A 57,428-nucleotide genomic window follows, 5' to 3' on the forward strand; every position below is an offset into this window, starting at 1 on the left:
GAGAACGTTCGGCAGCAGGCCGACCGTCTTGATGTCGACCCGATCCCAGCGATTCTCGGGAACGGTGATGACCGCGACACCCTTCTCGGCGCGCGCATCGCTCGCGGATCGCGAGGCCGAGCGCGATGTCACGACCAGCGAAGACGGGGTGCCGGGCGCCGGGAAGAGATGATTGCGCGGGGCGACCCCGCGAGTGACCTGAAGGTAGACGAGCCCGTCGCGCACCATGTTGCGCCGGACCACTTCACGTAGCACCACACCGAGCGCCGACAATGGCATCGGCAGGTCGATGCGCAGTTCCGCCAGCGAGCGCTCAAGGCGCGCCATGTGCCGCTCTTCGTCGATCAGGCGACCACTGCGGACCTCACAGACCTCATAGACTCCATCAGCGAACTGATAGCCGCGATCCTCGATATGGATGGCTGCATCGGCATGGCGGATATAGCGGCCGTTGACATAGGCAAAGCGCGACATGGAGGGCGTTCTCGAGGGGGAGGATTGAAGGAACTATGGCGAGCCGGTCGCCGGCGTCAACCGACGCCGAGCGACTTCAGCTTGCGATGCAGCGCCGAGCGCTCCATGCCGACGAATTCGGCCGTCCGCGAAATATTGCCGCCGAAGCGGTTGACCTGCGCGGTAAGATATTCGCGCTCGAAGATCTCGCGCGCATCGCGCAGCGGCAGCGACATCAGATGCTCACCACCACGGTTCGGCGTCGTCGGCAGCATCTCGCCCACTTCCGGCGGCAGCATGTCGGCGCTGATCGCCTGGCTCTCGTCGCCGCGCGCCAGAATGAGCAGACGTTCGATATTGTTGCGGAGCTGGCGGATATTGCCGGGCCAATCATGCGCCTGGAGCACGGCCAGCGCATCCTCCCCGACCTGGCGCACGGGCAGGCCGGTCGAGCGCGAGATCTGCTCGATGAAATGGTTGACGAGTTCCGGCACGTCGTCGCGGCGCTCCGCCAGCGCCGGCACGCGCAGCGGCACGACCGACAGGCGATGGAACAGATCCTCGCGGAACGTTCCCTCCTGGATTTCACGTTCCAGATCGCGCGCCGTGGACGAGATGATGCGGACATCGACACTGACGCGGGTGGCCCCGCCAACGCGCTGGAACGTCTGGTCGATCAGCACGCGCAGGATCTTGCCCTGTGTTTCGCGCGGCATGTCAGCGACTTCATCGAGATAGAGCGTGCCGCCATGGGCCTCTTCGAGCGCGCCGACCTTCCGCGCCGAGCCACCGCCATTCTCCGTGCCGAACAATTCGTGTTCCATCCGGTCCGGCGTGATCGCGGCCGCGTTCAGAACGATGAAGGGGCCAGCCGAACGATGCGAGGCGTCATGGATCGCCCGCGCCACCGTCTCCTTGCCGGCACCCGAGGGGCCGGAGATCATGATGCGGCTGTTGGTCGGCGCCACGCGGTCGATCGTCTGGCGCAGATGGTTCATCGCGATCGACGAGCCGACCAGCGCGTTGGAATTGCCCTGCTTCTCGCGCAGGTCGCGCAGTTCGCGACGGAGCTTCGAGGCTTCGAGCGCACGCTCGGCGATCAGCACCAGCCGGTCGGCCTTGAACGGCTTCTCGATATAGTCATACGCGCCGCGCTTGATGGCGGAGACGGCTGTCTCGATGTTGCCGTGGCCAGAGATCATCACCACGGGCAGGTCTGGATGCTGCGCCTTGATCATGTCGAGCAGCGTGAGGCCGTCGATCCTGCTGCCGGTCAACCATATGTCGAGGAAGACGAGCGTCGGCCGCCGCTTGGCGATTTCGGCCAACGCCGTATCGGTATCGCCGGCCGTCCGCGTGCCGTGACCTTCGTCTTCGAGAATGCCCGCCACGAGACCGCGAATATCGGCTTCGTCGTCAATGATCAGAATATCGGACGCCATGATTTCTCGTCTTTGTCAGGCTTGTGGTGAATTCACAGGAGCGTCGCCGTCGCGTCGCGCCGAATGAGGAAGCGTGATGCGCACCATCGCGCCGCGGCCGCCATGGGCGACCTCCGGCGAATCGAGCAGCTCGATATGGCCGCCATGCTCCTCGACGATCTTGGTGACGATCGCGAGGCCGAGGCCGGTGCCCTTCTCGCGCGTCGTCATATAGGGCTCCAGCAGGCGATGACGATTCTCGACCGGCAGCCCTATGCCGGTGTCGATCACCTCGACAATGTTGTTCTCACCCTCGACCCGGCCTCGCACCGTGATCTTGGGCGTGCCCCGCTCGGCGACATCAAGGGCCGTGATCGCCTCGCTGGCGTTCTTCACCAGATTGGTGAAGACCTGCGAGATCAGCCGTGGATCGAAACGGCCCATCATCGGCTCCTCCGGCATGTCGATCTCAAAGGCGATGTCGGGGTGGGCGACTTCCATCAGGAAGACGGCCTCGCGCGCCGCCTCGCCGATATTGCGTTCCTCGAAGGCCGGTTTCGGCATGCGGGCGAAGGAGGAGAACTCGTCGACCATGCGCCCGATATCGCCGACCTGGCGGATGATGGTGTCGGTGCACTGGTCGAAGACCTCGCGGCCTTCGGTGATGTTCTTGCCGAAGCGCCGCTTGAGCCGCTCGGCCGAAAGCTGGATCGGCGTCAGCGGGTTCTTGATTTCATGTGCAATGCGCCGCGCGACATCGGCCCAGGCGGAGCTGCGCTGCGCCGTCACCAGATCCGTGATGTCGTCGAGCGTGATGACATAGCCGTGCTGGGCCGTATCGGATTCCTCGGTCGTGACGCGGACATTGATGGCGCGTTCGCGGCCGGCGCGAACGATCGAAACCTGATCGCGATGCTCTGGCCGATAGCTGTCGTTGAGCGCCGCCTCGACCGTATGGCGCAGTTCGGGCGCAACTTCGACGATCGGCTTGCCCAGCACATCGCTCGCCGTATTGGCCAGCAGGCGCAGCGCGCCGCGATTGGCGATCGTGACGACACCGGTTGCATCGGTACCCACCACGCCCGCGCTGACGCCCGCCAGCACGGCCTCGGAGAAACGGCGGCGCGCATCGATCTGCTCGCTCGCCGCCACGATCTCGGCCCGCTGGGTCCGGAGCTCAGCCGCCATGGTGTTGAAGGTCGCGCCCAGGGCGCCGAGATCGCCATCGGCGCTGCGGAACGGCACCGTCACTTCGAGATTGCCCCGACCGATCTCGTCGGCCGCATCGATCAATTGCCGGATGGGCGCGACCAGCCGGTTCGCAAAGCCGATGCCGAGCCAGATCGCCGAGAGCAGCACCACGAGCGCGAGGCCGAGATAGAGCAGGCCGAACGCGATCTGTGCGCCGAGCCGGCTCGCAGCGAGATTGCTGTACTCCGCCACACTCGCCGACGTCTCGGCGATGTAGCGCATGACCTTCGGATCGATCTCGCGGGCGATGTAGAGATAGACGTCGACGTAATTGTCGAGCTTGGCGACCGCGCCGACCACATTGGTGATACCGGGCGCGATCAGGATCGGCTCGCCGCTGCTCTTGGCGGCTCGCTCCAGCGCATCCTTGGGCGGGGGCGGGAAATTGGTCGAGAACTGATATTCGGCCTGCGCCAGCATGGTGCCGTCGGGCTTGACCAGATAGACGCCCGGCACGCCGCGCAGCGCCGCGATCGAGTTCATGAAATTCTGGAATCGGTCAGGGCTTTCGGCCAGCAGCGGCTGTGCGCGCTCGAAATCACCCTTCAAGCCGAGAATGTCGCCCTTGAGCGTGCGCGCATGTTCGTCGGCATAGGCTTGCGCGATCGAGAGCGAGGTATCGATGATGGCGCGCGTGCGTTGCGAGAACCAATGGTCCAGGCCCCGATTGAGGGTCACGCTGGCGACGACAGCCACGACGATCGCCGGCACGATCGCGACGATGCTGAAGAGACCGACAATGCGGATATGCAGGCGTGCCGCCGCACGGCCGCGCTTGCGCGCCCGGATCAGCATGGCGATCTCGAGCGCCGTCTCGCCGATCAGCAGCGCCGTCAGCACGCCATTGATGCCGAGCGCCCAGAGCACGACCGAATCGGTCGGCTCGACCGGCGTCAGACCCATCAGAACGAAAAAGCTGATGCAGGCACAGGATAGCGCGAGCACCACGGTGACATAGCCCGCACCACGCACGGTCAGCCGCCGTTTCGCGGGCTTGTGCGGCGCGGGTGGGACGTATTCCGTGCGATGGGCGTCGGCGATCGCGGTCATGTCGCGACACCGTCACGCTGTCGTTGCAGCATGCTCGACTCTGGTCCGAATCCTATCATGGCTCGGACACTGAGACCGAATTGCAACAGCAATGTGGCGGACCGGCAACAGCCGATCCGGGTAAGGCAACTCAGCGCGAGCTGCGGATGACCTGGACGTCGAGGTCGCGGATCTTCTTGCGCAGCGTGTTGCGGTTGACGCCGAGCAGTTCTGCCGCCTTGATCTGGTTGCCCCGCGTCGCCGCCAGCGCCGTGCTGATCAGCGGATATTCGACCTCGCGCAGGATGCGATGATAGAGGCCGGGCGGCGGCAGCGCGTCGCCGAAGCCCTGGAAATAGGCCGCGAGGTGGCGCTCCATCGATCCGGACAGCGTGTCGTCGGTCGCCGACTCGGGCGATGACAGCGTCACGGCCGGCTGGTCGAGCTCCGTCTCGATGATGTTCTCGGTGATGGTGTCCTGCGGATAGAGTGCCGCCAGGCGACGGATCAGATTCTCCAGCTCGCGCACATTGCCGGGCCAGCGATAGCGCTTCAGCCGCTCGACGGCCGCTGGCTCGATCTGCTTGTGCGGCAGGCCTTCCTTTTCCACCATCGTGAAGAAATGGCGGACGAGATCGGGAATGTCCTCGGAGCGTTCGCGCAGGCCCGGCAGGCGGATCGGCACAACGTTCAGGCGGAAGAACAGATCCTCGCGGAACAGGCCCTGATTGATCAGGATGCGCAGGTCCTTGTTGGTCGCCGCGATGATGCGGACGTCGGTCTTGATCGGTGTGCGGCCGCCGACGGTCGTATATTCGCCCTGCTGCAGCACGCGCAGCAGGCGGGTCTGCGCCTCCATCGGCATGTCGCCGATCTCGTCGAGGAAGAGCGTGCCGCCCTCTGCCTGTTCGAAGCGTCCGGCGGAACGGGCCTGCGCGCCCGTGAAGGCGCCCTTCTCGTGGCCGAACAGTTCGCTCTCGATCAGGTCGCGCGGAATGGCCGCCATGTTGATCGCGACGAAGGGCCCGGTGCGGCGCTTGCCATAGTCATGCAGCGCGCGGGCAACCAGCTCCTTGCCGGTGCCGGATTCGCCCGAGATCATGACGGTCAGGTCCGTCTGCATCAGGCGCGCCAGCACGCGGTAGATGTCCTGCATGGCCGGCGAGCGCCCGACGAGCGGGATATTCTCACCGCCCTCGTCGACCCGCGCGTCCTGGCGCCGCAGCTTCGGCTCGGCCAGCGCACGGCCGACGATCGAGATCAGCTCCTTCAGGTCGAAGGGCTTCGGCAGATATTCATAAGCGCCCCGCTCGGAAGCGCGGATCGCCGTCATGAAGGTGTTCTGCGCGCTCATGACGATGACGGGCAGCTCCGGCCGCGCGCGCTTGATGCGCGGCAGCAAGTCGAAGGCGTTTTCATCCGGCATGATCACATCGGTGATCACGAGGTCGCCCTCGCCCTGGCTGACCCAGCGCCATAGCGTGGCGGCGTTGGATGTGAGCCTGACTTCATAGCCGGCGCGGGACAGCGCCTGGTTCAGAACGGTGCGGATCGCCGCATCGTCATCGGCCACGAGAATGTTGCCGATCGGCATCTCATTCATCCTTGTCTGAGGTCATGACGCCCGGATAGGCGGGCAACAGCACGCGGAAAGTCGTTCGGCCCGGCTGGGACTCGCATTCGATGACGCCGCCATGGTCGCCGATGATCTTGGCGACCAGGGCCAGACCGAGGCCGCTGCCATTGGTCTTCGTCGTCACGAATGGATCGAACAGATGCGGCAGCATGTCGGCCGGTACGCCCGGTCCATTGTCACGCACCGAGAACTCCAACGGCAGCGTGACCCGGTTTGCCGAGCCCGGCACCGAGAGCCGAATGCCGGGGCGGAAAGCGGTCGTCAGCATGATCTCGCCGTCATCATCGTCGCCGATCGCTTCGGCTGCGTTCTTGATCAGGTTCAGGAACACCTGAATCAGTTGGTCGCGGTTCGCATAGACCGGCGGCAGCGACGGGTCATATTCCTCGGTGATGCGGATCGAGCGGGCAAAGCCCGACTGCGCCAGCCGCTTCACATGCTCGAGCACGACATGGATGTTGACAGGCTCGCGCTCGATCGGCCGCTCGTCGGAGAAGACTTCCATGCGGTCGACCAGCTTTACGATCCGGTCTGCCTCGTCGCAGATCAGCCGGGTCAGAGCGCGGTCATTGTCGTCGACCGAGGATTCGAGCAGCTGCGCGGCGCCGCGAATGCCCGAAAGCGGGTTCTTGATCTCGTGCGCCAGCATGGCGGCGAGGCCCGTGACCGAGCGCGCCGCGCCGCGATGGGTCAACTGGCGGTCGATCTTCTCCGCCATCGTCCGCTCCTGCAGCATCACGACGACATGGTTGGGCTTTTCGAGGATCGGCGAGGCGTAGATGTCGACGATACGCTCGCTGCCGTTCCTGGGCGTGCCGACATCGACGCGATACTCGTTGACGGCCGAACCACGCATGCGGACCTGGTCGATCAGCGCAAGCAGCGGGCTGCCGAAGGGTACGAAACTGGCGATCGGTTGGCGACGAAGCATCGCGACCGAGACCTGGAAGAAGTCCTGCGCCGCGCCGTTCGCCTCGGTGACGTGGCCCTTCTCGTCGACGAGAAGCACGGGGTGGGGCAGAGCGTCGAGGAGCAGGAGCGCGTTGCTCTCCGCGCCGCGTGGTTGGGCCGGTGACGAGCCGCTCATGCCGCCCTCCTGGTTTCGGCGCCACCGAGATGGTGCCGGATGAGAGAAACGACGCGCGCGGGATGGTTCTCGGTCATGATCGCGAGACGCGCGGCGGGGTCGATGTTCATGCCCTCGGACTTCATGGCCTCCATCATCCAGCCAAGATGCTTGCGTGCGTTGCGTACGCCGAGGATCGGGCCGTAAAGCGCGATCATCTCTTCGTAATGCGAAACAGCCAGCTCGATCAGCGCCTCGCCCTGCGGCTGGGCCGGCATGGCGCCGGTCCGGCAGTAGGTGGCCAGATGGCCCGGCAGCCAGGGGCGGCCATAGGCGCCGCGCCCGACCATGACGCCGTCGGCGCCGGAGAGGCGCAGGATACGATCGAGATCGTCCGGCCCCTCGACGTCGCCATTGGCGATCAACGGGATGGATATGGCGGCCTTGACGGCAGCGATCTTCGACCAATCCGCCCTGCCCTTATAGAACTGGCAGCGCGTGCGCCCATGCACCGTCACCATGGCGATGCCGGCGGACTCCGCGCGGCGCGCGAGCTCCGGCGCGTTGATGCTGTTGTCGTCCCAGCCGAGACGCATCTTGAGCGTCACCGGCACCGGGCTCGCCGCGACTGTCGCATCGATCAGCGTCAGCGCGTGGTCGAGATCGCGCATCAGCGCCGAACCGGAATAGCCGGTGGTCACGCGCTTGGCGGGGCAACCCATGTTGATGTCGATGATATCGGCGCCGGCATCGGCCGCGGCGCGCGCGCCTTCCGCCATCCAGTGCGCTTCACGGCCGGCAAGCTGCACGACATGCAGCCCGTTGCCCGTCGCCTCGGCGCGCATGACCGTCTCGGGATTGCCGTCGGCGAGTTCCTCGCTTGCCACCATTTCCGAGACGACCATACCGGCGCCATGCGCAGCCGCGATCCGCCGGAACGGCCGATCGGACACGCCGGACATGGGCGCGAGAATGATCCGATTGGCGATTGTGACGCCACCGATCGCGAGCGGTTCGGCCAAGCGGGCTATGGGGGTCGAGTTTTCAGTCAAATGACTACCGAATAGGCACCCTAGTTGATGCCCACATATTAGTCAGGGATTGTTCCGCGGCAAGAGACTTGTTGCACCGCGAACCGAAATCTCCGATCCATGCCGACATTGCACCCTGCCGCGCCCCGCAGCGTGGCTGACGGAACCATCGACCATGCCCGAATTTCCGCCGAAATCCGCCATTGCCGCGCTGATCGTCGCGGCGGGCCGAGGTATACGCGCTGGGGGCGATATTCCGAAGCAATATCGAAAGATCGGCGGAAAAGCGATTCTTGCGCGCACCGCAGAGTTGCTTGCGGCGCATCCTGGCGTTGAACAGGTTCTGATCGTCGTGCATCCCGACGATGCGCCGCTTTATGCGTCGGACATCGGCACCCTGCCCGGCCTGCTACCACCCGTGCTCGGCGGGGAGACCCGCCAGCAATCGGTTCTACGGGGCCTGGAGGCCCTGGAGGCGGCCGGCGCACGCTATGTGCTCATCCATGATGCTGTTCGTCCCTTTGCCTCGCCGGCGCTCATCGACCGCGTGATTGCGGCACTCGAGACGCATGACGCCGTGCTCGCCGCCTCGGCCGTGACCGATACGCTGAAGAGCGCCGACAGCGGCGCGATCGTGACCGGCACTGTACCGCGAGAGGGGCTGCACGCCGCCGAGACGCCGCAGGCCTTCCGTCTGTCCACCATCCTGGACGCCCATCGCCGCGCTGCCGCAGCCAGCATCCCCGTGACCGACGATGCCGCGATTGCCGAATGGGCCGGCATTCCAGTCCACATCGTCACGGGCGAACGCACCAACATCAAGCTGACCACGCCGGAGGATATCGAGCATGCGGACAGGCGCCTCAGGCAGGAGGCTCTTCTGGTGAATGGAGAGACCCGTGTCGGCACCGGCTACGATGTGCACCCCTTCACCGAAGGCGATGGCGTCTGGCTTGGCGGCATCAAGATTGCGCATGACAGGAAGCTCGCGGGTCATTCCGACGCCGATGTCGCGCTGCATGCGCTAACCGACGCCGTGCTCGGCGCAATCGCCGATGGCGATATCGGCTCGCATTTCCCGCCTTCCGACCCGCAATGGCGTGGCGCCTCGTCGGATCGCTTCCTGGCGCATGCCGTTGCACTCGTGAAGGCGCGCGGCGGGCGGATCGTGCATCTCGATCTTGCCATCGTCGCGGAGGCGCCGAAGATCGGCCCGCATCGCGACGCCATGCGCGCCCGCATCGCCGAGATTGCAGGCATCGGCATCGACCGGGTCGGCGTCAAGGCGACGACGAACGAGAAGATGGGCTTTGTCGGCCGTGGCGAAGGCATCGCCGCGATCGGGACCGCCACCATTCGCCTGCCGTTCCCGGAGGACGCATGACCGATTTGACACCGCTCGGCCCCGACGCCGAGGCCCTGATCAAGCTCTGCATCGCGCGCGGACTGACGGTCGCGACGGCCGAATCCTGCACCGGCGGGTTGATCGCTGGAACGCTGACGGAAATTTCTGGCTCGTCGGCCGTCGTCGACCGGGGCTTCGTCACCTATTCGAACGGCGCCAAGGCCGCCATGCTCGGCGTGCCGAGCGAACTGATCGGGCGTGTTGGCGCGGTCAGTGAGGAAGTCGCGCGCGCCATGGTCAATGGCGCCCTCGCCCATTCGCCCGCCGATCTCGCTGTGGCCGTGACGGGGATAGCCGGCCCGGGTGGCGGTAGCGCCGAGAAACCGGTCGGTCTCGTTCATTTCGCCGTCCAGCGCCGCGGAAAGCCCGAGCGGCATGCCTCGCATGTCTTTGCCGGGCTCGATCGCTCCGGCGTGCGCTTCGCGACCGTCGCCGAGGCGCTGAAACTACTGCGCGAGACGGCGCTCGCCGAGGAATAGTCTCATGATCGTCCGCAAGCGCCCGAACTGGCTCGGCATGCTGCTGGTCTGGCGCGGTTCGGTCCTGCCCGACATCCTGCCGCAGCTCGTGCTCACGACCGCCTTCGCAGCCCTGGTGACGGTGCTGCACGGCCAGCTGTTTTCCTTCAAGGTGACGCTCACCTTCGTGCCGTTCTCGCTGATCGGCATCGCGATCGCGATCTTCCTCGGCTTCCGCAACAGCGCGAGTTATGAGCGTTTTTGGGAGGCGCGCAAACAATGGGGCGCGCTGATGATCCATTCGCGCTCACTCGCCCGCCAGATCATGACGCTGCAGGACGATCCTGCCGCCGTGAAGCCGATCGTCTATGCTCAGATCGCCTTTGTTCAGGCGCTGCGTCATCAATTGCGGCGGACGGATCCCCTCCCCGATCTCCGCAAACTCCTCCCGGCGGATTTCGTCGAGGGCACGCTGGCGAAGGCGGAGTTCCGCCCCGCACTGATCCTGCTTCACATTGGCGGCCTCGTCGCCGAGCTCCGCCGCGCCGGTCGGATCGACCCTGTCCTGGTCAATGCGGTGGAGCGCCATCTCGACGCGCTTTCCGACGTGCTGGGCGCCTGCGAACGGATCGCCGGCACGCCGATTCCGTTCACCTATTCGGTGATCATCCACCGCACGATCTATCTCTACAGCTTCCTGCTGCCGTTCGGCCTCGTCGATTCGATCGGCCTGCTGACGCCGCTCGTTGTCGCCTTCCTGGCCTATACGTTCTACGCGCTGGAAGCCCTCAGCGATCAGCTCGAGGAGCCCTTCGGGACGGCCGCGAACGATCTCGCCCTCGACGCCATGGCGACGACGATCGAGACGAGCCTGCGGGAAATGCTGGGCGAGACGGACCTGCCGAAGCCGCACAAACCGAAGAACTACGTGCTGAGCTGAAGGTTAGTCCGCGAGAAAGCCAACCAGCCGATTGGTCACCGTCAGGCGGCGTGACAGCAGCGCTGCCATGGCGGTATGGAAGCCGACCGCGGCTTCGGGCAGTTCGACGGCAAGCCGGCCAAGGTCCTCGCGCGAGAAGCGCCAAACCACGAGGGCATCCCTTGCCACGATCGACGCCGACCGGGGTTCCTGCAAATAGAACGATATCTCGCCGACAGCATCACCCGGACCAACCATAGCCAGGGCAATGGGCGTTCCTGCATCGCCGGCCATCTCGACAGTCGCGGTTCCGGATTCGATGAAGAAGATGTCTCTCGATGCACCGCCCTCGACAATCAGAGCACTGCCGGCCGCGACATCGAGCCTCTCGCAATAGGCCTCGATCGCCGTGGCGAGCGAATCCTGCCGGAGGAACGCCTGCAGAAGGGTGTGCAGCGTCCAGCCTTCGGCCGGCGCCAGCGTATCGGTTTGCAGCCGCGCCAGCAGCGCATCTTCGCTCCAGCGCAGGCCTCGTTCCAGATCCGGTTCGATCCGCACCGGACTACCATCGCCCACTGTAAGCCCATTTCGGAGCAATGCCTGTCGCGCCCGCTCTGACAGGCCAGTCAGGACGACAGCGAATTCGCGTTTAGCCGCAACCTGGCTGAGGCGGACGAAACTCTGAACCGCCGACGAATCCATGCCCGATACACGACGAAAATCGATGACGAGAAATTGCGCGCCCGCGTCCATCCGATCCTGCACGCGCTTGCGCAATCGGTCCGCCGTGCCGAAGAACAGGAAGCCCTGCAGCCGGACGATGACGATCCCCGTGCCATGCTGGCGAAGCAGCTCCTGCCTGCGTCCGGAGACGTGTCCGCCTGTGTTCCAGTCGGCACCGGTCAGTTCATGACGAACGATATCGACGCGGCCATATTGGAACGCAAAGAGGAAGATCGCGGCAATCAGCCCGACGAGAATCCCGACCGGGAAACTCACCAGCACGATCACGAGGCCAATCAGCAGGATCACGGCGTATTCGAACGGATCGAGCCGGCGGCGCGCCCGGATGAGCCAATCATACATCAGTGAGCCACCGACCCAGACCAGGATCGCGCCAAGCAGGATCGCCGGAACGGCGTCGAGCAGGAGGCTGCCCAGCATCAGGGCGCTGAGCGTCATCACCGCGACGATGATGCCGACCCATTTGCTGCTCGCGTTCAACTGGTGGATGATCAACGTCAGCGAGACTGACGAATAGCCGGGCATTCCGCCACCGACGCCGACCAGCAAGTTCATCCAGCCGTTGGACCGCATCTCCCGATCGAGGTCCATGTCACGATTGGCGTGGAGTTCGATTCCGGTCGTGTTCATGAGCAGGGCCACGATCGTGATGACGATCACGATCGGCAGCGTGAACATGCCGCTCCATACCGCGTGCCAATCGACCGAGGCGAATGCGGACAGCCGGACCGGCGGCCAGAAATTGCCGGCCTCGGGCATGCGCATCAGCCAGCCGGACGCGCGAAACGGTTCGTAGCCCTGCCCCGCAATCAAGACGACGAGATTGAAGACGACAAGAACGGCCAGCAGGAGCGCCGGTACGGCAAAGGCACTGTTGAAGACGCGCTCCGTCACGAACAGCGCCACAACCAGGGCGGTCATCAACCCCAATTGCAGCAGCAAGGGAGCGTGAAGCAATTGCGGCAGCAAAGCCCATGAGGGCTCATGCCCGGTTGTCACGCTGACGCCGCCGAGAACGATCAGCCAGCCGGTTCCGGCAAGGAAGCCGGCAATGACCGGATAGGGCGTGAAGCGGATCAGCCCGCCAAGGCGGCAATAGCCAAGAATGAGCGTCGCAAGTGCCGTCGCCAGCGTAGCAATCGCCACGGCCGCGAAAATCGTCGCCGCCCGCGCCTCTCCGACCACCGAAGGTTCGATCGCAGCAGCCACGGCCGAGACGACCGAGACCATGGCGACGACAGGGATTTCCTGCACGATCGCGATGATGTCGGTGTTCGATTTCTGAAGCACGCCGAAGATGGTCATCACGGTGGTTGAGAACAGCGCCAGACCAAGGGCAGCCGGCATCAACCCCTGAAGGTCACCGGAAAACAGCAGGCTGCCATGGCCGATCGTGACGACGATCGCCAAAAAACCACACACGATTCCAGCGACGAGCACTGCGAGAACGTGACCGAGGGGTGATGGGGGCATGGAGCTTCATGTGCGAGAGCAAGCAGCGCGAACAAATTTGTCCAGCACAACTCAGATGAAGTCAACGCCACCGCGCATGTCGGACTCTATCGCGGCAAGGCCGAATGCGACGCTCAACGGATAGGCGGCGGCGATCACGCGGATGGAAGCGCCGCCTTGCCGTAGATTTCATCCGCGCGCTTTTCGAAAGCGTCGGCGAATTTGCGAAAAGCCTTGTCGAACACTGCGCCCATCAGGGTCGAGAGCGTGCGCGAGCGGAATTCATAGTCGATCGAGAAGCGAATGACTGAGTGTTCGGCATCGATGGCCGCAAAGCTCCAGATGTTCTCCAGATGCTTGAACGGACCGTCGAGGTAATCCGCACGGATCGTCGAGCCGAGGCGGTCGAGCACGACCTTGGTCGTGAAGGTCTCGCGCACGATCTTGTAGGCGACAGTCATGTCGGCGACCAGAACCTCGCGCGCCGCATCCTGCTGCCGGCCCCGCACGATCAGGCGCTCGCAGAGCGGCACGAATTTGGGATACTGCTCGACATCGGCGACGAGCGCGAACATCTCGTCGGCCGAATGAGCGACGCGCCGCTCGGTCTTGAAACTGGGCATCGTCCGATCAGCCGTGATGCAGCGCTTGCCGAGCCGCCTTCAGCCGCGCGAAGTCCTCGCCAGCATGGTGCGAGGAGCGCGTCAGCGGGCTCGACGACACCATCGCGAAGCCCTTGGCGTAGGCGATCGTCTCGAACGATTTGAACTCGTCCGGGGTGACGAAACGGATCACCGGATGGTGCTTGCGGCTCGGCTGCAGATACTGCCCGATCGTCATGAAATCGACGTCGGCGACGCGCAAATCGTCCATGAGCTGGAGGATCTCGTTCCGCTCCTCGCCAAGCCCGACCATGATGCCCGACTTGGTGAACATGTTCGGGTCAAGTTCCTTGACCCGCTGCAACAGCCGGATCGAATGGAAGTAGCGCGCACCAGGGCGCACCTTGAGATATTTCGACGGGACGGTTTCGAGGTTGTGGTTGAAGACGTCGGGACGCGCGGCGACCACGGTTTCCAGGGCACCCGGCTTGCGCAGGAAGTCCGGCGTCAGGATCTCAACGGTGGTGCCGGGCGCCGCCGCGCGGATCGCCAGGATCACATCGACAAAATGCTGCGCGCCGCCATCGGCGAGATCGTCACGATCGACCGAGGTGATCACGACATGCTCAAGGCCTAGCTTGGCGACCGCCTCGGCCACCTTCTGCGGCTCGTTGCGGTCGAGCGCGTCGGGCATGCCGGTGCGGACATTGCAGAAGGCACAGGCGCGCGTGCAGGTGTCGCCCATGATCATGAAGGTCGCGTGCTTCTTCGACCAGCACTCGCCGATATTGGGGCAGCCCGCCTCCTCGCAGACCGTCACGAGGCCGTTCGTCTTCACGATCTCCTTGGTCTCGCGATAGACCGGCGACCCCGGCGCCTTGACGCGGATCCACTCCGGCTTGCGCAGAAGGGGCGATTCCGGCCGGTTCACCTTTTCCGGGTGACGCGGACGGCTATCCTTGACGGTATCGAGTACGACGACCATGAGGCCTCCGATGCCCGGCGCCTAGCGGCGCAGGAGCCCGAGCAGAAAGAGAAGGACGATCGCGCCGGCCGTCGATACCACGAGGCTGCCGACGAAACCGGGCTGCGGCGAAATGTTGAAGGCGCTGAACAATGCCGCGCCGATCCAAGCGCCGACAAGGCCGACGATCAGGTTCAGGATCAGGCCCTGCCGACGGCCGAGCGTGCGCGAAGCGATCCATCCGGCGAGAATGCCGATGACGATCGTCAGGAATATGCCGACACCGTTCATGTTGAACCTTCTCCCGAAACGTTCCGCCCAATATGGGCGCTGCGATGGTGCGGCGCCAGTCCGGCGCCGCCTATGTGATGATCCGCGCGATCAGGACCACGACCACCGCGCCAATCGCGGCGATCACGACCTGATTGACGAACTCGTTGCCCAGATTGATCGGCACGTTGAAGTAGCTGACCAGGAACCCGCCTACCACCGCGCCGATCAGGCCGACGATGATGTTGCGGATCAATCCGCCGCCGCCGACCACGATCGAGGCGAGCCAACCCGCCAGGAGACCGATCACGATCCAGATCAGGATCGACTTCAGCTGCACATCCATCGCCGTTCTCCTCAGATGTGGATGGCGCGTCCGTAGGCGCCCATGACGCTCTCGTGCATCGTCTCAGAAAGCGTCGGGTGCGGGAAGACGGAGTTGATCAGCTCTTCCTCGGTCGTCTCGAGATTCATGGCGATGACGAAGCCCTGGATCAGCTCGGTCACTTCCGCACCGACGAGATGCGCGCCGAGCAGCTGGCCGGTCTTCTTGTCGAAGATCGTCTTGACGAGACCGTCGGGCTCGCCGAGCGCGATCGCCTTGCCATTGCCGATAAAGGGGAACTTGCCGACGCGGATATCGTAGCCCGCCTCGCGCGCCTTCTTCTCCGTCAGCCCGACAGAAGCGATCTGCGGATTGCAGTAGGTGCAGCCCGGGACCTTGGCCTTGTCCATGGCATGCGGGTGCAGGCCGGCGATCGCTTCGACGGCAATGACGCCCTCATGCTCGGCCTTGTGCGCGAGCATGGGCGGGCCAGCGACATCACCGATCGCCCAGACGCCCGGCACGTTGGTGCGCCCGACAGCATCGATCACGACACAGCCGCGATCCGTCTTCACGCCGAGCTTTTCGAGACCGAGCCCCTCGATGTTGCCGAGAACGCCCACGGCCGAGATCATCTTGTCGGCGGTGATCTCCTGCGTCTTGCCATCACCGGTGTCGATCGTAGCGGTGATCGAATCGGCGCCCTTGACGACCTTCGTCACCTTGGCGCCGGTCAGGATCTTCATGCCCTGCTTTTCCAGGCGCTTGCGCGCATGAGCCGCGATTTCCTCGTCCTCGACGGGCAGGATCTGCGGCAGCACCTCGACGACCGTTACCTCGGAGCCCAGCGTACGGTAGAAGGACGCGAACTCGATACCGATCGCACCCGAACCCATGACCAGCAGGGTCTTCGGCAGCGTCTCGGGGATCATCGCCTCGAAATAGGTCAGGATCAGCTTCTTGTCCGGCTCGAGGCCGGGCAGCGCGCGCGGACGGGCGCCCGTCGCGATGACGATGTTCTTCGCCTCATAGTCGCCCGCGCCGAGCGCGCTCTTCGGCGCCGGGTTCGGCTTGCCATAAGCCTCGGCCGGAGCCGGCTTGACGGTCACCTTGCCCGGGGCCGCGATCTCGGCGACGCCCCAGATCACATCGACCTTGTTCTTCTTCAGAAGCCCGGTGACGCCCTGATTGAGCTGTGCGGCGACGCCGCGCGAGCGCTTGGTGATCGCCGCAACATCGGCGCTGAATTTCTCGGCCGTCAGGCCGTAATCCTTGGCATTCTCGACATAATGATAGACCTCGGCCGAGCGCAGCAGCGCCTTGGTCGGGATGCAGCCCCAGTTCAGACAGATGCCGCCGAGATGCTTGCTCTCGACAACGGCCGTCTTCAGGCCGAGCTGTGCAGCGCGGATCGCCGCGACATAGCCGCCGGGGCCGGAGCCGATGATGATGACGTCGTAGCTATTGGCCATGCGGGCACCCTCTTAGCGTCTTGCTGCGCTGGCGGCTCGATGAGCCGGCGCTGTTTTCATCCCCAATTCTGCCCGCAAACGCGAAGCGGCCCCGGCCGATGGCCGGAACCGCCTGGTGTCACGCGCGCAGCAGCGCGGCGATCTCATCCTTCAGGATCATCCGGCGCTTGCGCAGGTCGATCATATGGAGATCATCCGTCGGTTCCACATCGGTCTCCGCACGGTGAATCGCGCGATTGACCTCGTGATATTCGTCGGCGAGCTTCGCGAAGTGAGCGCTATCGGCGCTGAGCTTCGCAATCTTCTCCTGCTCGCCGGGAAATTCTTCGGAGAGTTCGTGCGGCGTGTGGGCCATCGGATGATTCCTTCTGATGTCGATACGCGCCGTCACTCGCCCATTGCGGTGCCGGCGACCTTGCGATGGATCAAGCCCCGGCAACCCAGTCGATCAGACCAGCATGCTCATGGGCTTCTCGATATAGCCCTTGAAGGCCTGCAGCAGTTCGGCCCCGAGCGCGCCGTCGACGACACGGTGGTCGGTCGACAGCGTCACGGACATGACCGTCGCAACGACGATCTCGCCCTTCTTCACCACCGGCTTCTGGATGCCGGCGCCGACCGCCAGGATGGTGGCATGCGGTGGGTTGATGATTGCCGCGAAATCCTTGACGCCGAACATGCCGAGGTTCGAGACCGAGGTCGTGCCGCCCTGATATTCCTCGGGCTTCAGCTTGCGGTCGCGGGCGCGCTTCGCCAGGTCCTTCATCTCGGTCGAGATGGTGGAAAGCGTCTTCTGGTCGGCATTGCGAACAACCGGCGTGATCAGTCCGCCCGGAATCGAGACAGCGACGCCGATATCGACAACCTTGTGGATGACCATGCCGCCATCGGTCCAGGACGCGTTCGCCGCCGGGGTCTTCTTCAGCGCCAGTGCCATCGCCTTGATGACCATGTCGTTGACCGAGACCTTGTAGGCCGGGTTGCCGTCCTTGTCCTTCGGCGCAGCAGCATTGACCTGCTCCCGCAACGCCAGCAGCGCGTCGAGCTCGGTATCGACCGTCACGTAGAAATGCGGAACGTTCTGCTTCGATTCCGTCAGGCGGCGCGCGATCGTCTTGCGCATGTTGTCATGCGGAACGATGTCGTAAGAGCCTTCGGCGAAGAGCTTCAGGATCTGGGCATCGCTCATGCCCGTGTGAGCCGGGGCAGCGGCGGGTGCCGACGGCGCCGGTGCGGCAGCCGGCGCAGGCGCGGCGACCTTGGCAGCGCCACCACCGGACTTCGCCGCCTCGACGTCGGCCTGAACGATGCGGCCATGCGGACCCGAGCCCGCGATCTTCGCGATATCGAGGCCGGCCTCCTTGGCGATGCGACGGGCGAGCGGCGAGGCGAACACGCGATCCCCGCCGTTGGCTGCCGGCGCAGGAGCAGGAGCAGCCGCCACTGGAGCGGGGCTCGCGGCAGCAGCCGGCGCGGCTGCGGGCGCAGCCTCGGCCTTCGGCGCGGGCGTCGCGGCGGCATCGGTCGAGCCGATCGCGCTCTTGTCCTCGCCATCGGCGAGCAGCACCGCGATCAGCGCGTTGACCTTCACGCCCTGCGTGCCTTCCGGCACGACGATCTTGCCGACCGTGCCCTCATCGATGGATTCGACTTCCATCGTCGCCTTGTCGGTCTCGATCTCGGCGATGACATCGCCCGATTTGACCTTGTCGCCTTCCTTCACGTTCCACTTGGAGAGGTTGCCCTCTTCCATGGTCGGCGACAGCGCGGGCATCAAAATGTTGATCGGCATAAAGCACCTATTGGCGTGATTCTGTCGTGCCCAAATCGGACGAACGATGCCATTCGGCATCGAACATGGCTTTGATCTGTTCCAGCGCCTGCTCCTGCGAGCAGACGCCGTCGGTCTCGAAGCCGCGCGCTACATGCCGCGCGATATCAACCAGCAGGATGCCCCAGGTCGAGGGGCTGTCAAAGGCCGTCCTGAACGAGACGTCGAGGCCATTGTCGACGATCCAGGCGCGAAAGACTTCGGCCGCATCATCGGAGCCCCAGACGCCGGGCGGTATGTCGAGCTGGCGCGGATGCTCGGCCATGTCAGCGATAGGTCACGGCTTTGACGGCCGCGATCACGTCGGCGACGCTCGGCAGGGCCAGCTTCTCGAGATTGGCCGCGTAGGGCATGGGCACATCCTTGCCCGTGACCTTGAGCACCGGCGCATCGAGATAGTCGAACGCCTTCTCCATCAGCTGCGAAGCGATGTCAGAGCCGATCGAGTTCTGCGGCCAGCCTTCTTCCACTGTCACGCAACGCCCGGTCTTCTTGACCGATTCGATCACGGTCTCGATGTCCATCGGACGAATGGTGCGAAGATCGATCAGCTCGACATCGATGCCCTGGGCGGCCAGTTCGTCGATCGCCTTGATCGCATAGGTCATGCCGATGCCGAACGAGACAATGGTAACGTCCTTGCCGGTCTTGTGGATGCGCGCCTTGCCGATCGGCAGCACGAAATCATCCAGCTTCGGCACGTCGAAGGAATGGCCGTAGAGGATTTCGTTCTCGAGGAAGATCACCGGATTGGGATCGCGGATCGCCGCCTTGAGCAGGCCCTTTGCATCCGCGGCGGTGAAGGGAGCGACCACCTTCAGGCCGGGAATATGGCTGTACCAGGAGGTGTAATCCTGGCTGTGCTGCGCGCCGACGCGCGCCGCAGCCCCGTTCGGGCCGCGGAACACGATCGAGGCGCCGAGCTGGCCGCCCGACATGTAGAGCGTCTTGGCGGCGGAGTTGATGATCTGGTCGATCGCCTGCATGGCGAAGTTGAACGTCATGAACTCGACGATCGGCTTCAAACCGGCCAGTGCCGCGCCCGTCGCGAGGCCGGCGAAGCCATGCTCCGTGATGGGCGTATCGATGACACGCTCGGCGCTGAATTCCTGCAGCAGGCCCTGCGTGATCTTGTAGGCGCCCTGATATTCGGCGACTTCCTCGCCGATGATGAAGACGTCGCCGTCTCGGCGCATCTCTTCCGCCATCGCGTCGCGCAACGCTTCGCGCACGGTCATCGAGACGAATTCGGTACCGGCCGGAATGGCCGGGTCGGACGCGACCACGACGGAAACCGGGGCTGCGGGCGCCGCGGCGGCTACGGCCGGAGCCGATCCGCTCTCGCCGCTGCCATTCTTCGCGGCCTCATGAACGCCGCTCACATCCTTGGCCGGTGCCGGTGCGGCGGCGGCCGCCGTCGCATCCTCGCCATCGGCGGCGATGATCGCGATCGGCGTGTTGACCTTCACGTTCTCGGTGCCTTCGGGGATCAACAGCTTGGCGATGGTCCCCTCGTCGATGGCCTCGACTTCCATCGTGGCCTTGTCGGTCTCGATCTCGGCGATCACGTCGCCTGACTTGACCGTGTCGCCTTCCTTCTTGAGCCATTTGGAGAGCGTGCCCTCCTCCATGGTCGGCGAAAGGGCGGGCATCAAAATATCGATCGGCATGGTCGTTCCGCCCTTACTTTACGATGTCGGTCCAGAGCTCGGACGCATCCGGCTCGGGATCGTTCTGCGCGAAATCCGCCGACTGGTTGACGATCTCGCGAATGTCCGCGTCGATCTTCTTCAGGTCTTCCTCGCTGGCCCAACCCTTGTCGAGCAGCCGTACGCGAACCTGCTCGATCGGGTCGTGTTCGGTCCGCATCTTCTGGACTTCGTCCTTCGAGCGGTACTTGGCCGGATCCGACATGGAATGGCCGCGATAGCGGTAGGTCTGCATTTCGAGGATATAGGGGCCATTGCCGGCCCGGCACCACGCAACGGCGCGTTCGCCGGCTTCCTTGACGGCGCGGATATCCATGCCATCGACCTGCTCGCCGGGAATGTTGAACGAGAGGCCACGCTTGGAGAAATCGGTCTGCGCGGAAGAGCGCGACACCGAGGTGCCCATGGCGTAGCGGTTGTTCTCGATGATGTAGATCACCGGGAGCTTCCACAGCTCCGCCATGTTGAAGCTCTCATAGACCTGACCCTGATTGGCGGCACCGTCGCCGAAATAGGTCAGCGTGACATTGTCGTTCTTGCGATACCGATTGGCGAAAGCGAGGCCCGTTCCGAGCGAGACCTGCGCGCCAACAATGCCATGGCCGCCGAAGAACTGCTTCTCGATCGAGAACATGTGCATCGAGCCGCCCTTGCCGTGCGAATAGCCATGTCGCCGGCCGGTCAGTTCCGCCATCACGCCCTTGGCGTCCATGCCGGTCGCCAGCATATGGCCATGGTCACGGTAGCCGGTGATCACCTGGTCTTCACCGGTGCGGATCGCCATCTGCATGCCGACCACAACGGCTTCCTGGCCGATATAGAGGTGGCAGAAGCCGTGGATGAGGCCCATGCCGTACATCTGGCCGGCCTTTTCCTCGAAGCGGCGGATGAGGAGCATTTCGCGATAAGCCGCGAGGTCCTCTTCCCTAGAAAATTCAAGCGGGGCCGCAGGGGCCTTCGCGCTCGCCGTCGGCTTGGCCGATTTGATGGCGGCGGGTTTCCGTCCTGCAGCCGGCGCAGATTTGCTGCCGACCTTCGATTTGGCTACGGCCATACCTTCGTCTCCAAGGGCGTTCCCAACAATTATCAGGCGACGTTAGCCGAAGGCGAACCGCAATCCAAGATGCGCGAACAGCATCTGAGCCATGCAGCAACTACATGACTTCACTGCCGAAAAGTGTGATGAACCAAAATTTGGTTCATCAACGATTTTCCGGCTGTCTATTGCTGCGGGGTCTGCTGCAGCGCAGCAAAATTGATCACCAACTCGTCGGGATGCACGACGTCGAGATTGCGGCGCGCGCGCTCGTCGATCATGTCTGGATCGAGGCTCTCGGGGCGAAGCAGTTGGGCGCGCTGTGCGAGAGCGCTGCGCTCCGCCTTGATATCCGCCAGTTCCGCCTCGAGAAGACGCGCCTCGCGCTGCATCCGGTCACGTGACCAGATACCATAATCGCCGTTGAACGAGTGGTAGCCGAAATAGGCCATCACCGCGATCGATCCGAGCGGCAGCAGCAATCGGCCGAGCTTCGAATTCTTGCGTTGGCGTGTCGTCATGGGCTCAGGGGAACGCGGTGCAACATGATGAACGAACCATCGCCGAAGACGATTAACATGGGGTTTCCATCGGCGACGGGACCGCGAATGGTACGATTCCATTCCGCCCGGGCTTGACTTCCCTTGGCTATTGCGCCCGCACAAGGTATGGGATGCGCAACTCGCATTCCTTTCCGACGCCCGGTGCCCGCGATCGCTGTCGTTTCGCGGCCTGGAATGCTTTCTCAAATCCAGGCCCGTCCGCAATGTCCACGTCCTCTGAACTCACCAGCTCCGCCGAACGGCCCTCGCCCGTTCGCAATCCCGCCCTCGCCCGCGCCCTCGCCGCACGTGGCTATGAAAGCCTGACCCCGGTCCAGGCTGCCGTCGTCGAGGAGCGGATCGGCGAGAACGATCTTCTCGTCTCGGCCCAGACCGGCTCGGGCAAGACCGTCGCCTATGGCCTCGCCTTTGCCACGACGCTGCTCGGCACCGACGAGCGATTCGGCCCCGCCAACGAACCGCTCGCCCTCGTCATCGCGCCGACGCGCGAACTCGCGCAGCAGGTCCAGCGTGAATTCGAATGGCTTTATGCCGAGACCGGCGCCCGCATCGCTTCCTGCGTCGGCGGCATGGATGTCCGCCGGGAGGCGCGCGCGCTCGAGATGGGCGCGCATATCGTCGTCGGAACGCCCGGCCGCCTGCGCGACCATCTGGAGCGCGGCCGTCTCGACATTTCGAAGCTGAAGGTCGTCGTCCTCGACGAAGCGGACGAGATGCTCGATCTCGGCTTTCGTGAGGATCTGGAGCTGATCCTCGATGCGTCGCCGGCCGAGCGCCGCACCATGCTGTTTTCCGCGACGCTGCCGCGCGAGATCGTTCGCCTCGCCCGGCAATATCAGCGCGATGCGATTCGCATCGACACGATCGTGCAGAACCAGCCGCATGGCGATATCGAGTATCACGCGATTCGCGTGGCCCCGAACGAGGTCGAGCTCGCTGTCGTGAACGTGCTGCGCTTCAGTGATGTTCCCGCGACCCTTGTCTTCTGCGCCACGCGCGATTCCGTTCGTCATCTTCATGCGAGCCTGCAGGAGCGTGGCTTTGCCGCCGTCGCGCTTTCGGGCGAACTCAGCCAGACCGAGCGCATGCACGCGCTGCAGGCGCTGCGTGATGGCCGCGCCCGGGTCTGCGTGGCGACCGACGTCGCGGCCCGGGGGCTCGACCTGCCGGATCTCGGCCTCGTGATCCATGCCGACCTGCCGACCGGCCCGGCCGTTCTGCTCCATCGCAGCGGCCGCACGGGTCGCGCCGGCCGCAAGGGCATCAGCGCCCTGCTCGTCCCCTTCAACGCCCGCAATCGCGCCCAGCGCCTGATCGCCGCTGCCGGTGTCGAGGCAAAGTGGATGGGCCCACCCAGCGCCGATGAAATCCGCTCGAAGGACCAGAAGCGGCTGATGGAAGACCCGCTCCTGCTCGAGGCGCCCTCGCCTGAGGACCAGGGCCTGGTCCAGGCGCTGCTCGCCGGCCGCACGCCGGAGCAGATCGCGGCAGCCCTGATCCGCATGCAGCGCGCCACCCTCCCTGCACCGGAAGAACTCTACGATCCCGGCCAGCAGGAAGCGCGCGGCCCGCGCGAGGGTCGCAACCGCGACGATCGCAGCCATGACCGCCAGGACGCGCCGAAGAGCCATCGTCGTGGCCCGGAATCGCTCGAGCGCGCTGCGCGCCGGGAGCAGGAAGAAGGGTCACATCCGCCGAAGGAACAGCAGGCCATGGTCTGGTTCCGCATCGGCGTCGGCCGGCAGAAGAATGCCGATCCGAAATGGCTGCTGCCGCTGATCTGCCGGCGTGGTCACGTCACCAAGAACGAGATCGGCGCGATCAAGATCATGGAGCGCGACTCGCGTTTTGAGATCGTGGCTGAGGCTGCCGAGCGCTTCGCTACTGCGCTGCGCCGGTCTGACGATGAAGACATCCGCATCGAACCCGCCGACGCCGCCGATATCCCCGCCGGCGCCGGCAGCAAGGGCCGCCCCGCCAAGAGCGGCCCGGCCGGCAAGGGCGCCCCGCGCGACTACGCCCGCCCCAAGCCCCGCCGCGCAGGCTTCAAGCCCCGCAAGCGCCAGGAATAGCCGGCGAAGGTGCACGGGCTAACGCCTGCATCGCGGTTAGCCGACACGACGGATCGAAGTCGTCAGAAGCGATAGACCGGCCCTGCCGTTTGGCGGGGTCGGTGATGGGCAAACTTGGGGAGAAGCCACGGCGCTGCAACGTCGCGTCCGGCGAAGTGACGGCGTGCGACTGCAATGGACTGAGTAATCGGTGCCTGTGCAGATCTACGGAAATCCAGGGCCAACTGTCACAGCGTCCCATACATCCGCCAAAAGCGCCTTCCGTCTCGGTCGGTCGCCGCGTCTGACCCCACAGCGCTACTGTGGTGGATGCGCTGCTTTCTGGGATGCCGCGTTCTGGATATATCCGAGGAAGCGTTTCTGATAGCGCGGTTCCAGCGTCTCGGCGACGCTAATGAGATGGTCGCGCAGGGACTTGTCATTGACATAGATTTCGGCGAGCCGCTGGATGGCGCGACGCGTCCGCAAAAGCAGGGCCAGATCCTGGTCCAGTCGCTGCTTGAGATCATCGCCGAGCAAACGGCTTTCGCGGAACATGAACAGGGCGCGCCGCTCCGCGACCCATTGTTCGTTGGGGCCGGTCGCAAAGGACCGCTCGAGATACCGCTTCATCCGATCGATATCGCCGACCTGTCGGGCGAGCGTCGCAGCGATGAACCAATCATCGGCGGAGACGGGTGCAAGCGCCAGATTCCGCTCTGCCATGGCGAGACAGCCCTTGTTGAGCCTGACCATGCCGCCTTCTTCCGGCACATCATCCAAGGTGACTTCGTTGAGGGTCGACATGCAGGATTCGAGCCTTGCCCGCCGCGCAAAGCGGCTCTCCAGTTCGTACCAGTGCGGTGCGCGCCGCTCGATACCGCCAATCACTTCGGCGCGTATGACAGCTGGCTGGAGGCGCATCATGAACGGACGGCTCTCGCGCCATGCCATGAAGCCGGCTGCGATCGCCATGACCACGCAGCCGAATTGCAGCCCACGAAGCGCCCATCGCGCGCCGATGGTCGACCGTCCGGCCCCTTCGGCGCGCGATGTCGGACTCAACTGGCGGCCTCGGCATAGTAGGAGCGGTAACGTCCACGGTAGCCATAGCCGAACGAACCGACCTCAACCTCATTAAGGACGGCGACGATCGGGGCGGCCGCATAATTCACCCGCGCCAGATCCGAAATCGCGGCGCGAACCTCCTGCTGCGACGTCTGCGCCCATTTGATCACGATCACCGCCATAGTCGCATGCCGCAGGAGAAGACGGGCGTCGACCACCGGCAGCAGCGGCGAACTGTCGATCACGATGAAGTCGAACCATTCCTGGGCGAGCGTCAGCAGCCGCTCGAGTCTCGCGGAATCGAGGAGCGAATCGGTCGCCGAACGATTGCCCGCCGCACCGACGATCACGCTGAGCCCGGTCGCCGCATCCGTACTGACCAGTTCGTTCAGCACCTCCTCCTTGGCCTGGCCGGACAGATAGTCGGTTAGGCCCGAGCTCGATTCGATCCCGAGCGCCTTGCTCACTGTGGGGCGGCGCAGATCGCAGTCGATCAGGAGCGTCTTCTTGCCCGACAGAGCGAAGGAGCGCGCCAGCGAGACCGCGGTCTGGGTCTTGCCCTCATTGGGCACGGCCGACGTAATCAGGATCGTCTGCGCCCCGACGCTGCGCTGACGGCGCCCCATGTCGACACCGAGCCTAATTCGCCGCACGGCCTCGCTATAGGGCGAGATCGGATGAAGCACGATCTCGTTGGGCGCGATGCTGGCATCGGACTTCCAGCCGGAGCTCTGGTCGAGGCTCGGCAGCGAGGAGAGCGCGGGAATACCCAACACCGATTCCGTCTGCGCCTCGTCGACGAAGCCGCCGATATAATTCTCGCGCAGGAAAGCCAGGCCGAGACCAAGGCCGATCGAGGCCAGACCGCAGAGTGCGAAAAGCATGCGCGTATTGGGGAAGCTCGGCGAAGCAGGCGGAAGTGCAGCCGAAACGACACGACTGTCCGCGACCTGCAGGTCCTTCTGCGCGTCGATCGCCTTGGCGCTGTTCAGCAGGCGCTCGTAAATGCCGCGACTGACATCCGCTTCCTTCTGCACCTCGTAGAGGCGCACTGCGACATCCTTCGGCAGGCTCGAGATGATCTTCTCGCGCCGCTTCTGGCGAAGATCTTCTTCCTGCCGCTGAGCGGCATCGAGTGACGCGCGGATCTGACTGAAGGCGGTCAGCGCTTCAAGATCCATCTTCTTGCCAAGGTCATCGAGTTGCGCCCGCAGATTGATGGCCTTCTCGCTGTCGTTGCCTGCCTGCTGAAGGGTCTGCTCAATTTCGACACGACGCGCGTTGAGGGCCTTCAACTGATCCGATTCGACGGTCGCGACGAGTTGGGCCCAGTCGCCCGCCCGACGAAACTGGTCGATTTCGGCTGCGCTTTTCGACAGTTCCTGGCGCTGTGCCTCCTGGTTGTCGATGTCCCGCTGGAACGAGGCGATGTCGCCGAGAGCGCCGACATCCGTCACGAGGCCGAGATTGTCGTCGACGAAACGATCGATCTTGTCTTCCGCTGTGCGAACGGCCGTCATGGCAGAGTCGAGGCGCGTCATAACCTTGCGCTGGGCAACCTCGGCCATGTTGATCTTCGCGTCGATCTGCGCCTCGATATATTTCTCCGAGACGCTGTTGGCGATTGCCGCTGCGCGCTGTGGATCGGGAGAATGGGCTGCTATCTCGATCAGATAGGTCGTTCCCTGTCTTGCCACCGATACGGCGCGCGCGAGGTTGGACAGGACACGCTTGACCACGTCATCCGGCGAGGGAGCAGGCGTATGGACGCCGATCAGTTCCTTCAGCCTGCCCTGAAGCCCCGGCTTCGGCAGGAACTGCGGATCGTGGATCAGGTCGAGGTCATTCACGACACTCAGCAGCACGGACGGCGAACGAATGATGCCGACTTCACTCTCGACCCGGCCCGTATCGCTCGGCATCAGCGATATCTGCCCGTCGGGATCCAGAATATCCTTCTGCCGCGGATCGACCATGACGAGCGCGCTGGCCGTATAGGTCGGCGTCAGCTGGAAAATGAACAGCGCCGCGAGCCCGTTGACGACCAGAATAGTCGCGATGATCAGCTTGATCTGTCGGCGCAGCAGGCCAAGAATCGACCGGAGATCGAAGCCCCCACCACTCGTTCCGCCATAGCTCATCGCCATATCGTCCGGATAGGCCTGGCCCGCCTCCTGTGCACGGGAACGGCGCGGCTGAGACCCGACCGTGAAGCCCTGACCGCGCGGGGTGCCGTCCGGACCGATGCCATCGTTAGGTCCAAGCTGTTGCATTTCCATGGGGCATTATATCCGGGGGTTCGAGACGTCAGGCAACAAGGATCACAAGTTCCAAGCACTACAAGATTCTAGGACACCGTCAGAAACGAAACGCTGTCGTCCAGAAAGCGAGCCGCCGTGAGGCGACCTGTAAGGTAACATCCGGTGTCGAGCGCGATCCGGTTGTCGAAGCGTTGCGGAACCTCCGTCGGCGTATGGCCATGCACCACGACAGCACCGAAATCCAAGCTGCTGGACAGGAACGGTTCCCTGATTTCGGTCATGTCCTTGAGGCTCTGCGAAGCAAGCGGCACGCCAGGCCTTATTCCGGCGTGAACGAACAGGTAGTTTCGCCAGCTGACAGCCTTGGGCAAGCCCGCGAGCCAGCAGCGATGATCCTCCGGGACCAGGAAATCCATCGTCCGCCGGAGGCGCTGGAGATCGGTCCGCGACGGCAGGCGCGCAATGTCCGGGATGCCGTAGGAGTCGAGCGTCTCGCGGCCACCGAACTCAAGCCAGCGTGCCAGTCGCGACGTGTTGTCGAAGGCGGCGAGCATGGCCTCCTCGTGATTGCCGGCCAGCACGATCCGACGGAAGGGCGCTTTCGGTGGCATGCGCAGATGATCGATGATCTCGGCGGAGTCGGCACCCCGGTCAATGACGTCGCCAAGCATGATCACGACGTGTTCGCGCTCGGGGGATTGTTGCGCACTGATCGCAATCCGCGCCTCCAGCTTCAGGAGCTGCGCGAGGCACCCATGAACATCGCCGATCGCGTAGACGACCTGGCCGACATTCTCAAGCGCCAGAGTTTTCCGATCCCGCGCCGCGGCAGAATCGGAGCGCGCGGCATAAGTCAGTCCGGCGAGAGTCGACAGGAAGGATGCGGGCCCGAATGGCATCATTCGCCCAGCCTGGAAACACGAACCGACCCGGCCGGTCTCGCATCACGAAGAACGGCAGAGCAGCGGGCCATGGCGTCGAACGTCATCATGGCGATCCCGCCTCACCAACGTTGCCGAACGGCGCCGGCGATATCGGGAGGATCGGGGCTGCCCGCCTCGACCGATGGTCCTTCAGCCCCCCGGCCGCATGGGATTTGGCCATTTGTCGCACTTCTGCGGAAACACCCTGCGCGTAGCCACTGCCCATCACCGCGACAAAAATCAGTGTCACCGCCTCGATCTGCAAGCTGAAATCGACGAGGGAGTGCACCGCGGCGATCATGCAGACGGTAAGGGCCGCCGCGCCGGCCGCCCATGAACGGCCGCTGCCCAACGCATAGCGCATCTTCGCCATGATCAGCCCGACACTCGCGATCGGAGCCAGCGCGAAGATCCCGAGATCGGTCCAAAGCTCGAGATAGAGATTGTGAGCGCGATCCCAGACCACATCCGCGCTCAACTGAATCTGATGGAAGAGCGGGAAGGCATCCTCGAATGTTCCGCCGCCAAAGCCGATCAGGGGCCGGCTCGCTATCATCGACAATGTCTGGCGGAACAGTTCCCAACGCTCGTCGTCTTCAGTCTCGAGAGAACCGAGCCTGTCTGTCAGCTGCGCGCCGGATAGCAGCACGAGGCCAAGCGCGATCGCCAGGAGAGCAACGGCCAGCAGGCCGAGAACGACCCGCCGCCCCCGGCTTCGCGCCATGCTCATGAGCACAGGCATGAGCATGCCGATCACTCCCACCACCGCTCCCATGCGCGACGCCGTCAGCAGAAGCGCGGATCCGATGATCGCCATGCCCGTGCCATATCCGCCGATCGCCCCGATCATGGCGTCGAGACGGAAGACTTCGTGAAACGGACGATTCTGGCCCGAGCGGCGCGATGGCGCCAGGGCGTCGACCAGTAGGGCCGCGCCGATGGCGAGGCCGAAGGCGAGGAACGTCGCAAAGGAGTTGCGGTTGACGAAGAACCCCGTCGCGACCCCGTGATAGGCCCATTTCGGCAGGAACAGCAACGTGTCGCCGAACTGCATGAGGAGAACAATGCCGATGGCCGCATGAACGGCGATCGACCAGAACACGACCTGCAGCAGCCGATGCGCGCGATCTTCATTGGCGCAGACCTGAACCACCAGAAAGAAGAGCAGCGCATAGGCGGCGTAGTTCAGCAGCATGTGAACCGTCGCGGCAGGGTCGAGGCTGATGGTCTTGCCGATGGGATAGCCGAGCGCGCCCTGAGCATCGCTCCAGATCGCCGGAGCGAGCCAGGACGGCAAGGGAATGACCTGAACGACCATCCAGAGCATGGCAACGCCCAGGGCGGCGCCGGGCCACGCAAGATCGCCAAGCGAAATCCGCAATCTTCCCGGCTCGTCGCCGAGCCTTATCAGATAGACAAACGCCATCACGGCGATGATCGCCGCGTTCAGTTCCCAGAAAAACGGACGATTGCTGCCGATAGGCACAGGCGCGAACGCCAAGACCATGCAGATCAGGACGAAGAACAGACCATTTGCTCCAGCCAGGACACCCCGCTGCACGATCTACCCTCTGCTCCGGTTGCAACCGACGATCTGAGATCCGCGCAACGATGGCCGACACGCAGAGCTTGAAAAACGGATGGCGGACGGCACCGCTCCTTCGGAATTACGCCGCCCGGCAAGGCCTGATCGATATACTCCTCGGATCACCAGATACGTCCAAATGCCTAGAAGGCATTTGGACTGAGCAGCCGAAGCGGCGTCAGAAGCAGGATCTTGATATCGTAGAACGGAGACCACCGCCGGATATAAGCACGATCGCAACGCAGGCGCTTCTCGATTTTGTCGAGCGCATCCGTCGGGCCACGATGCCCTTCGATCTGAGCAAGGCCCGTGAGGCCCGGACGGACAAGATGCCGGTCGAGATAGTTGCGGATCGTCCCGCCAAAGGCATCATCCATAGCCGGCGCATGCGGACGGGGTCCGACAAGCGACATTTCACCCTTCAGCACATTGATGAGCTGAGGAAGCTCGTCGAGGCTCGAGCGCCGCAAGAAGGCACCAACCCGCGTGATGCGCTTGTCGCCGGCCGAGACCTGGCGAAATGCGCCCTGACTCTCCATGACCGTCATCGACCTGAACTTCATCAACGTGAACACGTCACGGCCCACACCGTAGCGCTTCTGCCGGAAGAAGACCGGCCCGGGCGTCTCCATGCGGATCGCGATGGCGATCATCAACATGACAGGAGCAAAAGCAATCAGAAGCGCAACCGATCCTGCAATGTCGATCAGCCGCTTCAGTCTGGATTCATTTATGTGCTGCGCCCGGAACGCCAAACGGCTATTCTCAGAACTACCAATGAGCCGATCGGGTTCGCCGCGCCCAGCCGGCGCGAATGAAGCGATACCGGATGTTTCCGCAATCAATGCCCGCGCTGAATCATCAAAAAACATCGATAACTCCGCCTTTCTGCCTGGTATCTATTGCGCCGCAACATTCACCCTGCACTGCAATAGAGGCATTCTTAGCCCCAGAACGGCATTCCATCAAGTGTCTTTTGAAGGATCGCCGCCTCTTTCGAGGCATTAGACAGCATGTTTGGCGACTTGGCAGAATTTGCGCGCAGAAAGGTGCAGAAATGCCGCTAGTTGCCAGGAAACATGTCGATAATGGTTATTAAAATCTGACATGACGCTGCTTTGACGGCGACCGCCGCGCGGCGCTTGTCTTCCCATGCGGCAGGCGCTGCCGCGCACATAGGCAGACGCTGTAGTGTGAGGCATGGGGGCCGACACGATCGGGGATTGATGACATCGACGGCGCGCCACGCGCCAGCCGACGTCTCGCGGCTCGACGGAATCAATCGAACGGGCGCACCGAAGCACAGATCGGCATAGCCAATTGCCGGCTAAGTATCGAAGTAGAATATTCCACGAAACCGGGGACACGGTATTTCATTCTACCAAGCGACCATTGAATGTTAAATAATTATGACAACGATGATTGATCTAATACATGTGCCATTTAGGCAACTTGTCGTTTTCATAATCGATCCTGACCGATTTTCAGAAAAATATCCCCTGACACGAAAAGTATAGGCCGCTAGATTTCGGGTGTTCGCAGCGAGGGGTCGCGGCGGACGTTGTCAGTCGCCTCCGAGGCGGCGGGCAATCAAATCTTTCAGTGGCGGGCATGCCTACTCTGCAGGGCGACGAAACGGATCTTCCCTCGTTTCGTCGCCGTACCGAGCATGCCGCCGCTGCAACTAGAGGTCAGATATGCAGCTCAAGTCTCTGCTACTCGGAACGGCCACCGCGATGATCGTCGCTGGCGGCGCTCAGGCGGCGGATCTCACGATCGCCGAGCCGGTCGACTACGTGAAGGTCTGCGACACCTTCGGAAAGGGCTTCTTCTACTCGCCCGGCACCGACACCTGCATCAAGGTCGGTGGCTATGTGAAGTTCGGCACGTCGTTCGGCAACACCGATTTCGGCGTCTACAACCCGATCTATCCCGGCTCGAACTGGTCGAACTTCTTCACGGAAGCGTCGATCCAGCTCACCGCTTCGTCGGTCACCGAATATGGTAACCTGACCGGCTGGATCGACTACCGCGCCAAGACGGGCAATTCGGGCGGCTTCAACTCGTCGCTGACGGAAGTCATCAATTCGTCGACCAACTCGGCCTATGTCGATACGGCTTATATCGAGCTCGGCCCGCTCAAGGCCGGTCGCTTCGACTCGCTGTTCGATTTCGGCCAGGGCTACACTGATACCGGCTCGTTCGCGTCGGACAGCAAGGTCGACCACATCCAGCTGACCTATGCCGTCAACGGCTTCGGTCTCTCGGTCTCGGTCGAAGACCAGCGTGATCGTGGCGCTGCTTCGGGTCTCGACGGTCTCTACCGTTCGGGCGCCGTCTACGCCCAGGGTGGCCAGGACAATATCCCCGACGTCGTCGGTGCGATCTCCTACGCCGCCGGCATCGTCAACGCCAAGCTGGCCGCCGCCTATGTCAACGACGCCGTTGACCGCACCGGCACCGGCACGCTCATCAACCCCTACACCTACTCGGCCGAAACCGGCTGGGCCGTGGGCGGTTCGGTCGAACTCGCGCTCAGCCAGTTCTCGGCCGGCGACAAGTTCCAAGTGTCGGCTTCCTATGGCGACAACGCCAACTCCTACACCGGCATCTCGGGCGGCACGTCGGTTGCCAACCTGTCGAGCGCCTTGCTCGGCAGCACCGCCGGCGCTGTTTCCGGCACCAGCTGGAGCGCGTTTGCTTCGTACAAGCACGTCTGGACCCCCCAGGTCTGGTCGGCGGTCACCGGTGGCTATGCCTCGTTCGACGGCAATGGCCAGTGGTATGGCAATGCTGACGTGACGGCTTGGCGTGGTGTCTTCACGACCGGCTTCACCCCGGTCAAGGGCCTCGATATCATCGCCGAAGGCATGTATTCGGGCGTCGACTATACCAACCTGAACAATGTGCAGGATGACGGCGGCGCCTGGGCTGCCAATTTCTGGATCAAGCGTTCCTGGTAAGCCGATCCACTCGGTCAATTCAGAGCCCGGCGGAGCGATCCGCCGGGCTTTTTTGTTGGAATTCTCATTCGCCGGCGAGAAGCGTGCGGATCATCGCCGTCCGCTCGACACCGAACTCGCCACGCCCTTCGGGCTTGCCTGCGCGGCCATACCAGTAGCGCGCATTCCAGTCGTCGCCTTCGACGCGGTGGAGATGGGCGTGAACCCAGGCCCCGGCGCGGCTGTGATCATCCTGCGCCAGCGCGTGCGCCTGATCCCAATCGCCGCGTTCCAGATGCCAGAGCGCCGCAAGGGCGGCGGAGAGGCTCGCCGGCGGCTTGGGAGCGCTCAGCGATTCGTGGAACTGGGCCACGGCATCATCTCTTTGCCCGGTCTGGTCCATGCGAATCGCCCTCCCCGGCTGATCGCCTTCCTCTCGCGCACGTGCCTGATGGGCCTCGCACGCCGTCTGCACGGACGCCTTCAACGCCGGCACTGCATTCTTGCAACCGCCGGCCTGCGGCGCTATCTGATGGCATCCGACAGGAGACTGGATGTCAAGTTCGTCAGAGTCCCGGTGATTCCCTGCCTTCGGGCAGGGTCGAAGCCCGCGAGCGCCGCCTAGGCCTCGCGGCCCGCTGACACGCGGCTACGATCACCCGACTCCTGGACGACTTTTCCAATGAACGTCTCGAAGTACGAGCAGCGCATTTTGCATGCGCTCGCCCAAGGCGGCATGATTCGCCATCACAGAAATGAAACCGGCCATATCGCCGAGGTCGAATGCCTCACCCGCGACGGCTGGCGCCTGACAGATTGCACGCTCGACCTGTTTGGGCGGCTCAAACGACGGCGCCTGATCGCTTCGCGCGGTGGTGCGCCCTACCGGATCACCCGTCTCGGCCTCGAGGCCGTACGGGCGCAGCTGGACAACCGGTAGAAACAAAGCGGGCGGCGCAGAAGCGTCGCCCGCTTCAAGACTCTGAACGCGCCTATTCGGCCTTGAGCCGCGCCGCGATGGCCTCGCGCTCGAATGCGATGTTCCAGTCGATCAGGCGGGCCCACAGATCGCGCGCCAGCCCGGCATCAAATCCCGCAAGGCTCGCCTCGGCGGCAACCCGGTCCAGGACCTCGTCGACGCGGGCGGGAACGACCGCCTCGTCCGGCGTCGCCTTCAGTTCCGCCATGCGCCTGACATAGCCGAATCGTTCGGCAAACAGCGATACGAGCTGCCTATCGAGCCGATCGATCTCGGTCCGGATCTCGTCCTTCGTGTCACACTCGGCCGGGGCACGTGTCATCTGTGGTTTCACCACCAGCGGGCGGGTGCGAATCGGCCGGCCGCGTCTTCGACGACCTGGGCGAGGCGGAACAGCGTCTCTTCCTCGAAGGGACGCCCGATCAGTTGCAACCCAAGCGGCAGCTTCGACGAGTCGAGCCCTGCGGGAACGGCGATGCCGGGAAGCCCTGCCATGTTCACCGTGACGGTGAAAACGTCGTTCAGATACATCTCGACGGGCGAGGCAACCGCCATTTCCTCGAGGCCGAAGGCGGCAGACGGCGTCGCAGGCGTCAGTACGGCGTCGACCCCGGCGGCGAAGGCGAGATCGAAATCACGCTTGATCAGCGTGCGGATCTTCTGGGCGCGAACGTAATACGCATCGTAATAGCCGGCCGAGAGAACGTATGTCCCGATCAGGATGCGGCGCTTTACTTCGTGGCCAAAACCGGCGGCGCGGGTATTCTCATACATCTCGGCAATATCGCCGCCTGGCACGCGCAGCCCGTAACGCACGCCGTCATAGCGGGCGAGGTTCGACGACGCCTCCGCCGGCGCCACGATGTAATAGGCCGGCAGGGCGTATTTGGTGTGGGGCAGCGTGATGTCGACGATCTCGGCGCCGGCATCCTTCAGCCAGGCGATGCCCTGCTGCCAGAGCGCCTCGATCTCGGCCGGCATGCCATCGATTCGATATTCGCGGGGAATGCCGATGCGCAGACCCTTGACCGACTGGCCGACCGCGCCCTCGTAGTCGCCGACCGGCAGGTCGACCGAGGTCGTGTCCTTCGGATCGACCGAAGCCATCGACTTCATCAGGATCGCGGCGTCGCGCACCGTGCGGGCGATCGGACCCGCCTGGTCGAGCGAGGACGCGAAGGCGGCGATGCCCCAGCGCGAGCAGCGGCCATAGGTCGGCTTGATGCCGACCGTGCCGGTGAAGGCGGCCGGCTGGCGGATCGAGCCGCCCGTATCCGTGGCGGTCGCCCCGGCGCAGAGCCGCGCCGCGACGGCGGCGGCCGAACCGCCCGAGGAGCCGCCGGGCACCAGCGGAAGGTTGGAGCCTTCCTTGCGCCACGGGTTGACGACGGGTCCGTAATAGGACGTCTCATTGGACGAGCCCATGGCGAACTCGTCCATGTTGAGCTTGCCGAGCATCACGGCGCCGTCGTTCCAGAGATTGGCCGTCACAGTCGATTCATAAGGCGGCTTGAAGCCGTCGAGCACGTGGGAGGCCGCCTGCGTGTGCACGCCCTCGGTCGCAAACAGGTCCTTGACGCCGATCGGCACGCCCTCGAGCGGGCGCTGCTCGCCGTTCGCGATCCGCGCATCCGATGCGGCGGCCATTTCGAGCGCCTTTTCCGGCGTCTCGACGATATAGGCGTTGAGCGCGCGCGCCGCTTCCATCGCGCCGAGATAGGCCTTGATCAATTCGGTCGCCGAAAAAGCCTTGGCGGCGAGGCCGTCGCGGATCTCGGCGATCGTCAGGCTGGTCAGGTCGTTAGCGCTGGTCATCAAACTCTCGCGGTCGGATGGAAAGGATGGAGGCCGGTCACGGGTGGAACCCCGTCACTCGATGACCTTCGGCACCATGAAGAACTCGTCGTCGGAGGCCGGCGCGTTCTGCACGACCTTGGCGGCATAGTCGCCATCGGTCACGACATCGTCGCGCATCTTCATCGTCTGGGCGACGACGGATGTGAGCGGCTCGACCGCCGAGACATCGACCTCGTTCAGCTGCTCGGCAAAGCCGAGGATCGCATTGATCTCGCCCTGGAACGAAGCGGCTTCCTCCTCGGTCACGGCGATGCGCGCGAGATGCGCGACGCGCTTGACGGTGGCGATGTCGACGGTCATGGCGGAAGCCCTTTGGAAGGCGCCCGAAGGCGTTGCAAGTGATGCGCCCGCTATATCACCCGCCTTCGCATTGCCGCAACCGAGCGTGCGCGATTGCCGCGAGCCGACCCACGCGCTAGAAGAGGAACATTCGGTGAACCTGTCGCCTGTGGCCGAACGTCATGTCAGCGCCCTCCTCCTCGTCGACGCTCACCGCCTTCTGCCGCGATTGCCTGGCCCCGGCGCGCGGCCCCGGGCGTTGCCGCGCCTGCGGCAGCCCGCGCCTCGCGATCCATCCTGAACTCGGCCGGCTCACCATCGCCCATGTCGATTGCGACGCGTTCTACGCCTCGATCGAAAAGCGCGATGATCCGAGCCTCGCCGACAAGCCGCTGATCATCGGCGGCGGGCGGCGCGGCGTGGTCTCGACCGCCTGCTATATCGCCCGCATCAAGGGCGTGCGCTCGGCCATGCCCATGTTCAAGGCGCTCGCGCTCTGCCCGGAGGCCGTGGTGATCCGGCCGAACATGGAGAAATATGTCGGAGTCGGCCGGCAGATCCGCGCGCTGATGCAGGAGTTGACCCCGCTCGTCGAGCCGATCTCGATCGACGAGGCGTTCATGGACCTCTCGGGCACGGAAAGGCTGCACGGCACGCCGCCGGCGATCACGCTTGCGCGCTTCGCCCGGCGCGTCGAGACCGAGATCGGCGTCACCATTTCGGTCGGCCTTTCCTTCAACAAGTTCCTCGCCAAGATCGCCTCCGACCAGGACAAGCCGAAGGGCTTCTCCGTCATAGGCCGCGAGGAGGCGATCGCCTTCCTCGCCGTCCAGCCCGTCGGGCTGATCTGGGGCGTCGGAAAGGCCTTCGAGGCGAAGCTGGCGCAGGACGGGCTGAAGACGATCGGCCAGTTGCAGCGCATGGACGAAGCCGAGCTCGCGCGCCGCTATGGCTCGATGGGGCTTCGCCTCGCCCGGCTGGCGCGGGCCGATGATCGCCGCGCCGTCAATCCGCGCCATGAGGCGAAGTCGATCGGCGCCGAGACCACGTTCAACCATGACCATGCCGATCTCGCGACGCTGCGGCCGATCCTGCGTACCCTGTCGGAGAAGGTTTCCGGACGGCTGAAGCGGGCCGAGCTCGCGGCCTCGACCGTGACGCTGAAGCTGAAGAGCACCGATTTCAAGCTCCGCACCCGCAACCGGCAACTCGCCGACCCGACCCGCCTCGCCGACCGCATCTTCCGCACGGCCGAGGAACTGCTCGCCCGGGAGACGGACGGCACGGCCTATCGGCTGATCGGCGTCTCGGTCTCCGATTTCGCCGATCCGCGGCTGGCTGATCCGGACGACCTGGTCGACCCGATCGCCGCCAAGCGCGCCGCGGCCGAGGCGGCGATCGACAAGGTCCGCGGCAAGTTCGGCCGCGAGGCGGTCGGCCATGGGCTGACCTTCCGGAGCGAGGATTAGCGCAGGTCGATCGCGCCGGCGGGCGTGGCACCGCTCTCCGCGAAAGCAACACGTGGATGCCCGCAATGAATGCGGGCGTGACAGCCTTGGGGTTGAGCCGCTGAAGACCATGACGGGCTCGGTCCAAACCCTCCCCCTGAGGGAGGGTCAAAACCGCAAAGCGGTTTTGGGGAGGGGCGCGTTGATCGGCCGGTCCCTGTCCTTGCCGACATCCGCCGACACCGACGGCCAAGCACGCTTCGGCAAGGGCCGAAGCTACCCCCGCCCCGAAAGTGCTCCGCACTTTCGACCCGCCCTCCGGGGGCGGGTTTAAGGGGAGGCACACCTTCCTGCCGATTCTGACGTCATCTCGGCTCAAGCGGAATCCCACTTCGGAACCGTCATTCCTCTCCGCGCGCCGTCTTCCCCTTCCACTGCCGTCATCCTCGCGAAAGCGGGGACCCATTCAGCCGAAGGCCCGGTCGTGACAGGCAAGGACCGCTCAGGCTGGATGGATCCCGGGTCTCCGCTACGCTCCGCCCGGGATGACGGCCTGTGGCCGGGTTGGGCGGCTCGCCCGAACGAAACCTCACGACTCCGCTTAACCCACGCCTTACGGGCGGGTTAAGCGGAGTCGTGTCCGGCGGATGCATCGCTCGATCATAGCAAACACTCGTGGGGCTTGCTGTCCGGCCGAGATGACAATGTGCCACCGCGAGCCTGTCACTCGGGCGCGCTAGACCTCGACCCCGTAGACGTCCCGCGCCCGGGCCGGGCTCAGGTAGCCGTTCTTGATGTCGTCGAGGATCGCAGCGCGGTCGCGTTTGGCGGGGTCGCCATAGCCGCCGCCATTGCCGGTCACGACGCGGACGATATCGCCCTCGTTGAGCGCCACGCCGGTTGCGAAGGCGTAGCGCTTCTGCGAGCCGTCCGTCTTGATCACGTCGATATAGTTCGGCGTTCCATCACGGCCGCCTTCCATGCCCCAGGGCAGGATGCGTGAACGCGTATAGCCGCAGGTCAGGAAATTGCCGTCGGCGCGCACGCGATAGTCGAGGCGGATGCCCTTGCCCCCGCGCCATTCCCCTTCCCCGCCCTCTTCCGGATTGAGCGCGAGTTGCTCGACGAAGAGGCCGTAGCGCGCCTCGGCCACCTCGGCGGGGCAGTTGAAGGTCTCGCCGTGAAAGCCGGAGAAGATGGCGCTGTTGCCGTCGCGGCCGAGCATGCCGCCCCAGCCGCCGATTTCCGGCTCGACGATGGTGTAGTGCCGGCCGGTATCGGGATGTGGTCCACCGATCACCGTGCCGCAGATCGAGGCGAAGCTGCCGGCCGAGAGCCGGTCGCCGAGATGGGGCGCGAGGCAGCGCAGGATCAGGTCGAAGACGCGGATCTCGACCTCGTAATAGAAGCCGTGGGCGGCCGGTTCCTGCGCGTCGAAAACCGAGCCGGGGCGCGTCTTCAGCACCAGCGGGCGGAACGAGCCGCCATTGGCGGGAGCTGCGACGTCAGTCACCGCCTTGATCGCCATCTGCGCCGCGACCGTCACACCGTCACGGCTCGCATTGCTGGGCGACAATGTCTGGTCGGGATTGTCGGCCAGATCGACGATGAACGCATCATCGGTGATCTCGATCGAGACCTTGTAGATCAGCCCGTTATCCTGCTCCTCGGCGAAGGGGAACACACCCTTGGGCAGGTCCTTCAGCGCCTTCAGCGTCACCTGCTCGCCATAGTCCATGAAATGGTTCATGGCGGTGACGAAGGTGTCCTTGCCGTATTTCTTGACCAGGTCGAGGATGCGCTTGTCGCCGATGCGCACGGCGGCGATGGCGGCCCAGAGATCGCCCTTGAGGAAGGCCGGCAGGCGCGAATTGACGGTCAAGAGATCGATGACCGCCTGGCTTGCGACGCCCTTCTCGACCAGCTTGATCGCGGGAACGCGGATGCCTTCCTGGAAGATCGTCGTCGCATCCGTCGACATCGAGCCCGGGACCATGCCGCCGACATCGTTCCAATGGGCGATATTGGCCGTCCAGGCGACGATCTCGCCCTCGACGAAGACGGGCATCACGAGGACCATGTCGTTCAGATGCGTTACGCCGCCATAGAACGGATCATTGGTCGCGAAGATGTCGCCCGGATGGATGGTCGCGATCGGATGCTTGCGGATCACCGCCTTGGCGGCCTTGTCGAGCACGCCGATGAAGGCCGGGATGCCGGCACCCGACGAGGCGATCTCGCCATTGGCGGCGCAAATACCGGTGCCCATGTCGAGCACCTCGTAGATGACGGCGCTCATCGAGGTCTTGCGCATGGCTGCGAACATCTCGTCCGAAATCGCCTGCAGCGAGTTCTGGATGATGTCGAAGGTGACCGGGTCGTGGCGAAGGCTAGTCATGCGTCAGGCCGCCAGTTCGATATGGGTATTGCCATAGGCATCGATCGAGACGCGATTGCCGGGAAGGATCACGACGGTCGTGCCGGGATCCTCCAGCACCGCCGGCCCGGTGAAGCTCATGCCGGGCTCGAGCTTCTCCAGATCGTAGATCGTCGCCTGATGAATGCCGTCGAGCGCATAGTCGACCGCGCGGCTGCCCTTGATCGCCGTATCGAGCGTGGCGTCCGTGACCGGAAGTGGGTTGATCTCGAGCTTGCCGACCTCGGCCGAGGCGACGAGATGCAGCCCGACGATCTCCACCGGCGCGTCGAGGCGATAGGTATATTCGCGCTCATAGGCGGCGTGGAACCGGTCGATCATCGCAGCGATGCCAGCCGCATCGACCATATCGCCTTCATAGGCGACTTCGACGGCATGTTCCTGGTTCTGGTAGCGGCACTTGATGAAGGGCACGAGCTTGACCCGGTCGGCCGCGACGCCCTCGGCCGCGAATTGCGCCAGCGCGCGGGCCTTCGCCTCGCCGATCAGGCTCGCCAGCGCCTCCGGGTGGCCGACGCCATCCTCGATCAGCTTCGTGACGAAATAATCGCGGCGCAGATCGGACATCATCATGCCCCAGGCGGAGAAGACCGAGGCCCCGCGCGGGATCACGACCTTCTTCATGCCGAGCTCGGAGGCGAGCGCCACGGCATGCATGCCGCCCCCACCGCCAAAGGCCACCAGGGTGAAATCGCGCGGATCATAGCCCCGGTTGAGCGAGACCAGCTTCAGCGCGTTGATCATGTTGTTGTTGGCGATGCGGACAATGCCGCGCGCCGCCTCGATCGGCGAGATGCCGAGCTTGGTCGCGAGCTTCGCCAGCGCGCCGTCGACGGCGACCATGTCGGCCGCGATCGTGCCGCCGCAGAAATAATCCTTGTCGATGCGGCCGAGCGCGAGATTGGCGTCGGTCGTCGTCGCCTCGGTGCCGCCGCGGCCATAGCCGGCCGGGCCCGGCATCGCGCCGGCGGATTTCGGGCCGACATGCAGCTTGCCGAAATCATCGACCCAGGCGATCGAACCGCCGCCATTGCCGATCTCGACCAGATCGACCACCGGCACCATGATCGGATAGCCGGACGAGCGACGATCGCGCTCGATCCAGTAATCAGTCATGATCTTCACCTGACCATTCTCGATCAGCGAGCATTTGGCCGTCGTGCCGCCAATATCGAGCGCGAGCACATTGGGTTCACCGATGATACGGCCGAGCTCGGCAGCGCCCCAGAAGCCCGATGCCGGGCCGGATTCGACCATGGTGATCGGGATTTCGCGCGTCGCGGTCAGCGAATCGACGCCACAGTTCGACTGCATGACGTAGAGCTGGCCCTTGAAGTCCTTCGAGCCGAGCCCGCTCTCCAGCCGCCCGAGATAGCGGCTCGCTACCGGCTGGACATAGGCGGAAAGTACCGTCGTTGATGAGCGCTCATATTCGCGCCATTCGCGGGTGATCTGGTGCGAGGCGACGACGGAGACTTCCGGCCAGAGCCGGCGGATCTCGGCCACGACCGCCTCTTCATGGCGCGGCGCGGCATAGGCGTGCAGCAGGCAGACGGCGATCGCCTCGACGCCTTCGGCGCGATAATCGGCCAGGATCGCCGGCAGTACGGAGAGATCGAGCGGCGTCCGCTCCTCGCCCGTATAGGCGATGCGGCCGGGCACTTCGCGGCGCAGATGGCGCGGCACGAATGGCGCCGGCTTCTCATATTTCAGGTTGAAGAAATCGGGCCGGTTGCCGCGCGCGATCTCCAGGATGTCACGAAAGCCCGACGTCGTGATCAGCGCGGTCTTCGCGCCCTTGCGCTCGGTCAGCGCATTGATCACCACCGTCGTGCCATGGGCGAAGAAGGCGATTTCGGCCGGATCGACGCCGGCCTTGTCGAGGACGTTCAGCACACCCTGCTCGAAATTGGGCGGCGTCGTGTCGGATTTCGCGGTCCTGACCGTCTGGCGGCCGGTTGCATGATCGGTCTCGAAATAGACGAGATCTGTGAAGGTGCCGCCGACGTCGGTCGCGACGCGGATTGTCCGTGCGTTCATGCCCGTGCCGCGTCCCCGGCGATCTTGCCCGCCTGCTCCGTCACCGTGGCGGCCAGCAGGCCCGTGGCGGCGAAGGGACGCAACGCCATGGCACGGCCGACTTTTTCGGGCGTATAGGCGCCGGTGCCGTCGAGAATATTGACGGTGCCGAGCACCTCGCCGCCGAACACGAACGGCACGTTGATGCAGGAGCCGCAGCCGAGCGAGGCAATCAGCTCATGATCATGGAAGACCTCGGCGATCTCCTCGATCGTATTGGCGACGAAGGGCTGCTTCTCGCCGAAGACGAGATCGGTCCATTTGCCGGCCGGGAGCTGCTTGTAGCCCGAGACGGGATATTCGACCGGATGGCTCGAATAGAGCCGGCGCGACATGTTGGTCTGCCGGTCATGCGTCATCACCGTGAAGATGATGGCGCCGACTTCGCTTTGATAGATCTTCTCGATCCGCGCCAGCGTTGACGCCGGCTGTTGATCGGCGCCCAGCGCCGCGAGCATGTCGTCCCATGCCGCGAGATCGGCCAGGTTCGGTGCGGTCGTCGTCTCAGTCATCCGTCGGTTCCTGCGTGTTGTGCGATGACGGCAAGCCGCCCAGCCCGATGGCCGTGAGCCAGGTCCGATGCACGCGGGCAATCCGACGGGCCGTCAACGAAGTTCATCCTTGTCTGCGCCGACTGGCATGCGGCGCGAGACGGAGGGCCGATCGTCACCGGCGCCCGAATCGAGCGCGCGGCCACGCGGCGTATCAGCGAAAAGCTGCTGCGTGCCGACCGAGAACAGCTCGGTCAACTCGTCGGTCGGATTCTGCACCTGATGCGGCCGGTGCGCCGAGAAATGCAGGGAGTCGCCCACATGCAGCTCGTAGATCGTGCCGTCTATGATGTAGCGGATGACGCCGGAGAGCACGTAGACGATCTCCTCGCCCTCATGCGCCGAGGTCTCGGACAGATAATGCGCCGGCACGTTCATCTTGACGGCGTTCAGCATCTGGCCCGGAAAGGTCGTCGAGAGCCGCTCATAGGACGCCCAATTGGGATTGAGCGAATAGGCGACGCGCCCCTCGCGCCGCGAGACGGCGTTCGGAATGTCGGGCTGGTGCAGGAACGAGCTCACCGGCAGGTCGAGCGCGCGGGCGATCGTCACCAGCGAGGAGAGTGAGGGTGTCGTGATATCGCGTTCGACCTGGCTCAGAAAGCCGATCGAGAGCCCGGTTGCCTCCGCGACGCGTTGCAGCGTGAGTTTTCGCTGCTTGCGGGCCTCGCGGATCTTTTCGCCAACCTTCAGGGGATCGCTGCTCATCAGGGGACGCTCCTCGCCGTGTGGCACAGCGATTTCAGGATTTCACCACAGCTAAAATTCAATGGCAAGATCATTCGGCCGTCGGCGCCGTCATGCGGCGGCCGCGTTGTCAGTATGGCGGCATGTCGGTGGAGCCGGTCTGGCTTTGCCCCGATTGCGTGTCGGTTCGATGAGTCGATCCGATGGTCCATAATGCAGTATGTTCGCGCGAAGAGTGCGTGTTTCACAACTACTAATTTGAAGGTCGAATAAATCGCACCGGATATGTTCAGCCCGATTGCAAAGCGGAGGCGGCGGTGAAATACCGACCATTCCTCCAGACGGACGGTATCCAATGCTCCGGGGCGTCGCGATCGGCTTCCTGACCTATGCCGTTTTCTCCTGCGCCGATGCGGCGATGAAGGCATCGGGCGGGCAGTTGCATGTATTCCAGCTCTCTTTCATCGTGACGATCTTCTCCAGCATCGTCGTCTTCTTTGCGAAGCCGAAGACGGAGCAGTGGAGCGACATGTTCCGGATGCGGCAGCCGGGGCTCGTCCTGCTGCGCGCGGCGCTCGGGATCGTGGCGGGCCTGTTCAGCGCCTTCGCCTTCACGACACTGCCGCTTGCGGACGCCTACTCCCTCCTGTTCCTGCAGCCGCTTTTCGTCGCCGTGCTGTCGGCGATCCTGCTGCGCGAATCGAGCGGCCGGCGCCAGCTCATCATGCTGCTGGTCGGGCTCGCCGGCGTGCTTCTCGTCGTGCGGCCCGGCTTTCGCGAAGTCCTGCCCGGCCATTTCGCGGCGATCGCGACCGCGCTTTGCGGCGCGGGCACCTTGCTGGTGCTGCGCTTCATCGGCCGCACGGAACGCCAGGTCTCGCTGATCGGGTCGCTGATGTTCGGCTCCCTCCTCGTCAACGGCATCCTGACGATCTTCGTCTTCCGCATGCCGACGCTCTTCGAGCTCGCCATGATGGCGCTTTGCGGGGCATTGGCCGGTTTCGGCCATCTCGGCCTCATGGCCGCGACACGCTACGCGCCGGCCAACCGCATCGGCCCGACGCAATACAGCCAGATCATCTGGGCCGTGGTGCTCGGCGCCATCTTCTTCAGCGAATTTCCCGATTGGATCAGCCTGATCGGCATGGCCGTCGTCGGGCTTTCGGGCTTGTTCAACTTCCTGAGCGACCGCAGGCAGGCCCAGGCACAAGCGTCCGGCCAAGCGGCCTAGATTCGACTTGTCTCGTTTCCTTCACGAGAAGCCGGCCCCACGTCGCTCGGAAACCCGCTAACCCGGAACGAGTGGGTCGGCGACGTCGATGATGCGCAGGCTCGCCTGCCGGCGGCCCTGCCAGTGATCGATGCTGAGGTTGCCGGCGAGATGCAGCGGCCGTCCCCGTGCGTCGAGAAGCGCGCGGCCGAGATCAGTCTCGGCGGCGCGAAAGGCGATCGCCTTGAGGTTCTGGTCGCCGCCTGAAATCGTGACGCGGATGTGCCCGTTGCCGACGACGTCGGCATAGCTGACCCGATGGGCGGGGAAGGCGAAGACCGGCTCGGCATGGCCGGCGCCGAACGGCCCTGCCCGCTCGAGCATGTCGATCATGTCCGGCGTCGCCGCGCGCGCGGTCAATGCGCCGTCGACGAGCAGGTTGTCGCCGGCGCGGGCCGCCCGCGACGCCGTCATGGCGCGCTCCTCCATGAAGGCGCGGAATTCGCCGAGGCGCTTGCGCTCGATCGTGATGCCGGCCGCCATGGCATGGCCGCCGCCCTTGAGAATGAGGCCCTCGCCAAGCGCCGCCCTGACGAGACCGCCGAGATCGACGCCGGACACGGAGCGGCCGGAGCCTGTGCCCGTGCCGCTCGCCATCAGCGCGATGGCAAAGGCCGGCCGGCGGAACCGCTCCTTGAGCCGCGCGGCGATGAGGCCGACAATGCCGGCATGCCAGCGCTCATTGGCCGTGACGATGACCGCCGGCCCCTCGCCGGCTCCGATCTCGGCATCGGCCTCGGCGAGCGCTTCTTCCAGCATCGCCGTCTCGATCGCCTGGCGCTGCTTGTTCAGATCATCGAGCTCGGTTGCGATCGCCTCCGCCTCCACGGAATCGTCGAGCGACAGAAGCCTTGCCCCGAGCGCGGCATCGCCGATCCGTCCACCGGCATTGATGCGCGGACCCAGCAGGAAGCCGAGATGATAGGGCGCGGCCGGCACGTCGATGCGCGCGACATTGGCGAGCGCGGCGAGCCCCGCATTGCCCCTGCGCCTGATCGCGATCAGGCCCTTGGTCACGAAAGCACGGTTGAGGCCGACGAGCGGAACCACGTCGCAAACCGTGCCGAGCGCGACGAGGTCGAGCCATTGCAGCAGGTCAGGCTCCGCGCGCCCGTCCTTGTACCAGCCACGGCGTCGCAATTCGCGATTGACCGCGACGATGGCGAGGAAAGTCACCCCAACGGCGGCGAGATACCCGAGACCCGAGAGGTCATCCTGCCGGTTCGGATTGACCACGGCCACCGCGGGCGGCAGTTCGGCGCCCATCTGGTGATGATCGAGCACGACTGCGGGATGGCCGAGATCGCGCGCGACACCGAGCGCCTCATGGCTCGTCGAGCCGCAATCGACCGTCACGATCAACTGGGCGCCTTCGCTGACGAGCAGGCGGATGGCGTCGGGATTGGGCCCGTAGCCTTCGAAGATGCGGTCGGGAATATAGATCCGTGCCTCGACGCCCTGCCCGCGCAGGAACCGCGCCAGCAGGGCGGAGGACGAGGCGCCATCGACGTCGTAATCGCCGAAGATCGCGACCTTCTCATTGGCCATCACGGCATCGGCGATCCGGCCGGCGGCCACATCCATGTCGGTCATGACGGACGGATCGGGCATGAGCCGCCGAAGACTGGGATCGAGAAAATGCGCCGCATCGTCGATGGCGACGCCCCGCCCGGCGAGAACGCGGGCGATCAGCTCGGGGATTTGATGCCGCTGCACCATCGCCGTCGCGGCGAGGCTGTCGGCATCGTTCAAGCGATCGGACCAGCGCCGCCCGGTCGCGGAATGCTCGACGCCCAGAAAGGCGCGTCGGGCGTCAGCCGGGCCGGTCATGGATGGTCGGCCTTCACTCAGGCCTCGTTCTCGAAGGTTTCGGCGTCCCGATGGGTCGCCTTGATCCAGCGCACCGTGCCGGAGGCGGATCGCATGACGACCGAATCCGTCGTGATCTCACCGGACCGGGCAAACTTGACGCCGGCCAGCATGTTGCCGTCCGTCACGCCCGTGGCGGCAAAGACGATATCGCCGCGCGCCATTTCCTCATGGCTGAGCTTCTTGTCGAAGTTCTTCACGCCCATGCGCACGGCCCGCTCGCGCTGGGCGTCCGACTGCGCCACCAGACGGCCCTGCATCTGGCCGCCAATGCAGCGCAACGCGGCCGCGGCGAGCACGCCTTCCGGAGCACCGCCAATGCCGAGATAGATGTCGATCCCGGTTTCGTCGGGATTGGTCGTATGGATCACGCCGGCGACGTCGCCATCGCCGATGAGCCGGACGGAGGCGCCTGTGCGTCGCACATCGTCGATGAGCTTGGCATGGCGGGGGCGATCGAGGATGCAGGCGGTGATCTCGTTGACGGGAACGCCCTTGGCGGTCGCGAGCGCCTGGATATTCTCCGCCGCCGACCGGTCGAGATCGACGGTGCCGGCGGGGTAGCCCGGGCCGATCGCGATCTTCTGCATGTAGATGTCGGGCGCATGCAGCAGGTGCCCGCCCTCGGCGATCGCGATGACGGCGAGCGAATTCGGCTGGTTCTTGGCGCAGATCGTCGTGCCCTCGAGCGGATCGAGGGCGATGTCGACCTTCGCGCCGCCGGTGCCGACCTGCTCGCCGATATAGAGCATCGGCGCCGCGTCGCGCTCGCCCTCGCCGATCACGATCGTGCCGGATATCGGCAGATGGTTGAGCGCGGTGCGCATGGCGTCGACGGCGGCCTGGTCGGCGGCCCTCTCGTCGCCCCGGCCGCGCCAGCGCGCGGCAGCCACCGCCGCCCGCTCCGTGACGCGAACGAGTTCGAGTGTCAGAATCCGATCAAGACCAGACGTCTCCAGCGCGCCGCCCGTCGTCGACATGCTCCGCTCCTGCTCTCAGGCCAGTTGCTCGATGCGTATCATCTGAGGCTGCTCGGCGATATGACCATCGGCAGTTATCCGGTCGAGCGCTTCGCGGACCTGGGTTTCGGTCGTGTCATAGGTGATGAGGATGACCGGCTGCGGCTCGAGCGGCTGCGGATGATCGGGAGCGTCGGCCTTCGGCGCACGTCGGCGCTGGACGATCGATTCGAGCGAAATGTCGTTTTCCGCCATGCGCTTGGCAATGGAAGCGAAAGCGCCGGGACGGTCATAAACGGCAAGGCGGATATAGTAGCCGCCCTCGTGTGCCCGGATACCGGCGCGCCGATAGGGCTGCAGCGTGTGCGCCGGACGACCAAAAGTGCCGACCACGTCGCCGCGCGCAATATCGGCGATATCGCTCATGACGGAGGATGCGGTCGCGTCGCCGCCAGCGCCCGGACCCGACAAAACGAGTCGGCCGACAAAGTCCGCCTCGACGGCGACGGCATTCGTGACGCCGTCCACGCGCGCGATGGGCGAGGATTTCGGCACCATGGTCGGATGGACGCGCTGCTCGATGCCGCCATCAGACCAACTGGCCACGCCGAGCAGCTTGATCCGATAGCCGAGTTCGTCGGCGGCCTCGATGTCGGCCGTCGTGATCGAGCGAATGCCCTCGACATAGATTTCGTCGGTGTCGATCTCGGAGCCGAAGGCGATCGCCGTCAGCAGAGAGAGCTTGTGCGCGGTGTCGAAGCCGTCGACGTCGAAGGTCGGATCCGCCTCGGCATAGCCCAAGCGCTGCGCCTCGGCGAGGCAGGCGTCGAACGACAGCCCCTCGCGCTCCATGCGCGTCAGGATGTAATTGCAGGTGCCGTTCAGGATGCCGTAGACGCGGCTGACCGTATTGCCGGCGAGCGACTCGCGCAGTGTCTTGATGATCGGAATGCCGCCGGCCGCGGCTGCCTCGAAGTTGAGCGACACGCCATTGGCCTCGGCCGCACGCGCAAGCTCGGTGCCGTGGCGGGCGAGCAGCGCCTTGTTGGCCGTGACGACGTGCTTGCCGGCCTCGATCGCGGCGCGCACCGATGCGGCGGCCGGACCATCGGCCCCGCCCATAAGTTCGACGAACACATCGATATCGTTCGAGCGCGCGAGCGCGACGGGATCGTCGAACCACGCGAACGGCGTGAGGTCGACGCCGCGATCGCGCATGCGGTCACGGGCCGAAACGCTCGTGACGACAACGGGCCGGCCGACACGCAGCGCCAGGTCATTGCCGTGGCGCTGCAGGATGCGCAACAGGGAGGCGCCGACGGTTCCGAGACCGGCGACGCCCAACCGTAGAGATTCAACCATAAAATCGCCCCAGAGGGGCCCGGACTACCGCCGGGCGCTGCTGATCGGGACGACGTTGTGCAATGTTTTGTCAGCCGATTCAAGGAAGCGGCGGATATTGCGCGCCGCCTGACGGATGCGCTGCTCGTTCTCGACCAGGGCGATTCGGACATAGTCGTCGCCATGCTCGCCGAAGCCGACGCCCGGCGCCACGGCCACATCGGCCTTCTCGATCAGCAGCTTGGAGAACTCCAGGCTGCCGAGCGCCTTGAATTCGTCGGGGATCGGCACCCAGGCGAACATCGACGCGTCCGGCGCCGGAATGCGCCAGCCGGCGCGGCCGAAGCTCTCCACCAGCGTGTCGCGGCGGTGCTTGTAGGTCTGCCGCATCTCCTCGATGCAATCCTGCGGCCCGTTCAGCGCTGCGGTCGCCGCAACCTGGATGGGCGTATAGGCGCCGTAATCGAGATAGGATTTGACGCGGCCGAGCGCTGCGATCAGCCGCTCATTGCCGACCGCGAAGCCCATGCGCCAGCCGGCCATGGAATAGGTCTTCGACATCGAGGTGAACTCGACGGCGACGTCGATCGCGCCCGGCACCTGCAGGATCGAAGGCGGCGGATTGCCGTCGAAATAGATCTCGGCATAAGCGAGATCCGACAGCACGAAGAGCTCGTGCTTGCGTGCGAAGGCGACCACGTCGCGGTAGAAATCGAGATCGGCCACATGCGCGGTCGGGTTGGACGGATAGCAGAGCACGACGGCGAGCGGCTTCGGGATGGAGTGCATCACGGCACGTTCCATCGCGTGGAAGAACTCCGGGCCCGGCTCGACCGGCACCGAGCGGATGACGCCGCCGGCCATCAGGAAGCCGAACGCATGGATCGGATAGCTCGGATTGGGCACCAGAATCACGTCGCCGGGCGCCGTGATGGCCTGCGCCATATTGGCGAAGCCTTCCTTGGAACCGATCGTCGCGACGATCTGCGTGTTCGGATCGAGCTTCACGCCGAAGCGGCGGCCATAATAGGCGGCCTGGGCCTTGCGCAGCCCGTTGATCCCGCGCGAGGCCGAATAGCCGTGAACGTCGGGGCGCTGCGCCGTCTCGGCCAGCTTCTGCACGATATGGGGCGGCGTCGGCAGGTCGGGATTACCCATGCCGAGGTCGATGATATCGGCGCCTGCGGCTCGAGCGCTCGCCTTCAGCCGGTTGACCTGCTCGAAGACGTATTGCGGCAAGCGCCGCACGCTATGGAACTCGCTCATGGCTCCTGATCCATCTTTCCTGGATGATCGTGTTGTTGCGCCCTCAATGGCGCGGCGCGGCTTCTATCACCGAACCGGCCAACAAGGGAGCGCCTTATTGCGGGCATTTCGTGGCGTCGGTCGCCGATTTGCCGTCGCACTCGTTCTGAATATCGGAAAGCGTCTTCTGCGCATGGCTCGCGGCCAGCGCATTCAGTTCCTTCGCCGATTTTTCGGCCTCGGCCTGGGCCGCCGCGCCGACGCCCGGATTGGCCTGCGCGCTCTGCGCGTTCAATGATGCGGACACCTTCTTCTGCTCGTCGGGCGTCAGCACCTTGCCCGGCGGCGTGCTGCCCGCCACGTTGATGTTCGGGTAGACGCCAGCGCGCTTCAATTCCGGATCGGGCGTCATGTCGAAGGTCTTCACGACCGTCGAGCAGCCGGCAAGCGTGGCTACAAGACCAATCACGACGAACAGCGACGAGGGGTGACACCGCTTCGATCCCAACTGCACCATCACCGCATCATCCTCCCCGCTTAGGGTAAGCGTATCGTAAACAGGCTCGTCATATCGTTGGACGAGCGAAGCTATTACACTCGATCCATCGGGAAAAGCAGCGCCGATTCCGATTGAGGGCAATGTCGGAGAGAGAATGGCCAAGGAAACGACGGGTTCAGCGCAAAACGGCAGCGCCGACGACGCACCGATCAGCCTTCTGGTGAAGGATCCCGAGAAGTTCGCCCAGAACATCGCCCGAATCATCGAAGGGGCGACGAAGGCGGCCAACGCGTTCCTGAAGCCACGCGAGGATGGCAAGCTCTCCGCGGATCTGACCGACGAGATCGCGGAAATCGTGCGCACGCTCGCCAAGGTCATCGAATACTGGACGTCCGATCCGAGCCGCACCGTGCTTGCGCAACGCAAGCTCTACACCCGCTATTTCGCGCTCTGGACCGCCATGATGCAGCGCATGGCGGGCGCGGAGGCCAAGCCCATTGCCGTTCCCGAGCCCCGTGACAAGCGCTTCAACGACCCGCAATGGTCGAAGAACCAATTCTTCGATTTCCTGAAGCAGTTCTACCTCATCACAACGCGCTGGGCCGAGGAGATGGTCGAAGGCGCGGAGCTCGATCCGCACACGCGGCTCAAGGCTCTGTTCTATGTCAGGCAGATCGCCAACGCCGTCTCACCGTCGAACTTTCTCTTCACAAACCCGGAAGTCCTGCGTGAGACGCTCGATTCCAGCGCCGACAATCTCGTGCGCGGCGTCAACATGCTGGCCGAGGACATCGAAGCCGGCGAGGGCAGCCTCAGGATCCGGCAGGTCGACAATTCCCGCTTCGAGATCGGCAAGAATCTGGCGCTGACGCCCGGCAAGGTGATCCACCAGAACGAAGTCCGCCAGCTGATCCAGTACAAGCCGATGACCAAGGAGGTGCTGAAGCGCCCTCTCCTCGTCGTCGCGCCCTGGATCAACAAGTTCTACATCCTCGATCTGAACCCCGAAAAGTCGTTCATCAAATGGGCGCTGGAACAGGGGCACACCGTGTTCGTCGTGTCCTGGGTCAATCCGGACGAGCGGCAGGCGGCCAAGGGCTTCGAACACTATATGCGCGAGGGCATCCTCGAATCGCTCGATGTGATCGAGAAGATCACCGGCGAAAAGGAGGTCAACGCCATCGGCTACTGCGTGGGCGGCACGCTGATGTCCTATACGCTCGCCTATATGGCGGCGGTGGGTGATACGCGGATCGCCTCGGCGACGCTGTTCGCGACCCAGGTCGACTTCACCTATGCCGGCGATCTCAAGGTCTTCATGGATGAGGACCAGATCGAAGCCGTCGAGAAGAAGATGAGCGTGCGCGGCTATCTCGAAGGCCAGAACATGGCGTCGGCCTTCAATATGCTGCGTTCGAACGAATTGATCTGGTCCTACGTCGTGAACAATTATTTCCGCGGCAAGGAACCGATCCCCTTCGACCTGCTCTATTGGAACTCCGACACGACGCGCATGCCGGCGGCCAATCACTCCTTCTATCTGCGCAATTGCTACCTCGACAACAAGCTGGCACAGGGCCAGCTCTCGGTCGACGGAACGCCGCTCGACCTCCACAAGGTCAAGATCCCGATCTTCAATCTCGCGACGCGCGAGGATCATATCGCGCCGCCGCGGTCGGTCTATTTCGGCTCGAGCTTCTTCGGCGGACCCGTGACGTTCGTCCTGTCCGGATCGGGCCATATTGCCGGCGTCGTCAATCCGCCGTCGCGCGGCAAGTACCAGTATTGGACCGGGCCTGCGCCCCAGGGCGACGACCTCGATCTGTGGCTCGCCAATGCCGAGGAACACCCCGGCTCCTGGTGGCCGCATTGGCAGGCCTGGATCGAGGCGCTGGACGCCCGCAAGGTCAAGGCGCGGACGCCCGGCGGCCGCAAGGTCAAGGCGATCGAGGATGCGCCGGGCAGCTATGTCCGCGTCATGGCGTAATAGGCATCCGGCGTAGAGCGCGCCCGAGCCCAAGGCCGGACGCGTTTTCTCGCAGAAGCCTCAGACGTTCGCCAGCGCCTGCTGCAGATCGGCGATGATGTCTTCCTTGTCCTCGATGCCGACGGACAGACGAACCACGTCGGGACCCGCGCCGGCCGCGATCTTCTGGGCATCGGACAATTGCCGGTGCGTCGTCGAGGCCGGATGGATGATCAGCGAGCGCGTGTCGCCGATATTGGCGAGATGCGAGAAGAGCTTCACCGACGAGACGACCTTGACGCCGGCCTCGTAGCCACCGGAGAGACCGAAGGTCAGCACGGCGCCGGCGCCCTTGGGGACGTAGTGCTGCGCCAGATTGTGATAGCGATCGCCCGGCAGGCCCGCATAGCTGACCCACGAAACGGCCGGATGCTCGACGAGGAATTCGGCGACGGCGCGGGCATTGTCGCTGTGCCGCTGCATGCGAAGCGGCAGCGTCTCGATACCCGTCAAGATCAGGAACGAGTTCTGCGGCGAGATGGCCGGCCCGAGATCACGCAGCCCGAGAACCCGGTTGGCGATGGCGAAGGCGAAATTGCCGAAGGTCTCGGCAAGCACGATGCCGCCATATTCGGCCAGCGGCTCCGACAGCTTGGGATAGCGGCCCTCGCGCGTCCAGTTGAAGCGGCCGCCATCGACGATGATGCCACCCATCGAATTGCCATGGCCGCCCAGGAACTTGGTCAGCGAGTGGACGACGATGTCGGCGCCATGCTCGAACGGGCGGCAGAGATAGGGCGTCGCCAGCGTATTATCGACGATCAGCGGTACACCGGCGCGCTTGGCGACGGCCGCGATCCCGGCAATGTCGACGATGATACCGCCCGGATTGGCGATCGATTCGATGAAGATCGCCTTGGTCTTCGGCGTGATGGCGCGCTCGAAGGAGCCGATATCGTCAGGGTCGGCCCAGGCGACATTCCAGCCGAAGCTCTTGAAGGCGTGATTGAACTGGTTGATCGAGCCGCCATAGAGCTTTGAAGCGGCGACGAATTCGTCGCCCGGCTGCAGGAGCGTATGGAATACGAGCAACTGCGCGGCATGGCCGGACGCGACCGCGAGCGCCGCAGTGCCACCCTCGAGAGCGGCGACGCGCTCTTCCAGCACGGCCGTCGTCGGGTTGCCGATGCGCGTATAGATGTTGCCGAACGCCTGCAGGCCGAACAGCGAGGCCGCGTGATCGACATCCTCGAAGACGAACGAGGTCGTCTGATAGATCGGCGTCGTGCGCGCCCCGGTCGTCGGGTCCGGCTGCGCGCCGGCGTGAACCGCGAGCGTCGCGAAACCCGGAACTCTGTCTTCGGCCATTATTTCCTCCCTGTAATGCTTGTTCTGGCGACGGCCAGTCATCGGCTGTCGCGCATGATCGTCTGTGACGGGACTTCACGACACAAGCGTTAGCCCGCCGAAGTGCGCAAATTCAAAGAACGTTTTCGCGTTTTGAACCCGCAATCGCGACAAAACTGCCCTGACGGCTCTTTCCCGTCACGCTCCCAAAAGGCGCGGCCGCTCGATGGCGGGGCAGCGATCCATGACGACGCGGATGCCCGCCGCCTCCAGCCGGGCCGCGGCGGCATCGTTGCGAATGCCGAGTTGCAGCCAGACCACCTTCGGTAGGACCGGCAAGGCGAGTATCTCGTCCGCCAACGCGTCGATCGCATCGGAATTCCTGAACACATCGACCATGTCGATCGGCACGGGAACATCAGCGAGCCTTGGATAGACGAGCCTGCCGAACAATTCGCGTCCAGCGATGCCCGGATGGATCGGATAGGTCTCGTAGCCGGACGCCGTGAGGTAGCCGAGCACGCCATGGCTCGGCCGTGTCGCATTGGGGCTGGCACCGACGACGGCGATCGTGCGGGTCGTCGTCAGAATGTCCCTGATATAGGCGTCGTCGTAACGATCGTGGTTCATGGTTGCGCTCAAAGCGTCGGCACGATGATGCCCGTCACCGCCCACTGATTGTCGACCTTGCCGTAGCAGATGCTGACGGCCTGGAAGGCGAGCGAGGTGTCTTCGGCCGCATAGCCGATCTTGCCCGACGGCAAGGCGACGGAATACCAGTCCGCCCCGCCATCCTCCTCTCCGCCATCGGTCGAGGCGGCGCCGTCGACCGATCCCTCGACGAAGGGAGCGATCGTATTGGCCGGCAGCGTCGCGATCACGGGAGACTTGGCATCCGGCTTCTCATGGAACTCGGTGTCGGCCGAGAGGATCCAGAGATTGCCCGGAGGCACATCCGCCGCATCGGCCACGGCCAGCGCCTTGTCGCGGTCGAAGATCGGCTCGGCCGGTGAACAGAGCGCACCGCGCGCCGTATGCGAAACGCCGATCGTCTTCGGTTCCAGGGCGGTTCCGAACAGATCGACGACGAGACCGTCCAGATCCTCGCGCGTATAGCTCGAATCGGAGGAGGTCATCAGGATCGCGGCTTCGTCGAGCCTCTGGTCGCCCGGGTGCTTGTCCGGGTTCGGCACCGCGCGGATCGGGCCGGCCTCGGGAAAGCCGATCGTCGGCGTGTAGAGCTGGACATCGGGCCCGACCGAGAGCTTCAGCAACTGGATATTGTTGTCGTTCACGCCCTGCCTGAGATTGTCGATGAACGTCTTCAGCTCGGCGTCGTCGGCCCCTGTCGTGTCATAGGAGACCGTGACCGGCTCGTAGGGCTTGGGCTCGGCCGAAGCCGGCATTGCGCCGAGACCGGCAAGCGCAGCCAGGGCGAGAGGAATAGCTTTCATCATGGAGTTCATGCCTCGGGTCCCGGAAGGATCAGCCGCCCGGCCTCGTCGAATGAGATGAATGGATTATAGGCCACCTCCCAGAGATGGCCGTCGGGATCGGAGAAATAGCCGGAATAGCCGCCCCAGAAGACCTTGGAGGCCGGCTTCACCAAGCGCGCGCCGGAACGCACGGCATGGGCGAGCGCGGCGTCGACGGCGGCCTCGCTCTCCACATTATGCGCGAGCGTCACGCCGCGGAAACCGTCGCCGGCCGGGGCGACCGTCGCATCATCGGCCAGGGCATTGCGCTCGAACAGCGCCAGCACGACGCCGGAGAGCTGGAAGAAGGTGATCGCCTCCCGGCTCGCCGAGGATGCCTGCCAGCCGAGCGCCTCATAGAAGGCGCGGGCTTTCTGAACATTGGCGACGCCGAGCGTGACGATGCTGAGGCGTGGTGCAAGACCCGTGTCCGACATATGTGTTTCCTGTTCTCGAACGGCCGGCAGCATAGCCGATCATCGGTGTCGGGAAAGAGGCGAGCGCCTCGGTGCACGGCATTTGCCCATCGAAGCCCCTCCCCGGCCCCATCCGGAACCGGCAGTGGCGTCAGCATGACGCGGTATTATGATACCTATTTATCTAACTATCCGTTTTTGCTATGTTTTCTGCGCTTCGAGTGCAAATTGAGTTCTTGACGCGCCAATCGGCTCAATGTACACACCCCCACGATCGATGGGGTGAATGCCCTTTCGCCGCCATTCCTGCCCATCTCGGGCACGAGAGAACGAGTTTCAATCAATGAGCACAATTTCCACCAAGCCGGCGGATGTCGTGAAGAAGTGGGTCCTGATCGACGCCGAAGGGCTCGTCGTCGGTCGGCTTGCTTCGATCGTCGCGAACCGCCTGCGCGGCAAGCACAAGGCGAGCTTCACGCCGCATGTCGATGATGGTGACAACATCATCATCATCAATGCGGAGAAGGCAGTCTTCACCGGCCGCAAGTATACCGACAAGCGCTACTACTGGCACACCGGCTATATCGGTGGCATCAAGGAGCGTTCGCCCCGCCAGATCATCGAGGGCAAGTTCCCCGAGCGCGTTCTGGAGAAGGCCGTCGAGCGCATGCTTCCCGAGGGCCCGCTTGGTCGTCGCCAGCTGAAGAACCTCCGCGTTTATGGCGGTTCGGAGCATCCGCATGAAGCCCAGCAGCCCGAGACGCTCGACGTCGGCGCTCTGAATGCCAAGAACAAGAGGATTGCCTGAACATGGCTGATCTCCAGTCCCTCCAGGACCTCGTCTCGATTTCCGAGAACGCCGCTCCGGTTCACGTCCAGAAGCTCGATGCTCAGGGCCGTGCCTATGCGACCGGCAAGCGCAAGAACGCGATCGCCCGCGTCTGGATCAAGCCGGGCACCGGCAAGATCGTCGTGAATGGCCGTGAGTTCGCGAGCTATTTCGCGCGTCCCGTCCTGCAGATGCTCGTTCGCCAGCCGATCGGCATCGTGAACCGCAGCGGTCAGTACGACATCCACGCCACGGTCGTCGGCGGCGGTCTGTCGGGCCAGGCCGGCGCTCTGCGTCACGGCATCTCGAAGGCGCTCACCTATTACGAGCCCGAGCTGCGCGGCGCCCTCAAGAAGGGCGGCTTCCTGACGCGCGACAGCCGTGTCGTCGAGCGCAAGAAGTACGGCCGCGCCAAGGCACGCCGCAGCTTCCAGTTCTCGAAGCGCTAATCAGCGTCCGCATACGACGCTCGAAAGGGCGCTTCTGGGCAACCGGAAGCGCCCTTTTTCTTTGTCTGTCATCTGGCTGTGGCACTATCCGCGCAATCGAGACGTCTCGATCATGAACGCGGCTTGCCTGCAGGCGAACTTCACCCCATCTGCGCAGCCGAACGGAGGCGAGCTATGGTATCCACGGTCTTTATCGACGGCGAGGCTGGTACGACGGGTCTGCAGATCAGGCAGCGCCTCGAATCGCGTGGCGATCTCAAGCTCGTCTCGATCGACCCGGCCCGGCGGAAGGATCCCGCCGCCCGCGCGGAACTGCTGAATGGCGTGGACGCGGTCATCCTCTGCCTGCCCGATGCCGCCGCCAAGGAGGCCGTCGGCCTGATCGACAACCCGTATGTCAAGGTGATCGACGCATCGACCGCCTATCGGACGGCGCCGGACTGGGTCTATGGCTTCGCCGAACTCGACGACGAGCAGCGGGCACGGATCGTCGCCGCCAAGCGGATATCGAATCCGGGCTGCTACGCGACCGGCGCCATCGCCTTGCTGCGGCCCCTGACCATGGCGGGCCTTCTGCCCAACGACTGGCCCGTCACGATCAATGCCGTTTCGGGCTATTCGGGCGGCGGCAAGTCGATGATCGCCGAATTCGAAGATTCGTCGGCGGCGAACTACACCCACGACAATTTCCGTATCTACGCCCTCCCCCTCCAGCACAAGCACGTGCCGGAAATCCAGAAGCATGGCGGCCTCGCCTTCCGGCCGATCTTCGCGCCATCGGTCGGTCGCTATGCCCAGGGCATGATCGTCGAGATCCCGCTGCATCTGGCGCTCATCCCCGGCGAGCCGGAGCCGTCGCATCTGCGTGAAGCCCTGGCCGAGCACTATGCCGGCGAACGCTTCGTCGAAGTCGCCAGCCGCGAGGAGAGCGAGGCGATGACCGGGCTCGATCCGGAGGGGCTGAACGGCACCAACCAGT

At 64.3% G+C, this 57,428-nt stretch carries 52 protein-coding genes (2 of these 52 running past the window's edge); 12 read left to right on the top strand and 40 right to left on the bottom strand.

Features of this window, described 5'->3' with window-relative positions:
* From QO014_RS05275 to dusB, 6 genes are all read right to left on the bottom strand, one after another.
* Window positions 1-474: the 5' portion of a D-amino-acid transaminase gene (locus QO014_RS05275; RefSeq protein WP_266347568.1), read on the bottom strand. 405 nt of this gene lie to the left of the window's left edge; the window shows 474 of its 879 coding nt (coding positions 1-474); the start codon lies at window positions 472-474; its stop codon lies beyond the left edge, outside the window.
* 56 nt (window positions 475-530) lie between these two features.
* Window positions 531-1,895 (bottom strand): nitrogen assimilation response regulator NtrX, encoded by a 1,365-nt coding sequence (gene ntrX, locus QO014_RS05280; RefSeq protein ID WP_266347569.1) that lies wholly within the window; start codon window positions 1,893-1,895, stop codon window positions 531-533.
* A 15-nt stretch (window positions 1,896-1,910) separates the two neighbouring features.
* Window positions 1,911-4,175 (bottom strand): sensor histidine kinase, encoded by a 2,265-nt coding sequence (locus tag QO014_RS05285; RefSeq protein WP_266347570.1) that lies wholly within the window; start codon window positions 4,173-4,175, stop codon window positions 1,911-1,913.
* A 130-nt stretch (window positions 4,176-4,305) separates the two neighbouring features.
* A complete protein-coding gene (ntrC, locus tag QO014_RS05290; protein ID WP_266347571.1) occupies window positions 4,306-5,748 on the bottom strand; it encodes a nitrogen regulation protein NR(I) in 1,443 nt (480 codons plus the stop codon).
* A gap of 1 nt (window position 5,749) precedes the next feature.
* The gene (locus QO014_RS05295; RefSeq protein WP_266347572.1) at window positions 5,750-6,877 is read right to left on the bottom strand and encodes a two-component system sensor histidine kinase NtrB; all 1,128 of its coding nucleotides are present in this window, start codon (window positions 6,875-6,877) and stop codon (window positions 5,750-5,752) included.
* Complete coding sequence (dusB, locus tag QO014_RS05300; protein ID WP_266347798.1) at window positions 6,874-7,887, bottom strand: tRNA dihydrouridine synthase DusB; 1,014 nt, start codon at window positions 7,885-7,887, stop codon at window positions 6,874-6,876. Before dusB ends, QO014_RS05295 begins: the two co-directional genes overlap by 4 nt.
* A 175-nt stretch (window positions 7,888-8,062) precedes the next feature.
* Between dusB and QO014_RS05305 the strand changes: the two genes are divergently transcribed.
* Genes QO014_RS05305 through QO014_RS05315 form a run of 3 tightly spaced genes read left to right on the top strand, consistent with a single transcriptional unit; the run spans window position 8,063 to window position 10,690 of the window.
* Entirely contained in the window at window positions 8,063-9,271 is a 1,209-nt protein-coding gene (locus tag QO014_RS05305) for a bifunctional 2-C-methyl-D-erythritol 4-phosphate cytidylyltransferase/2-C-methyl-D-erythritol 2,4-cyclodiphosphate synthase (RefSeq protein WP_266347573.1), read from the top strand.
* Window positions 9,268-9,771 (top strand): CinA family protein, encoded by a 504-nt coding sequence (locus QO014_RS05310; protein ID WP_266347574.1) that lies wholly within the window; start codon window positions 9,268-9,270, stop codon window positions 9,769-9,771. The genes QO014_RS05305 and QO014_RS05310 overlap by 4 nt, the downstream gene beginning before the upstream one ends.
* A 4-nt stretch (window positions 9,772-9,775) precedes the next feature.
* The gene (locus QO014_RS05315) at window positions 9,776-10,690 is read left to right on the top strand and encodes a bestrophin family protein (protein ID WP_266347575.1); all 915 of its coding nucleotides are present in this window, start codon (window positions 9,776-9,778) and stop codon (window positions 10,688-10,690) included.
* A 3-nt stretch (window positions 10,691-10,693) separates the two neighbouring features.
* Here QO014_RS05315 and QO014_RS05320 read toward each other — a convergent pair whose 3' ends face one another.
* The 12 genes from QO014_RS05320 to QO014_RS05375 all read right to left on the bottom strand — a co-directional run bounded on the left by QO014_RS05320 (window position 10,694) and on the right by QO014_RS05375 (window position 21,595).
* A complete protein-coding gene (locus QO014_RS05320; RefSeq protein WP_266347576.1) occupies window positions 10,694-12,886 on the bottom strand; it encodes a SulP family inorganic anion transporter in 2,193 nt (730 codons plus the stop codon).
* A 134-nt stretch (window positions 12,887-13,020) separates the two neighbouring features.
* On the bottom strand, window positions 13,021-13,488 hold the full coding sequence (locus QO014_RS05325) for a type II toxin-antitoxin system RatA family toxin (protein ID WP_266347577.1): 468 nt from the start codon (window positions 13,486-13,488) through the stop codon (window positions 13,021-13,023).
* 7 nt (window positions 13,489-13,495) lie between these two features.
* On the bottom strand, window positions 13,496-14,452 hold the full coding sequence (gene lipA / locus QO014_RS05330) for a lipoyl synthase (RefSeq protein ID WP_266347578.1): 957 nt from the start codon (window positions 14,450-14,452) through the stop codon (window positions 13,496-13,498).
* 21 nt (window positions 14,453-14,473) lie between these two features.
* Window positions 14,474-14,722 carry a GlsB/YeaQ/YmgE family stress response membrane protein gene (locus QO014_RS05335; RefSeq protein ID WP_266347579.1) on the bottom strand — a complete coding sequence of 83 codons (249 nt, stop codon included), beginning with the start codon at window positions 14,720-14,722 and terminating at the stop codon, window positions 14,474-14,476.
* Between the two features lie 70 nt (window positions 14,723-14,792).
* The gene (locus QO014_RS05340; protein WP_266347580.1) at window positions 14,793-15,047 is read right to left on the bottom strand and encodes a GlsB/YeaQ/YmgE family stress response membrane protein; all 255 of its coding nucleotides are present in this window, start codon (window positions 15,045-15,047) and stop codon (window positions 14,793-14,795) included.
* An 11-nt stretch (window positions 15,048-15,058) separates the two neighbouring features.
* Complete coding sequence (gene lpdA, locus QO014_RS05345) at window positions 15,059-16,498, bottom strand: dihydrolipoyl dehydrogenase (protein WP_266347581.1); 1,440 nt, start codon at window positions 16,496-16,498, stop codon at window positions 15,059-15,061.
* Window positions 16,499-16,616: 118 nt separating this feature from the next.
* Window positions 16,617-16,937, bottom strand: a complete 321-nt coding sequence (locus tag QO014_RS05350) for an HP1242/YdcH family protein (RefSeq protein WP_307257594.1) — start codon at window positions 16,935-16,937, stop codon at window positions 16,617-16,619.
* 9 nt (window positions 16,938-16,946) lie between these two features.
* A complete protein-coding gene (locus QO014_RS05355) occupies window positions 16,947-18,290 on the bottom strand; it encodes a pyruvate dehydrogenase complex dihydrolipoamide acetyltransferase (RefSeq protein WP_266347582.1) in 1,344 nt (447 codons plus the stop codon).
* A gap of 7 nt (window positions 18,291-18,297) precedes the next feature.
* The gene (locus QO014_RS05360; protein WP_266347583.1) at window positions 18,298-18,594 is read right to left on the bottom strand and encodes a DUF5076 domain-containing protein; all 297 of its coding nucleotides are present in this window, start codon (window positions 18,592-18,594) and stop codon (window positions 18,298-18,300) included.
* Between the two features lies 1 nt (window position 18,595).
* Window positions 18,596-19,999 (bottom strand): pyruvate dehydrogenase complex E1 component subunit beta, encoded by a 1,404-nt coding sequence (locus QO014_RS05365; RefSeq protein ID WP_266347584.1) that lies wholly within the window; start codon window positions 19,997-19,999, stop codon window positions 18,596-18,598.
* 13 nt (window positions 20,000-20,012) lie between these two features.
* Window positions 20,013-21,092, bottom strand: a complete 1,080-nt coding sequence (pdhA, locus tag QO014_RS05370) for a pyruvate dehydrogenase (acetyl-transferring) E1 component subunit alpha (RefSeq protein WP_266347585.1) — start codon at window positions 21,090-21,092, stop codon at window positions 20,013-20,015.
* Between the two features lie 167 nt (window positions 21,093-21,259).
* Entirely contained in the window at window positions 21,260-21,595 is a 336-nt protein-coding gene (locus QO014_RS05375) for an FtsB family cell division protein (RefSeq protein WP_266347586.1), read from the bottom strand.
* A 245-nt stretch (window positions 21,596-21,840) separates the two neighbouring features.
* Here QO014_RS05375 and QO014_RS05380 point away from each other — a divergent pair, with 245 nt between their 5' ends.
* A complete protein-coding gene (locus QO014_RS05380; protein WP_266347587.1) occupies window positions 21,841-23,709 on the top strand; it encodes a DEAD/DEAH box helicase in 1,869 nt (622 codons plus the stop codon).
* Window positions 23,710-24,006: 297 nt separating this feature from the next.
* Here the strand turns inward: QO014_RS05380 and QO014_RS05385 are convergent, their stop codons facing one another.
* The 5 genes from QO014_RS05385 to QO014_RS05405 all read right to left on the bottom strand — a co-directional run bounded on the left by QO014_RS05385 (window position 24,007) and on the right by QO014_RS05405 (window position 30,397).
* Window positions 24,007-24,663, bottom strand: coding sequence for a hypothetical protein (locus QO014_RS05385; RefSeq protein ID WP_266347588.1), 657 nt, complete (start codon window positions 24,661-24,663; stop codon window positions 24,007-24,009).
* A gap of 86 nt (window positions 24,664-24,749) precedes the next feature.
* On the bottom strand, window positions 24,750-27,035 hold the full coding sequence (locus QO014_RS05390; RefSeq protein WP_266347589.1) for a GumC family protein: 2,286 nt from the start codon (window positions 27,033-27,035) through the stop codon (window positions 24,750-24,752).
* 68 nt (window positions 27,036-27,103) lie between these two features.
* Window positions 27,104-27,919, bottom strand: coding sequence for a metallophosphoesterase (locus QO014_RS05395; RefSeq protein ID WP_266347590.1), 816 nt, complete (start codon window positions 27,917-27,919; stop codon window positions 27,104-27,106).
* Between the two features lie 85 nt (window positions 27,920-28,004).
* On the bottom strand, window positions 28,005-29,501 hold the full coding sequence (locus QO014_RS05400; protein WP_266347591.1) for an O-antigen ligase family protein: 1,497 nt from the start codon (window positions 29,499-29,501) through the stop codon (window positions 28,005-28,007).
* A gap of 167 nt (window positions 29,502-29,668) precedes the next feature.
* Entirely contained in the window at window positions 29,669-30,397 is a 729-nt protein-coding gene (locus tag QO014_RS05405; protein WP_266347592.1) for a sugar transferase, read from the bottom strand.
* An 825-nt stretch (window positions 30,398-31,222) separates the two neighbouring features.
* Between QO014_RS05405 and QO014_RS05410 the strand changes: the two genes are divergently transcribed.
* The gene (locus QO014_RS05410) at window positions 31,223-32,488 is read left to right on the top strand and encodes a porin (RefSeq protein WP_266347593.1); all 1,266 of its coding nucleotides are present in this window, start codon (window positions 31,223-31,225) and stop codon (window positions 32,486-32,488) included.
* A gap of 64 nt (window positions 32,489-32,552) precedes the next feature.
* On the opposite strand, the gene QO014_RS05415 is transcribed toward QO014_RS05410, so the two are convergent.
* Window positions 32,553-32,840: a hypothetical protein gene (locus QO014_RS05415; RefSeq protein ID WP_266347594.1), complete on the bottom strand. Its 288-nt coding sequence runs from the start codon at window positions 32,838-32,840 to the stop codon at window positions 32,553-32,555.
* A 309-nt stretch (window positions 32,841-33,149) separates the two neighbouring features.
* On the opposite strand from QO014_RS05415, the gene QO014_RS05420 reads away from it, so the two are divergent.
* Window positions 33,150-33,407 (top strand): YjhX family toxin, encoded by a 258-nt coding sequence (locus tag QO014_RS05420; protein WP_266347595.1) that lies wholly within the window; start codon window positions 33,150-33,152, stop codon window positions 33,405-33,407.
* Between the two features lie 52 nt (window positions 33,408-33,459).
* On the opposite strand, the gene QO014_RS05425 is transcribed toward QO014_RS05420, so the two are convergent.
* Genes QO014_RS05425 through gatC form a run of 3 tightly spaced genes read right to left on the bottom strand, consistent with a single transcriptional unit; the run spans window position 33,460 to window position 35,603 of the window.
* On the bottom strand, window positions 33,460-33,768 hold the full coding sequence (locus QO014_RS05425; protein WP_266347596.1) for a chorismate mutase: 309 nt from the start codon (window positions 33,766-33,768) through the stop codon (window positions 33,460-33,462).
* 8 nt (window positions 33,769-33,776) lie between these two features.
* Window positions 33,777-35,261, bottom strand: a complete 1,485-nt coding sequence (gene gatA, locus QO014_RS05430) for an Asp-tRNA(Asn)/Glu-tRNA(Gln) amidotransferase subunit GatA (RefSeq protein WP_266347597.1) — start codon at window positions 35,259-35,261, stop codon at window positions 33,777-33,779.
* Between the two features lie 54 nt (window positions 35,262-35,315).
* Complete coding sequence (gene gatC, locus QO014_RS05435; protein ID WP_266347598.1) at window positions 35,316-35,603, bottom strand: Asp-tRNA(Asn)/Glu-tRNA(Gln) amidotransferase subunit GatC; 288 nt, start codon at window positions 35,601-35,603, stop codon at window positions 35,316-35,318.
* 161 nt (window positions 35,604-35,764) lie between these two features.
* Between gatC and QO014_RS05440 the strand changes: the two genes are divergently transcribed.
* Complete coding sequence (locus QO014_RS05440; protein WP_266347599.1) at window positions 35,765-37,051, top strand: DNA polymerase IV; 1,287 nt, start codon at window positions 35,765-35,767, stop codon at window positions 37,049-37,051.
* A gap of 715 nt (window positions 37,052-37,766) precedes the next feature.
* Here QO014_RS05440 and QO014_RS05445 read toward each other — a convergent pair.
* The 4 genes from QO014_RS05445 to QO014_RS05460 all read right to left on the bottom strand — a co-directional run bounded on the left by QO014_RS05445 (window position 37,767) and on the right by QO014_RS05460 (window position 42,805).
* Window positions 37,767-39,428 (bottom strand): hydantoinase B/oxoprolinase family protein, encoded by a 1,662-nt coding sequence (locus QO014_RS05445; protein ID WP_266347600.1) that lies wholly within the window; start codon window positions 39,426-39,428, stop codon window positions 37,767-37,769.
* 3 nt (window positions 39,429-39,431) lie between these two features.
* Window positions 39,432-41,507, bottom strand: a complete 2,076-nt coding sequence (locus tag QO014_RS05450; RefSeq protein WP_266347601.1) for a hydantoinase/oxoprolinase family protein — start codon at window positions 41,505-41,507, stop codon at window positions 39,432-39,434.
* Window positions 41,504-42,058, bottom strand: a complete 555-nt coding sequence (locus QO014_RS05455) for a GAF domain-containing protein (protein ID WP_266347602.1) — start codon at window positions 42,056-42,058, stop codon at window positions 41,504-41,506. Before QO014_RS05455 ends, QO014_RS05450 begins: the two co-directional genes overlap by 4 nt.
* A gap of 93 nt (window positions 42,059-42,151) precedes the next feature.
* Complete coding sequence (locus QO014_RS05460; protein WP_266347603.1) at window positions 42,152-42,805, bottom strand: helix-turn-helix domain-containing protein; 654 nt, start codon at window positions 42,803-42,805, stop codon at window positions 42,152-42,154.
* Between the two features lie 334 nt (window positions 42,806-43,139).
* Between QO014_RS05460 and QO014_RS05465 the strand changes: the two genes are divergently transcribed.
* Complete coding sequence (locus tag QO014_RS05465) at window positions 43,140-44,015, top strand: DMT family transporter (RefSeq protein WP_266347604.1); 876 nt, start codon at window positions 43,140-43,142, stop codon at window positions 44,013-44,015.
* A gap of 57 nt (window positions 44,016-44,072) precedes the next feature.
* Here the strand turns inward: QO014_RS05465 and recJ are convergent, their stop codons facing one another.
* From recJ to QO014_RS05490, 5 genes are all read right to left on the bottom strand, one after another.
* Window positions 44,073-45,884, bottom strand: coding sequence for a single-stranded-DNA-specific exonuclease RecJ (gene recJ / locus QO014_RS05470; protein WP_266347605.1), 1,812 nt, complete (start codon window positions 45,882-45,884; stop codon window positions 44,073-44,075).
* A gap of 17 nt (window positions 45,885-45,901) precedes the next feature.
* Window positions 45,902-46,903, bottom strand: coding sequence for a class II fructose-bisphosphatase (gene glpX / locus QO014_RS05475; protein WP_266347606.1), 1,002 nt, complete (start codon window positions 46,901-46,903; stop codon window positions 45,902-45,904).
* A 15-nt stretch (window positions 46,904-46,918) separates the two neighbouring features.
* Window positions 46,919-48,244, bottom strand: coding sequence for a homoserine dehydrogenase (locus QO014_RS05480; protein WP_266347607.1), 1,326 nt, complete (start codon window positions 48,242-48,244; stop codon window positions 46,919-46,921).
* A 24-nt stretch (window positions 48,245-48,268) separates the two neighbouring features.
* The gene (locus tag QO014_RS05485) at window positions 48,269-49,489 is read right to left on the bottom strand and encodes an LL-diaminopimelate aminotransferase (protein WP_266347608.1); all 1,221 of its coding nucleotides are present in this window, start codon (window positions 49,487-49,489) and stop codon (window positions 48,269-48,271) included.
* 94 nt (window positions 49,490-49,583) lie between these two features.
* Window positions 49,584-50,129 (bottom strand): hypothetical protein, encoded by a 546-nt coding sequence (locus QO014_RS05490; RefSeq protein ID WP_266347609.1) that lies wholly within the window; start codon window positions 50,127-50,129, stop codon window positions 49,584-49,586.
* On the opposite strand from QO014_RS05490, the gene QO014_RS05495 reads away from it, so the two are divergent.
* Window positions 50,122-51,954, top strand: coding sequence for a PHA/PHB synthase family protein (locus tag QO014_RS05495; RefSeq protein ID WP_266347610.1), 1,833 nt, complete (start codon window positions 50,122-50,124; stop codon window positions 51,952-51,954). The genes QO014_RS05490 and QO014_RS05495 overlap by 8 nt on opposite strands.
* A gap of 60 nt (window positions 51,955-52,014) precedes the next feature.
* Here QO014_RS05495 and QO014_RS05500 read toward each other — a convergent pair whose 3' ends face one another.
* The 4 genes from QO014_RS05500 to QO014_RS05515 form a co-directional block, all read right to left on the bottom strand.
* A complete protein-coding gene (locus tag QO014_RS05500; protein ID WP_266347611.1) occupies window positions 52,015-53,301 on the bottom strand; it encodes an O-acetylhomoserine aminocarboxypropyltransferase in 1,287 nt (428 codons plus the stop codon).
* Window positions 53,302-53,478: 177 nt separating this feature from the next.
* On the bottom strand, window positions 53,479-53,910 hold the full coding sequence (locus QO014_RS05505; RefSeq protein ID WP_266347612.1) for a CoA-binding protein: 432 nt from the start codon (window positions 53,908-53,910) through the stop codon (window positions 53,479-53,481).
* A gap of 8 nt (window positions 53,911-53,918) precedes the next feature.
* Window positions 53,919-54,737: a hypothetical protein gene (locus tag QO014_RS05510; protein WP_266347613.1), complete on the bottom strand. Its 819-nt coding sequence runs from the start codon at window positions 54,735-54,737 to the stop codon at window positions 53,919-53,921.
* 5 nt (window positions 54,738-54,742) lie between these two features.
* On the bottom strand, window positions 54,743-55,192 hold the full coding sequence (locus QO014_RS05515; protein ID WP_266347614.1) for a VOC family protein: 450 nt from the start codon (window positions 55,190-55,192) through the stop codon (window positions 54,743-54,745).
* A 322-nt stretch (window positions 55,193-55,514) separates the two neighbouring features.
* Here QO014_RS05515 and rplM point away from each other — a divergent pair, with 322 nt between their 5' ends.
* The 3 genes from rplM to argC all read left to right on the top strand — a co-directional run.
* Entirely contained in the window at window positions 55,515-55,979 is a 465-nt protein-coding gene (gene rplM, locus QO014_RS05520) for a 50S ribosomal protein L13 (protein WP_266347615.1), read from the top strand.
* 2 nt (window positions 55,980-55,981) lie between these two features.
* Entirely contained in the window at window positions 55,982-56,449 is a 468-nt protein-coding gene (gene rpsI / locus QO014_RS05525) for a 30S ribosomal protein S9 (RefSeq protein WP_266347616.1), read from the top strand.
* Between the two features lie 174 nt (window positions 56,450-56,623).
* Window positions 56,624-57,428 carry the 5' portion of an N-acetyl-gamma-glutamyl-phosphate reductase gene (gene argC, locus QO014_RS05530; RefSeq protein WP_266347617.1) on the top strand. Its footprint extends 146 nt past the window's final position, so the window shows 805 of its 951 coding nt (coding positions 1-805); its start codon is at window positions 56,624-56,626; its stop codon lies off the right edge, out of view.

Origin of the sequence: Kaistia dalseonensis (assembly GCF_030814715.1) — a bacterium.
Classification (GTDB): Bacteria; Pseudomonadota; Alphaproteobacteria; order Rhizobiales; family Kaistiaceae; genus Kaistia; species Kaistia dalseonensis.

Bases quoted from the DNA above. Each gene is read 5' to 3' on its own strand.
- ntrX (WP_266347569.1), bottom strand. From the start codon at position 1,895: ATGGCGTCCGATATTCTGATCATTGACGACGAAGCCGATATTCGCGGT.
- QO014_RS05285 (WP_266347570.1), bottom strand. From the start codon at position 4,175: ATGACCGCGATCGCCGACGCCCATCGCACGGAATACGTCCCACCCGCG.
- ntrC (WP_266347571.1), bottom strand. From the start codon at position 5,748: ATGCCGATCGGCAACATTCTCGTGGCCGATGACGATGCGGCGATCCGC.
- QO014_RS05295 (WP_266347572.1), bottom strand. From the start codon at position 6,877: ATGAGCGGCTCGTCACCGGCCCAACCACGCGGCGCGGAGAGCAACGCG.
- QO014_RS05305 (WP_266347573.1), top strand. From the start codon at position 8,063: ATGCCCGAATTTCCGCCGAAATCCGCCATTGCCGCGCTGATCGTCGCG.
- QO014_RS05310 (WP_266347574.1), top strand. From the start codon at position 9,268: ATGACCGATTTGACACCGCTCGGCCCCGACGCCGAGGCCCTGATCAAG.
- QO014_RS05315 (WP_266347575.1), top strand. From the start codon at position 9,776: ATGATCGTCCGCAAGCGCCCGAACTGGCTCGGCATGCTGCTGGTCTGG.
- QO014_RS05320 (WP_266347576.1), bottom strand. From the start codon at position 12,886: ATGCCCCCATCACCCCTCGGTCACGTTCTCGCAGTGCTCGTCGCTGGA.
- QO014_RS05325 (WP_266347577.1), bottom strand. From the start codon at position 13,488: ATGCCCAGTTTCAAGACCGAGCGGCGCGTCGCTCATTCGGCCGACGAG.
- lipA (WP_266347578.1), bottom strand. From the start codon at position 14,452: ATGGTCGTCGTACTCGATACCGTCAAGGATAGCCGTCCGCGTCACCCG.
- QO014_RS05335 (WP_266347579.1), bottom strand. From the start codon at position 14,722: ATGAACGGTGTCGGCATATTCCTGACGATCGTCATCGGCATTCTCGCC.
- QO014_RS05340 (WP_266347580.1), bottom strand. From the start codon at position 15,047: ATGGATGTGCAGCTGAAGTCGATCCTGATCTGGATCGTGATCGGTCTC.
- lpdA (WP_266347581.1), bottom strand. From the start codon at position 16,498: ATGGCCAATAGCTACGACGTCATCATCATCGGCTCCGGCCCCGGCGGC.
- QO014_RS05355 (WP_266347582.1), bottom strand. From the start codon at position 18,290: ATGCCGATCAACATTTTGATGCCCGCGCTGTCGCCGACCATGGAAGAG.
- QO014_RS05360 (WP_266347583.1), bottom strand. From the start codon at position 18,594: ATGGCCGAGCATCCGCGCCAGCTCGACATACCGCCCGGCGTCTGGGGC.
- QO014_RS05365 (WP_266347584.1), bottom strand. From the start codon at position 19,999: ATGCCGATCGATATTTTGATGCCCGCCCTTTCGCCGACCATGGAGGAG.
- pdhA (WP_266347585.1), bottom strand. From the start codon at position 21,092: ATGGCCGTAGCCAAATCGAAGGTCGGCAGCAAATCTGCGCCGGCTGCA.
- QO014_RS05375 (WP_266347586.1), bottom strand. From the start codon at position 21,595: ATGACGACACGCCAACGCAAGAATTCGAAGCTCGGCCGATTGCTGCTG.
- QO014_RS05380 (WP_266347587.1), top strand. From the start codon at position 21,841: ATGTCCACGTCCTCTGAACTCACCAGCTCCGCCGAACGGCCCTCGCCC.
- QO014_RS05385 (WP_266347588.1), bottom strand. From the start codon at position 24,663: ATGGCGATCGCAGCCGGCTTCATGGCATGGCGCGAGAGCCGTCCGTTC.
- QO014_RS05390 (WP_266347589.1), bottom strand. From the start codon at position 27,035: ATGGAAATGCAACAGCTTGGACCTAACGATGGCATCGGTCCGGACGGC.
- QO014_RS05395 (WP_266347590.1), bottom strand. From the start codon at position 27,919: ATGATGCCATTCGGGCCCGCATCCTTCCTGTCGACTCTCGCCGGACTG.
- QO014_RS05405 (WP_266347592.1), bottom strand. From the start codon at position 30,397: ATGTTTTTTGATGATTCAGCGCGGGCATTGATTGCGGAAACATCCGGT.
- QO014_RS05410 (WP_266347593.1), top strand. From the start codon at position 31,223: ATGCAGCTCAAGTCTCTGCTACTCGGAACGGCCACCGCGATGATCGTC.
- QO014_RS05420 (WP_266347595.1), top strand. From the start codon at position 33,150: ATGAACGTCTCGAAGTACGAGCAGCGCATTTTGCATGCGCTCGCCCAA.
- QO014_RS05425 (WP_266347596.1), bottom strand. From the start codon at position 33,768: ATGACACGTGCCCCGGCCGAGTGTGACACGAAGGACGAGATCCGGACC.
- gatA (WP_266347597.1), bottom strand. From the start codon at position 35,261: ATGACCAGCGCTAACGACCTGACCAGCCTGACGATCGCCGAGATCCGC.
- gatC (WP_266347598.1), bottom strand. From the start codon at position 35,603: ATGACCGTCGACATCGCCACCGTCAAGCGCGTCGCGCATCTCGCGCGC.
- QO014_RS05440 (WP_266347599.1), top strand. From the start codon at position 35,765: ATGTCAGCGCCCTCCTCCTCGTCGACGCTCACCGCCTTCTGCCGCGAT.
- QO014_RS05445 (WP_266347600.1), bottom strand. From the start codon at position 39,428: ATGACTAGCCTTCGCCACGACCCGGTCACCTTCGACATCATCCAGAAC.
- QO014_RS05450 (WP_266347601.1), bottom strand. From the start codon at position 41,507: ATGAACGCACGGACAATCCGCGTCGCGACCGACGTCGGCGGCACCTTC.
- QO014_RS05455 (WP_266347602.1), bottom strand. From the start codon at position 42,058: ATGACTGAGACGACGACCGCACCGAACCTGGCCGATCTCGCGGCATGG.
- QO014_RS05460 (WP_266347603.1), bottom strand. From the start codon at position 42,805: ATGAGCAGCGATCCCCTGAAGGTTGGCGAAAAGATCCGCGAGGCCCGC.
- QO014_RS05465 (WP_266347604.1), top strand. From the start codon at position 43,140: ATGCTCCGGGGCGTCGCGATCGGCTTCCTGACCTATGCCGTTTTCTCC.
- recJ (WP_266347605.1), bottom strand. From the start codon at position 45,884: ATGACCGGCCCGGCTGACGCCCGACGCGCCTTTCTGGGCGTCGAGCAT.
- glpX (WP_266347606.1), bottom strand. From the start codon at position 46,903: ATGTCGACGACGGGCGGCGCGCTGGAGACGTCTGGTCTTGATCGGATT.
- QO014_RS05480 (WP_266347607.1), bottom strand. From the start codon at position 48,244: ATGGTTGAATCTCTACGGTTGGGCGTCGCCGGTCTCGGAACCGTCGGC.
- QO014_RS05485 (WP_266347608.1), bottom strand. From the start codon at position 49,489: ATGAGCGAGTTCCATAGCGTGCGGCGCTTGCCGCAATACGTCTTCGAG.
- QO014_RS05495 (WP_266347610.1), top strand. From the start codon at position 50,122: ATGGCCAAGGAAACGACGGGTTCAGCGCAAAACGGCAGCGCCGACGAC.
- QO014_RS05500 (WP_266347611.1), bottom strand. From the start codon at position 53,301: ATGGCCGAAGACAGAGTTCCGGGTTTCGCGACGCTCGCGGTTCACGCC.
- QO014_RS05505 (WP_266347612.1), bottom strand. From the start codon at position 53,910: ATGAACCACGATCGTTACGACGACGCCTATATCAGGGACATTCTGACG.
- QO014_RS05510 (WP_266347613.1), bottom strand. From the start codon at position 54,737: ATGATGAAAGCTATTCCTCTCGCCCTGGCTGCGCTTGCCGGTCTCGGC.
- QO014_RS05515 (WP_266347614.1), bottom strand. From the start codon at position 55,192: ATGTCGGACACGGGTCTTGCACCACGCCTCAGCATCGTCACGCTCGGC.
- rplM (WP_266347615.1), top strand. From the start codon at position 55,515: ATGAGCACAATTTCCACCAAGCCGGCGGATGTCGTGAAGAAGTGGGTC.
- rpsI (WP_266347616.1), top strand. From the start codon at position 55,982: ATGGCTGATCTCCAGTCCCTCCAGGACCTCGTCTCGATTTCCGAGAAC.